At 61.5% G+C, this 57,671-nt stretch carries 39 protein-coding genes and 6 pseudogenes (1 of these 45 running past the window's edge); 15 read left to right on the forward strand and 30 right to left on the reverse strand.

Annotated elements, in window-relative coordinates; genetic code table 11:
• The 7 genes and pseudogenes from FVF58_RS43085 to FVF58_RS53605 form a co-directional block, all read left to right on the forward strand.
• Positions 1 to 1,528, forward strand: a 1,528-nt coding sequence (locus tag FVF58_RS43085; protein WP_149675719.1) for an alpha/beta fold hydrolase, incomplete at its 5' end; no start/stop codon positions are given.
• Between the two features lie 66 nt (positions 1,529 to 1,594).
• Positions 1,595 to 2,020, forward strand: a complete 426-nt coding sequence (locus tag FVF58_RS43090; RefSeq protein WP_149675720.1) for a phasin family protein — start codon at positions 1,595 to 1,597, stop codon at positions 2,018 to 2,020.
• A gap of 73 nt (positions 2,021 to 2,093) precedes the next feature.
• A complete protein-coding gene (gene phaZ, locus FVF58_RS43095) occupies positions 2,094 to 2,927 on the forward strand; it encodes a poly(3-hydroxyalkanoate) depolymerase (protein WP_149675721.1) in 834 nt (277 codons plus the stop codon).
• 119 nt (positions 2,928 to 3,046) lie between these two features.
• A complete protein-coding gene (locus FVF58_RS43100) occupies positions 3,047 to 4,213 on the forward strand; it encodes a DUF445 domain-containing protein (RefSeq protein WP_281291354.1) in 1,167 nt (388 codons plus the stop codon).
• A gap of 470 nt (positions 4,214 to 4,683) precedes the next feature.
• Positions 4,684 to 5,511, forward strand: a complete 828-nt coding sequence (locus FVF58_RS43105) for an SDR family oxidoreductase (protein WP_149675723.1) — start codon at positions 4,684 to 4,686, stop codon at positions 5,509 to 5,511.
• A gap of 313 nt (positions 5,512 to 5,824) precedes the next feature.
• Positions 5,825 to 5,962, forward strand: coding sequence for a hypothetical protein (locus FVF58_RS51970; RefSeq protein WP_188131126.1), 138 nt, complete (start codon positions 5,825 to 5,827; stop codon positions 5,960 to 5,962).
• A 47-nt stretch (positions 5,963 to 6,009) separates the two neighbouring features.
• Positions 6,010 to 6,382 (forward strand): annotated as a pseudogene (locus FVF58_RS53605) (DDE-type integrase/transposase/recombinase); the annotation flags it as partial.
• A gap of 558 nt (positions 6,383 to 6,940) precedes the next feature.
• Here FVF58_RS53605 and FVF58_RS43115 read toward each other — a convergent pair.
• The 18 genes and pseudogenes from FVF58_RS43115 to FVF58_RS43205 all read right to left on the reverse strand — a co-directional run bounded on the left by FVF58_RS43115 (position 6,941) and on the right by FVF58_RS43205 (position 32,892).
• On the reverse strand, positions 6,941 to 8,662 hold the full coding sequence (locus FVF58_RS43115) for a SulP family inorganic anion transporter (RefSeq protein WP_149675724.1): 1,722 nt from the start codon (positions 8,660 to 8,662) through the stop codon (positions 6,941 to 6,943).
• Between the two features lie 791 nt (positions 8,663 to 9,453).
• Positions 9,454 to 10,248 (reverse strand): potassium channel family protein, encoded by a 795-nt coding sequence (locus tag FVF58_RS43120; protein ID WP_149675725.1) that lies wholly within the window; start codon positions 10,246 to 10,248, stop codon positions 9,454 to 9,456.
• A gap of 351 nt (positions 10,249 to 10,599) precedes the next feature.
• Positions 10,600 to 11,481: a polyphosphate kinase 2 gene (gene ppk2, locus FVF58_RS43125; protein ID WP_149675726.1), complete on the reverse strand. Its 882-nt coding sequence runs from the start codon at positions 11,479 to 11,481 to the stop codon at positions 10,600 to 10,602.
• A gap of 932 nt (positions 11,482 to 12,413) precedes the next feature.
• Positions 12,414 to 12,918, reverse strand: a pseudogene (locus FVF58_RS55030) (transposase); the annotation flags it as partial.
• Between the two features lie 867 nt (positions 12,919 to 13,785).
• The gene (locus tag FVF58_RS43135) at positions 13,786 to 14,721 is read right to left on the reverse strand and encodes an enoyl-CoA hydratase-related protein (protein ID WP_149675728.1); all 936 of its coding nucleotides are present in this window, start codon (positions 14,719 to 14,721) and stop codon (positions 13,786 to 13,788) included.
• Between the two features lie 536 nt (positions 14,722 to 15,257).
• A complete protein-coding gene (locus tag FVF58_RS43140) occupies positions 15,258 to 16,286 on the reverse strand; it encodes a hypothetical protein (RefSeq protein WP_149675729.1) in 1,029 nt (342 codons plus the stop codon).
• An 18-nt stretch (positions 16,287 to 16,304) separates the two neighbouring features.
• Complete coding sequence (locus FVF58_RS43145) at positions 16,305 to 16,559, reverse strand: RNA-binding protein (RefSeq protein ID WP_149675730.1); 255 nt, start codon at positions 16,557 to 16,559, stop codon at positions 16,305 to 16,307.
• Between the two features lie 26 nt (positions 16,560 to 16,585).
• A pseudogene (gene fabI, locus FVF58_RS43150) lies at positions 16,586 to 17,376 on the reverse strand (enoyl-ACP reductase FabI).
• 12 nt (positions 17,377 to 17,388) lie between these two features.
• Positions 17,389 to 18,567 (reverse strand): acetate/propionate family kinase, encoded by a 1,179-nt coding sequence (locus FVF58_RS43155; protein WP_149675731.1) that lies wholly within the window; start codon positions 18,565 to 18,567, stop codon positions 17,389 to 17,391.
• A gap of 4 nt (positions 18,568 to 18,571) precedes the next feature.
• Positions 18,572 to 19,531 carry a phosphate acetyltransferase gene (locus FVF58_RS43160; protein ID WP_281291355.1) on the reverse strand — a complete coding sequence of 320 codons (960 nt, stop codon included), beginning with the start codon at positions 19,529 to 19,531 and terminating at the stop codon, positions 18,572 to 18,574.
• Positions 19,532 to 19,542: 11 nt separating this feature from the next.
• On the reverse strand, positions 19,543 to 21,876 hold the full coding sequence (locus FVF58_RS43165) for a DUF3141 domain-containing protein (protein WP_149675733.1): 2,334 nt from the start codon (positions 21,874 to 21,876) through the stop codon (positions 19,543 to 19,545).
• 556 nt (positions 21,877 to 22,432) lie between these two features.
• Positions 22,433 to 23,404, reverse strand: coding sequence for an alcohol dehydrogenase catalytic domain-containing protein (locus FVF58_RS43170; protein WP_188131127.1), 972 nt, complete (start codon positions 23,402 to 23,404; stop codon positions 22,433 to 22,435).
• A 68-nt stretch (positions 23,405 to 23,472) separates the two neighbouring features.
• Positions 23,473 to 24,342: a 4Fe-4S dicluster domain-containing protein gene (locus tag FVF58_RS43175; protein ID WP_149675735.1), complete on the reverse strand. Its 870-nt coding sequence runs from the start codon at positions 24,340 to 24,342 to the stop codon at positions 23,473 to 23,475.
• Between the two features lie 10 nt (positions 24,343 to 24,352).
• Positions 24,353 to 27,331, reverse strand: a complete 2,979-nt coding sequence (locus FVF58_RS43180; protein ID WP_149675736.1) for a molybdopterin-dependent oxidoreductase — start codon at positions 27,329 to 27,331, stop codon at positions 24,353 to 24,355.
• 234 nt (positions 27,332 to 27,565) lie between these two features.
• A complete protein-coding gene (locus tag FVF58_RS43185; RefSeq protein ID WP_149675737.1) occupies positions 27,566 to 28,306 on the reverse strand; it encodes an OmpW/AlkL family protein in 741 nt (246 codons plus the stop codon).
• 507 nt (positions 28,307 to 28,813) lie between these two features.
• A complete protein-coding gene (locus FVF58_RS43195; protein WP_149675739.1) occupies positions 28,814 to 30,835 on the reverse strand; it encodes an acyl-CoA synthetase in 2,022 nt (673 codons plus the stop codon).
• Positions 30,832 to 31,788 carry a fumarylacetoacetate hydrolase family protein gene (locus FVF58_RS43200; RefSeq protein WP_149675740.1) on the reverse strand — a complete coding sequence of 319 codons (957 nt, stop codon included), beginning with the start codon at positions 31,786 to 31,788 and terminating at the stop codon, positions 30,832 to 30,834. Before FVF58_RS43200 ends, FVF58_RS43195 begins: the two co-directional genes overlap by 4 nt.
• Before the next feature lie 33 nt (positions 31,789 to 31,821).
• Entirely contained in the window at positions 31,822 to 32,892 is a 1,071-nt protein-coding gene (locus FVF58_RS43205; protein ID WP_149675741.1) for a VOC family protein, read from the reverse strand.
• 608 nt (positions 32,893 to 33,500) lie between these two features.
• On the opposite strand from FVF58_RS43205, the gene FVF58_RS43215 reads away from it, so the two are divergent.
• Positions 33,501 to 34,256, forward strand: coding sequence for a TetR/AcrR family transcriptional regulator (locus FVF58_RS43215; RefSeq protein WP_149675742.1), 756 nt, complete (start codon positions 33,501 to 33,503; stop codon positions 34,254 to 34,256).
• A 339-nt stretch (positions 34,257 to 34,595) separates the two neighbouring features.
• Here the strand turns inward: FVF58_RS43215 and FVF58_RS43220 are convergent, their stop codons facing one another.
• The 6 genes from FVF58_RS43220 to FVF58_RS43245 all read right to left on the reverse strand — a co-directional run bounded on the left by FVF58_RS43220 (position 34,596) and on the right by FVF58_RS43245 (position 44,186).
• Positions 34,596 to 35,330: a PqiC family protein gene (locus tag FVF58_RS43220; RefSeq protein ID WP_149675743.1), complete on the reverse strand. Its 735-nt coding sequence runs from the start codon at positions 35,328 to 35,330 to the stop codon at positions 34,596 to 34,598.
• The gene (locus FVF58_RS43225; protein WP_149675744.1) at positions 35,327 to 36,922 is read right to left on the reverse strand and encodes a PqiB family protein; all 1,596 of its coding nucleotides are present in this window, start codon (positions 36,920 to 36,922) and stop codon (positions 35,327 to 35,329) included. Before FVF58_RS43225 ends, FVF58_RS43220 begins: the two co-directional genes overlap by 4 nt.
• An 88-nt stretch (positions 36,923 to 37,010) precedes the next feature.
• Positions 37,011 to 38,327 (reverse strand): paraquat-inducible protein A, encoded by a 1,317-nt coding sequence (locus tag FVF58_RS43230; RefSeq protein WP_149675745.1) that lies wholly within the window; start codon positions 38,325 to 38,327, stop codon positions 37,011 to 37,013.
• A 158-nt stretch (positions 38,328 to 38,485) separates the two neighbouring features.
• The gene (locus tag FVF58_RS43235) at positions 38,486 to 39,949 is read right to left on the reverse strand and encodes an efflux transporter outer membrane subunit (protein ID WP_149675746.1); all 1,464 of its coding nucleotides are present in this window, start codon (positions 39,947 to 39,949) and stop codon (positions 38,486 to 38,488) included.
• Between the two features lie 2 nt (positions 39,950 to 39,951).
• Positions 39,952 to 43,125, reverse strand: a complete 3,174-nt coding sequence (locus tag FVF58_RS43240; RefSeq protein WP_149675747.1) for an efflux RND transporter permease subunit — start codon at positions 43,123 to 43,125, stop codon at positions 39,952 to 39,954.
• Positions 43,122 to 44,186: an efflux RND transporter periplasmic adaptor subunit gene (locus FVF58_RS43245; protein ID WP_188131128.1), complete on the reverse strand. Its 1,065-nt coding sequence runs from the start codon at positions 44,184 to 44,186 to the stop codon at positions 43,122 to 43,124. The genes FVF58_RS43240 and FVF58_RS43245 overlap by 4 nt, the downstream gene beginning before the upstream one ends.
• 548 nt (positions 44,187 to 44,734) lie before the next feature.
• Between FVF58_RS43245 and FVF58_RS43250 the strand changes: the two genes are divergently transcribed.
• A complete protein-coding gene (locus tag FVF58_RS43250; protein ID WP_149675749.1) occupies positions 44,735 to 45,463 on the forward strand; it encodes a TetR/AcrR family transcriptional regulator in 729 nt (242 codons plus the stop codon).
• A gap of 276 nt (positions 45,464 to 45,739) precedes the next feature.
• On the opposite strand, the gene FVF58_RS43255 is transcribed toward FVF58_RS43250, so the two are convergent.
• Positions 45,740 to 46,795 carry an AI-2E family transporter gene (locus FVF58_RS43255; RefSeq protein WP_149675750.1) on the reverse strand — a complete coding sequence of 352 codons (1,056 nt, stop codon included), beginning with the start codon at positions 46,793 to 46,795 and terminating at the stop codon, positions 45,740 to 45,742.
• Positions 46,796 to 47,880: 1,085 nt separating this feature from the next.
• Here FVF58_RS43255 and FVF58_RS43260 point away from each other — a divergent pair.
• From FVF58_RS43260 to istB, 4 genes are all read left to right on the forward strand, one after another.
• Complete coding sequence (locus FVF58_RS43260) at positions 47,881 to 48,060, forward strand: hypothetical protein (protein WP_149675751.1); 180 nt, start codon at positions 47,881 to 47,883, stop codon at positions 48,058 to 48,060.
• Positions 48,061 to 48,359: 299 nt separating this feature from the next.
• Complete coding sequence (locus tag FVF58_RS43265; RefSeq protein ID WP_149675752.1) at positions 48,360 to 49,262, forward strand: LysR family transcriptional regulator; 903 nt, start codon at positions 48,360 to 48,362, stop codon at positions 49,260 to 49,262.
• 194 nt (positions 49,263 to 49,456) lie between these two features.
• Positions 49,457 to 51,004 carry an IS21 family transposase gene (gene istA, locus FVF58_RS43270; RefSeq protein ID WP_149675753.1) on the forward strand — a complete coding sequence of 516 codons (1,548 nt, stop codon included), beginning with the start codon at positions 49,457 to 49,459 and terminating at the stop codon, positions 51,002 to 51,004.
• Between the two features lie 12 nt (positions 51,005 to 51,016).
• Positions 51,017 to 51,775 carry an IS21-like element helper ATPase IstB gene (gene istB / locus FVF58_RS43275; RefSeq protein ID WP_149675754.1) on the forward strand — a complete coding sequence of 253 codons (759 nt, stop codon included), beginning with the start codon at positions 51,017 to 51,019 and terminating at the stop codon, positions 51,773 to 51,775.
• Between the two features lie 130 nt (positions 51,776 to 51,905).
• Here the strand turns inward: istB and FVF58_RS43280 are convergent.
• Both FVF58_RS43280 and FVF58_RS53620 read right to left on the reverse strand, forming a co-directional pair.
• Positions 51,906 to 52,433, reverse strand: a pseudogene (locus FVF58_RS43280) (LysR family transcriptional regulator); the annotation flags it as partial.
• Positions 52,394 to 52,681 (reverse strand): annotated as a pseudogene (locus FVF58_RS53620) (transposase domain-containing protein); the annotation flags it as partial. The pseudogenes FVF58_RS43280 and FVF58_RS53620, both read right to left, overlap by 40 nt.
• On the opposite strand from FVF58_RS53620, the pseudogene FVF58_RS43290 reads away from it, so the two are divergent.
• A pseudogene (locus tag FVF58_RS43290) lies at positions 52,668 to 52,847 on the forward strand (transposase domain-containing protein); the annotation flags it as partial. The pseudogenes FVF58_RS53620 and FVF58_RS43290 sit on opposite strands and share 14 nt — an antisense overlap.
• Positions 52,848 to 53,204: 357 nt before the next feature.
• On the opposite strand, the gene FVF58_RS43295 reads toward FVF58_RS43290, so the two are convergent.
• From FVF58_RS43295 to FVF58_RS43305, 3 genes are read right to left on the reverse strand one after another with little or no spacing between them, the layout of a single operon-like run.
• Positions 53,205 to 54,044, reverse strand: a complete 840-nt coding sequence (locus FVF58_RS43295; protein WP_149675755.1) for a VOC family protein — start codon at positions 54,042 to 54,044, stop codon at positions 53,205 to 53,207.
• 40 nt (positions 54,045 to 54,084) lie between these two features.
• Positions 54,085 to 55,803: a bifunctional 3-(3-hydroxy-phenyl)propionate/3-hydroxycinnamic acid hydroxylase gene (locus tag FVF58_RS43300; protein ID WP_149675756.1), complete on the reverse strand. Its 1,719-nt coding sequence runs from the start codon at positions 55,801 to 55,803 to the stop codon at positions 54,085 to 54,087.
• A gap of 58 nt (positions 55,804 to 55,861) precedes the next feature.
• Entirely contained in the window at positions 55,862 to 56,728 is an 867-nt protein-coding gene (locus FVF58_RS43305) for a fumarylacetoacetate hydrolase family protein (RefSeq protein ID WP_149675757.1), read from the reverse strand.
• Between the two features lie 211 nt (positions 56,729 to 56,939).
• Between FVF58_RS43305 and FVF58_RS43310 the strand changes: the two genes are divergently transcribed.
• Positions 56,940 to 57,671, forward strand: partial view of an MFS transporter gene (locus FVF58_RS43310; RefSeq protein ID WP_246217466.1) — the 5' portion only. 681 nt of this gene lie beyond the right edge of the window; the window shows 732 of its 1,413 coding nt (coding positions 1–732); its start codon is at positions 56,940 to 56,942; its stop codon lies off the right edge, out of view.

A 57,671-nucleotide genomic window follows, 5' to 3' on the forward strand; every position in this document is an offset into this window, starting at 1 on the left:
GGAAGCGGCATTGGCGCGCGAGCTGGTTTCTATATTCAGCGGCAACTCCGCATCCACCCAGCCACAGAGCGACAAACGCTTCGCTGACGCCGCCTGGCGCGACAATTCGCTGTACCGCAGCACACTGCAAGGCTACTTTGCAGTCCGTAACGCGCTGACGGGCTTTGTCGATTGTTCAGCGCTCGACGAAAAGAGCAAGGAGCGCGCGCAGTTCGTGCTATCGCTCGTCACGGACGCAATGGCGCCCACGAACACAGTGCTCGGCAATCCGGCTGCAATCAAGAAGGTTGTCGAGTCAGGAGGCGCAAGCCTCGTTGCGGGTCTGAAGAACCTCCTCACGGATACGCTGACCAACCAGGGCATGCCTGCTCAGGTCGACAAGGCCGCGTTTGAAGTCGGCAAGAACCTGGCCACCTCACCTGGCGCGGTGGTATTTCGCAACGAAGTGCTCGAACTCATTCAGTACGCACCGGCAACCCCGAACGTCTATACGCGTCCGCAGTTGATCGTGCCGCCCCAGATCAACAAGTTCTACATTTTCGATCTCTCCAAGGGCAAAAGCCTTGTCGACTACCTGGTGAAGCACGAGTTCCAGGTGTTCGTCGTGAGCTGGCGCAACCCGACTTTGGCGCAGCGTGACTGGGACATGGACACGTATGTCGCCGCGCTGCTTGAAGCTATCACAGCGGTGCGTGACATCACCGGCAGCGCGGACGTGAACCTGCATGGCGCCTGCTCGGGCGGAATGACGATTTCAGCGTTGCTCGGCCACCTCGAAAGCCGTGGCGAAAACGTGGTCAATGCCGCCACGCTGATGGTGGCCGTGCTCGATAGTGTCGCCGACTCGCAAATGGGTCTCTTTGTTACCCCTGAAGTTGTCGCGGCGGCGAAGCAGAGCAGCACGGCGAGAGGCGTGCTGGCAGGTGAGGAAATGGGGCGCGTGTTCGCATGGATGAGACCTAACGATCTGGTATGGAACTACTGGGTCAACAACTACCTGTTGGGGAATTCGCCGCCGGCCTTCGACATTCTTTACTGGAATAACGACGCCACTCGATTGCCTGCCCGGTTCCACGGCCAGTTGCTCGATATTTTCACGGAAAACCTGTTCAGCAAGCCTCGTGCGCTGACCGTCCAGGGTACGCCGATCGACCTCTCGGGTGTGAAGTGCGACATGTATGTCGTGGCTGGCGTCACCGATCACATCACGCCATGGAAGGGCGTGTACAACACGGCGCGCGCGTTCGGCGGCAAGACGCGCTTCGTGCTGAGTTCGAGTGGTCACATCCAGAGCCTGATCAATCCTCCGGGCAATCCGAAGGCGAAGTTCTTCCTCAATTCTGAATTACCGGCGAGTCCCGCCGAATGGCTCGCTACAGCCAAACCTGAAGCGGACTCATGGTGGAGCGACTGGCGACAGTGGCTCGCCGAGCGTTCCGGAGAACGCCGGCCTGCGCCAGATACGCCAGGCAACGAACGGCACCCGCCGATTGCCGATGCCCCCGGCACCTATGTCGTTGAAATGTAACGTCTGGTTTTACGTCGACTGGAACACGACGACTTTCATTCACACCAACCCTTCGGAGAATTTGACATGGAATCAGGCAACACCAAGAGCCTTTTTGCCGACTACACCCGACTCATCGGTCCCTTCAAGCTGCCCGGCTTCGACCTCGCCGCCATGCTGGAGCGGCGGCGCAAGGACGTCGAGGCGTTGGTTGCGATCAACGCGACTACGCTCGCGGGCATCCAGTCGCTCGGTCAAAAGCAGGCGGACATGCTGAGCACGACGATGACCGGCCTGCAATCGATGGTCACAACGCAACCTGACACTTCGGTACGCAAGCCTCTTGCAAACGCGGGTGAACTGGTTCAACAGGCGTTGCACAGGGTCTTGTCGAACGCGCAGGAAGTGACGAGTACGGTTTATACGACGCAGTCCGACAGCTATGCGATCGTCAGCAGGCGCGTCGCGGAGAACGTCGAAGATCTGAAGGCGCTTCTGCAACCGGGCAAGTAACGCGGCATCACAATACGAACAGGCGCCGATGCCCCGCGCGGCGCCTCGCATGACAGTCACCCGGATAAGAGAAATGCTCAATACCCCTGAGTCTGTCTGCAACCTGCACATCCAGACAGTCGATCTGGATGGTCAGACGCTGCGTGCCGGCATTCGGCGCGGCAGCGACGATTACCCGCCCTTGCTCATCTTCAACGGCGTCGGCGCGAATCTTGAACTGGTCGAGCCGTTTGTCTCTGCCCTGGAAAATGTGAGCGTCATCGTCTTCGACATCCCCGGCGTCGGCGGATCGCCGGTCCCGCGCGTGCCGTATCGCTTTTCGACGCTCGCGGTACTCACTGACAGGCTGTTGTCGAAGCTGGGCTATGAAGGGCCCGTCGATGTACTCGGCGTATCGTGGGGCGGCGCGCTCGCGCAGCAATTCGCGCATCTGTATCCCGTGCGTTGCCGCAGGCTGGTTCTCGCGGCGACCTCGCCAGGCGTCGTCATGGTGCCGGCCAAGGTATCGGTGCTCGCGAAGCTCGTTGGCCCGCGGCGCTACACGGACCCGGCATACCTCGAGGCGAACGGTGCCGAGATATACGGCGGAGCATACCGGCGCGACCCGGCGTTGCTGAAGGAGCACAGCCGTCATATCCGTGCGCCGCGGGGTCGCGGATACCTCTATCAACTGCTGGCGGCCTGGGGATGGAGCAGTTTGCCCTGGCTTGGCAGCCTGCGCCAGACGACGCTCGTCATGCACGGTAACGATGACCCGATCGTGCCCTTGGCGAATGCGAAAATTCTCGCGGCCCGCATCCGCGATGCGACGTTGTATGTCATTGACGACGGCCATCTGTTCCTCGTCGCGCGCGCAAAGGAAGTTGCTCCTGTGGTGCAAAAATTCCTCCGGCGGGAGACGAATTGAGTTGCCTCACTGACAATGACGAAAGCCAGCAAGCCGGAGCAGCCGATGAGCGGGGGATCCGAAAAGAGGCTCGTTTGAAACGCATGCGGCGAACAGCGACGTGCCTGCTGGGCGCCATGATGGCGCTGCTGCTTGTGTGTGTCGTTTTTCAGGCCGACTATCCGTGGCTGGCGTGGCTGCGGGCGTTTGCGGAGGCTGGCGCGATTGGCGCGATAGCGGACTGGTACGCGGTGGTTGCGTTGTTCCGGCATCCGCTTGGTCTGCCGATCCCGCACACAGCGATCATCGAGCAAAACCAGCAGCGGATTGCTGAGAGTCTGGGCAGCTTCGTCGAGGAGAATTTCCTGACACCGGAACTCGTCATCGACAGGTTGAGCGGCCACAACACAGCCAAAGCGCTGGCGGAGTGGCTTGTCAAGCCGGCAAACAGCCGGGCGATCGCAGACGTGGTTGCAGACTCGCTTCCTGGTTTGCTTGACGGGATCGACGACGCGGACTTCGCGCGATTTCTCGATCGCCTCATGGTCCCGCACCTGCGCACGCTCGATGTGTCTCGAGTCGCGGGCAATATCCTGAAGGTGGTGACCGACGGCAATCGTCATCAGCCCCTGCTGGATCATGGACTTGAGACGCTGGAGCTTTGGCTGACGAACAACGCCGGCATGCTCAAGGCGAAGTTCAGTGCGGTGTCGCGCTACACGCCTGCGCAGCTTGACGCCTACATCGTCAACAAATTCGTCGAAGGCGTCATTGCGCTACTTCATGAGGTCGTCGCGAATCAGGATCATGAGCTTCGTCGCCAGTTCGACGAGGCGATTCAGCATCTGATCATGCAACTTCAGACATCGAGTATCCATCGCCGCTTTGGCAAGACGTTGATGCGCGACTGTCTTCGGCATTTCAGGAATGGGCGTTATTCCCGTGTGCTGCTGAAGCACATCCGTACACGCGTGACAGCCGAGGTCTATCGCGAGTATTCAATGGTTCGAAGTGTGACAACCGGCGCGCTGGTTTCGTTCGGCGAGAGTATGAGGCGCTCGCCTGCGCTTCAGCAGAAGCTGAATGTGTGGTGGCTGAATCTCGCGCACACGCTCGTGGTGCGCTATCGGCACCAGATTTCGGTGCTCATCACCGGCGTCGTGAAAGGCTGGAATGCCAAGGAAGCCAGTCGGAAGATTGAAGCAGAGATTGGCCGCGACCTGCAGTACATCCGTATCAACGGGACATTCGTAGGGGGCATCGCCGGGGTTTTGCTCCATGCAGCCACGCTGCTTGTGAGCAGGTGAAGCGAGCGCATGGCGCAGTCGCTGCAACGGAAGACGCAATCGTTTTGTAACTTCGCGTCGTGTGAATGGAATGATGTCCATGTGTCGCCGTGACATGGGGTAACGGCGTCACGCAACAGTAGACAGGGATCGTCGACGCGTTACCGCTGACTGCACCAGGGAAGGTCCATCAACTCTCGCTGCGTGCCGACGCAACGGTCCGACTGCCTGGGATAACGTTGGCGGCACTCGCTCCCCGTTCTTCGTTCGAGACCGACGAGAGGGACGGCGGCGGCAAACACGGCCTCGAAGTTGTCGTCACAATGTCTGGTATGCGTCGTGGACACGCAGAAATGCCGAACTGAAGCCGTTCCTGTTTGAATGCGCAATCCGGCGGGTGGACGCCCGCGCACAAAGCGCTTCGTCACGGTGACAGCGATGTTTCCCGTATTGACGAAGCAAGATGAAATTCGAAACTTTTAGGAGACGTCGTGCTCGTTACCCAATATTTCTTGAAAGACCTTTTCAAAGGCAAAACCGTTTTTGTCACCGGTGGCGGCAGTGGAATCAACCTCGGTGTCGCAAAGAACTTCGCCGCACTCGGCGCCAACATCGCCATCTGTGGGCGCTCTCAGGAGAAGCTCAATGCGGCGGCTGCGGATTTGCGAGCGTTCGGCACCAAGGTCTGCGCGGTCAGCGCGGACGTACGTGACAGTGCCGCACTCGAAGCCGCGTTTGAACAGTCGAAAGCAGAGCTGGGCGCGATGGACGTACTGGTCTGTGGTGCCGCCGGCAACTTTCTCGCGCCTGCCGAAAAGCTCTCTGCCAACGGATTCAAGACAGTGATCGACATCGATCTGCTTGGATCCTTCAACGCCACTCACAAAGCTTTCGAGCAACTCAAGGAAACCAGAGGGACGATCCTGTATATATCGGCAGGCATGGCTTACATACCTCATGCTTTTCAGGTCCATGTCGGCGCTGCGAAGGCCGGCATCGACATGATGATGAAGAACATCGCTCTCGAATGGGGAAGATTCGGCATCCGTGCCAACAGCATCGTGCCCGGTTCCATTGAAGAGACGGAAGGGCTCAAGCGCCTCTCCGATCCCGCGGAAAAGGAAAAACTGGTTGCCGCCGTTCCGCTACTTCGGACGGGAACCGTAGACGATATTGGTCAGTTAGCGGCATTTCTTTCATCGCCGCTCGCCTCTTATATCACCGGTTGCGTGGTAGTTTGCGATGGCGGTCAGAATCTGCCGGGTTCTGCACTCTTCAACGCGACTGCAGAGCTCGTGCTGCGCGCGCAGCATGGATGAGCCGATTGTGTATTTTGAACGTAGCCGCACATGACGGGTGAAGCGTTCTTTGAAGTCGTTCTCGTGTGACGTCGTTCACCAGGGACAATGCACAGCGATTATCTCGAGGCGCTTGCGTTCATCAGTTGTAAATTGACATAGCGGGACGCATGCGCTGACGAATTTGTGCGGGGAGGCCACATGTCTACGAGGATGACGCGGTTCAACGAGGCGCGGGCCCTGGAGCGGGTCGCGGGATGCCGCTCATGAGGTGCAAGCGGCGTCCGCCGCTCTCCAGGAACATTTCTCACCGGACGGCGATGCGCAGCCACCAATGCTGAAGCTGGTCAGGTTTGAAGCCGCGATGCTGGAACTCAAGACAGCCCGCGCGGACTTCGACGCCGTGTTTTCCTTTGGGCGGAACCTGCCGTGCGGTCGCAGCGAAGTCGGCTCACTTGAGGGCAACGACTGAACAAAGCACCGGATGGTTGTTAGGCTTGTCGAAGCCGCCTGTAGTCGATATGGCCAGTCAAAGCAGCGGTGATCCACTGCGCGGTACGTTGGTCCTACCGCTTCAATCTGAGCCTGCGGGACATCAAGGAGTTGTTGCTCGAGCGCGGCGTGAGCGTCAGCTACGAGTCGGTGCGCAACTAGCGCGACCGGCTCGGCGCGCAGTTGGCGCGTCGCACGAAGGCCGCGCGCGGCAGGGCGGGTTCGACCCGACACCTGGATGAAATGTTCTTGAACCTGCGTGACGGACCGTACGTCTTGTGGCGCGCAATGACGAACACGGTACTGAACTGAACATGCTGCTGCAAAAGCGTCGCGACAAGGCCGCCAGTCGCTTCTTTTGCCGGGTGCTGCGCTCACACCGGCACCCAGGAAGACCGTCCGCGCAATGGCTATTTCACCAAAGCTGAGAAGGCTGAAATCCATACTATTGGGCTCTGTCGAAGAGCCGTCGTTCGGTTCAAATGTAGACAGCAGCACTTGACTCGACAGACAGTGTCTGTTCATTTCGTCACTCCCGACTTGATAGCTGTCGTTCCGGGGCGAGGAAAAGGTCAAGCCCGAAGCCGGGAAGCGGTGCGCCAAAGGCGCAGGCTTGAGGTTCGACTCGTTCCGGAGAATCATCCCCTCAGTCGGGAGTGGAAGACATCTCTGCTGACATTGTCTGACCGGTCGAGTACCGGCTAGTACAGTTCAAAGGAGCCAGACAGCGACAGTTATTGGCGGCGTTCGGCCCCTTCGACCCGCTCCAATGTCATGGAGACGCCATCAAGCACCTTGCCGCCGCCATGTCCGCACTCGATGCCGGACACCTGGAGCAAGCCTTACCCGATCAAGGGCGCGCAACTGCGACAGGTCGGTTTTTGCATAAGTCGGCAGTCGTCGCTGACGCGTCACCGAGCAGCGCCTGCGCGGCAGGGAGCGGCACCAGATGGCGAACTCAGGGCGTCGATCCCCGCCTGCCCCCCGGTGGTCGCTGCGCCTGCCATGCCGCGATCGCCCGTTCCAGATTGAAGAACATCCGGTCGCGACCGAGCGTCTCGCCGAGCGGTGAATGCTGCACCATCGCGAGTACGCCCGGGTTCAGACCCACGAGCCAGAGCCTTATGCCCTTGTTGCGTAGCTCCTTTTCCGCTTCCGTCAGCATCTTGAGCGCCGTGTACTCGAGATCAAAGACGGCGCGCAGATGGAGCACGACGATCTGGGGATGAGTCTGCTCGATCAGCACGCGGATCTTCTCCCCGACGTGCTCGGCGTTGGCAAAGAAAACGCGCCCTTCGGGCCTCAACAACAGGAGGTCCGGAAAAGCCTCGTCGTCGGGGTGTTCCGCGGACACAGGGCGGAACACGTTCGTGCCAGGCTTGCGGCCCAGCACATATACGGGTGGATCGGATGTCTGGTGAGCAAGCGCCAGGAGCGACACGACAATGGCGACGAGGATGCCCAGCAGGGTGCCGAAGAGCACAACGCCGCAGACCGCAACCAGCGCCCACACGAATTCAGTGCGCCGCACAGCGGCAATCGCGCGAAATTCCGAGGGCTTGATCAGGCCGATCGAATAGACGATGACAACCGCTGCCAGCGTGGCCTGCGGCATCAGTCCGATGAAGGGCGCAAGCAGCAGCATCGTGCCCAGCGTGACGGCAGCCGTGACCAGTTCGGCAAGCTGGCTGCGGGCGCCCACAAGACGGTTCACGGCCGTCTGGGTCGTTCCTCCGCCCGCCGGCATGGAGCCGAGCAGCGCGCCTCCCACGTTGGCAAGACCGATCGCCAGCAACTCCCGATTCGCCTGTGGCGCGGGTTCTCCTCTCTCAACGAACGCTCGCCCGGACGCGATCGTTTCGGTAAAGCTCATCAGCGCAATGCCCGCGGCGGCTGGCCAAAGCGACGCGACAAGCGAAAGGTCCGGCATGGTGACGGAAGGGAAGCCCGTCGGCACATGGCCGACAATGTCGACGCCGTGAAACTGCAGGCCGAGCAGGCTCACGCCGCCGATACCGCACGCCACCGCGATTAATGGCGCGGGTGCCCGTGGAAAGAAATGCTCGATTGCCACCAGAATGCCCACCGTAGTCGCCGCCACAGCAACGGTCGCCGCTGACGCGTGTGGAATACCCGTGACGGTGGCCAGCACGTTGTGGAAAAACGACCCCTTGGGAAAGTGAATGCCGAGCAGCTTCGGCAACTGATCCAGCACGATGACGACCGCGACACCGGCCTTGAATCCGGTCAGCACAGGATCGGAAATGAAGTTGGCAACGAATCCGAACCGCAGGAGCGCGGCTAGCGTGAGGATGGCCCCGACCAGTAACGTGAGCGTTGCAGAGGCTCTCAGCAGGTCTGCCGTCCCTCCATCCGGGACCACCCGGGCGAGGGCCGCGGCGGCGAGGATGGCGATCGTTGCGCTGGTGCTCACGCTGAGCGGCCGCGACGATCCCAGGAACGCGTAGATCACCATCGGAAGGAAGGCCGTATACAGCCCTACCTGCACCGGCAGCCCCGCGACGGTCGCGTATGCCAGGGCCTTCGGAAGAACGACAGCCGAAGCGGTCACCCCGGCAATGATATCCGGCTTGATCCACTCCTTCTGATAGTCGCGGACCCACTCCAGCACCGGGATGCGAAAGCCGCCAATTGAATGTGTTGATGAATCGTGTCCCATAGTCACGCGGACTCCCTATTGTCATCAAATTCCCACATCGCGCGCAGGTCGCCCCATTGATACCCGATGCACTGCGAATCTGGCGCCGGAGGAGACCATGCCATCGTCGCTAGAGCGTTGCCTGTTCAAACGGGCATGTAGCCGGTGCGGCCTCCTACACTATGATTCATCCCGACTCGCCGAGAACGGCCTCTCACTCTGCGTTGGGGACCCGCGCTTGCGCGCGGCATGCTCCGCTTCGATCTGGTCGGGGCATGCGAACGTAAAGGTAGCGATTGCTTCGTCGAAGACGTCGCTCTTGCCGATATCCGCTGATCCCGGAGGGATACCCGGAGCGTGTGAGGGAAGACTGGACCATGTGCCTTTGACGCAACGGAATCAGCTTAGCCAGCCGCCACTCGTCGACTCCCAGCATCAGATGGACCGGGTCCAGACGGTTGCCTGGTGGCTGACAGCTACCGCGCAGGTTGCGCGGACACTTCTTACCCGGATTCTTGCAAGACTTGCGGGGCTCCGCTCCCGAAAGATGGTCTGTGAATGCCGGAAGGAGTACAAATCCGGCCTGCTCGCCGCCGCCAACCGGCTGCACCGTGTTCGCTCGCATGGTCGACTCCTGTGTGAAACTTCCTTCCTGACGGACAGCGAGCAAGTCCAAACATCACGGCGAACAGTCGGGCACCCGCATTGCTGTACGTTACCCTGAAACCAGGAGGCCAGCCGGTGGAGCAGATGCGTAACCGCGCGGGGACAGCGGCGGACCACCAGCAGATCCCGCTCATCGAGCACCGGCTTCATGTCCGTTGCGCCCGCCGTTCATTAATCTGCCCGACCATGGCGTGCGCAACGATGTCGTTCTGGTCGATGACGGTCGACGCGCCAGCCCTCTGGAGCAACATCCGGCGCAGATCATTGTCACCGGACACCACGATCTGGAGCCCCGAGTTGAGCGTGTGCGCCACCAGCGTGATCTCCAGATTGCTGTTCGGATCGGTGCCGGTCACGAACAGCGCACTGGCGGTATCCAGCCTGGCACGCTCGAGTACGTCGTCGAACGAATTCTGATCGCCCAGGATGACCATGTATCCCAGTCCGGATGCTTTTTCGGCCCGCTTTACATCGGTTTCCAGCACGAGCACGGTCGCTCCCGCCTCTCGCAGACGGGCGGCGACCAGCTGGCCGACCGAACCAAACGGGCAGACCGTGACATGATTGCTCAGCGTTTCCAGCTTGTGCTCCATTGCCCTGTTCTCCCAGAAGACCATCACGTCGTCGCCAGACAGCATCCCCGTCAACTGACGCAACGCATACCCGGCAACCACCACGGTCGCAAGTATGGCGACCAGCATGAATATCTTCTGGTCCGGATTGAAGTCCGAGAAATCGCCAAGCGTCGTGACAAGGTTGACCGCATCCCAGAAGGCCGTGAACATCTTCGTGCTCAACGGCGCATCCGAGTGGTCGAGCAACCCAATCCCCAGCGTCGATCCCAGCAGCACCAGAATCAACAGGCCAACCGCCAGATGCACGCGGCGTCGCCATTCCCTGATACGCAGCCCGCCAAGCCGCGGTTCCTCGATCCGATACATCCCGATCGTTCCTCAAATCCGTTCTTCGAATCGCAGTTCGAATTATTCGAGCACGCTCGCACGACATGCTCTCCATCCGTTCAACGTTCCCGATTACATCATGTCGCTCCCGCACGCCAGCGATTGGACTTTGGTCCTGCGCGTCGACGCGTCATAGGGCGCATCCGAGCGCGCTTCATCGGCATTTTCAGCCGGTGTTTGGCAATCCCGGTTCCCCGCCGGCTGCAATGCGGCACTGCTCAGAATTTCTCAGGCAAGCCGGACTGCAACGCCGCGGCCCGCGCATCCCCCCTGCTAGGCCTATGGGTCCCCCTGTGAACCCACAGGCCTAGCCGACCGGTCACGAGGGTTCTAACGAGCCGATCTGGCCTTTGTCTTCGCACGCGATTTTCGGGCGTGTTCCTCGGTGCCCTGCGCGTCGACGGGCACGAACCGGTACGGATAGTCGGGTTCGCGGTAGTCTCCCGCCTTCTGCCGCCGCGGCAATTTCACCTGTTCCCGCGGCACGCTCTCGTAAGGCACCTTGCTAAGCAGGTGTCTGATGATGTTCAGACGGGCACGCTTCTTGTCGTCGGAGCGCGCGATATACCATGGCGAAAATTCGGTGTCAGTCTTCGCGAACATTTCGTCGCGCGCCTTGGAATAGTCGTACCAGCGCCGATACGATTCGAGGTCCATCGGCGAGAGCTTCCAGACCTTGCGCTCATCGTAAATGCGAGCTTCGAGGCGTCGGGTCTGCTCCTCGGGGCTCACCTCCAACCAGTACTTGACCAGGATAACCCCCGAATCAATGATGGCCCGCTCGACGAGCGGCGTCGCAAACAGGAACTCCTGCACTTCGCGCTCCGTGCAGAACCCCATCACGCGCTCAACGCCCGCGCGGTTGTACCAGCTGCGGTCGAAAATCACGACCTCGCCGGCCGCTGGCAGGTGCGGAACATAGCGTTGCATGTACATCTGGCTCTTTTCGCGGGCGGTGGGCGCGGGCAGCGCGATGACCCGGAAAATGCGCGGGCTAACGCGCTCGGTGATCGCTTTGATTGTTCCGCCCTTGCCCGCGCCGTCGCGTCCCTCGAACACGACGCAGATCTTCGCGCCGGTATGCACGACCCATTCCTGCATCTTGATCAACTCGCCGTGGAGCCGGCGCAGCTCCTTCAAATACACGTTGTTGCTGAGCTCGCTCCCGGGCTTCGAATCGCTGCTCTTCGCTTCTTTCGAAGTGTCGTACATTGCTTCTCTCCCTGAAAAATGCGCCTATCCCGCACATCTGCACACCCTTTAGCAATCTCGTCGTCCCCGAGCGTCCGCACTATGCGACCGGTGACCGCGACGTCGTCGCCGGGGTATTCAGCGCAGGGAGCAGACCGCACCAGGACGGCCGCGACGCCGGCTTCTGATGTCACTCGCCGAGTCACTTCACCGCCCCCGACAGTGATGGACAGCACGCTCGATCTCGTAGCTGCTAACGACACGCGGCAGATCGACCAGGCGGCACCAAGTCCGCTACGCCCACCGGCCTATCTCGCGCTTCTCCTTCTAGCCATAATCTTCACGCGTCGATCACGAATAGTCGAGCGATCCTGTAGAACCAGACCAACCCGACTACATCGTATGAAATGGGCGCCACGAGTTTGCCAAACACCCGCATGCACGCGGTGAGCGCTTGCTTGCTCTCTAATGTTCCGCTGGTTCGATTTGCAGGTTGTCACATGACCCAATTGAATTGATTGATATAAATCAAACGCTTCACGATACCTAGACGGCGGGGTCGCCTGCTAAGACCAGACGCAGGCTGGCCCGCAGACTACCCGTAAGGCCCACGGCGATGCCCGATTGCATACGCCTTTTTGCAGCCTGGCATGTCAGTGTCATTCAGGTCAGGGTGTCTGATGGGACCGGCCAGTAGTAGTGCCGGGTCGACCTTCTATCCGTGCCGGCCTGGCAGGCCGGTCACCTCATGCCGCATGCGCGAACCGCTGGGACCACCCTGTTACCGACGCGCCCCATCTCCTGGAAACGGCTACTTGCATGGGTAGCCCGGGTTTTTTCCGGGCGCGTTGACCTTTACATGCCGTCGTGCTCCAGTTGTAGTCAGCTGCTCGCCATGTTGATCTCTCGTGATTTGGGTATCGCACCAGCAGGAATCTCGCCGTGTTCGAGCTCAGCCAGCTCCAGGCGAGCTCCGCCATCAGCCACCGGCATCGCCGGTTCCCCGCCTTGCTGATCCCCAGTTCAACCTCGCTGGTGCCGCTGGCGTACGGCGTGGGCGTCAGCCCCAAGCAGCCGGCCAGTTCCCGGCGGTTGCGAAACTGGCGCCACCCGAACCGCTCCCTGACCAGCGTCCATGCGCTGCCCGCTCCGATAGCTCCTGTTGTACTTCGAGCAGGCGGATCTGCTGGCGCACCAGCGGGAGCCGCTCGCATTCGCAGTCAATCTCGGCGCGCAGGCCGGGTGCCAGCAGCTCGCGCTGCCGGGCCCACCAGTGCGTCCAGATGCGGCCGCCGACATACCTGACGCGCAGGTTGTGGAGCACGAGCAGGGAGCGGATGCGGTGGGTGTGCGCGCTACGCTCCTGCCGCACGCGTTCGAGTTCTCGAACTGCAGGAGCCGGTCGTCTTCCTGCTCTCGCGCCGGGATGCGCGCGACCGCCCACACCGCCGCTCGCCCGTACCTATTGTGTATAACACGCGTCCACTAATATATTTTTTATTTTCGGGGCGGAAAGCGGTCTGCTTGGCGCTGCGACTCTAATCTCCTGATTTTTCCACTCATCACCTGCGTCTACCACTGTCGAATTACTTGAGTTAAGTGAAGCCCTTACTTTGAGAGAAGGAAGCCCTAATCCCCCTGGAATCTCCGTATCATACTCACCAGATATAGTGTAATGTACGGTTCGGGATGTCATTTTTTTATCAGCGAATACGCGAACTTTTAGTGTCAGGTTTTGCTCTTCGAAATCAGACGATACGAATTTAACGTGCCCCGCGCAATTCTCCGCCACCGACAGGTTCGCATAACCGAGCGCACATATTATAAAAATCGCCTGCATTGAATGTTTCATATTCATACCTCAAATAATTAGCGACTCAATTCGTCTGAATGAAAATGGTCGTTCATTCCGTAAATAAGTGGGTTCTTGTTATCGGTCCATCATGAAGGCGAATTAAATGGTTGACGGCTGATGCCATATTAGCTGCTGAGTCCAGGTCTGCAAAAAACCAAGGTTAGATTTGAACTTATTCGTTCGCTCTTCATACAACGTCTTCCAGCCATTCGGAGTGTTTTTTTCAAGATTGCTGGAGAGACAGGCCCGGTCTGCAGGGCACTTCACAAACACAGAATATCCCGACTTCTCGATTGAATAGTTTGCACATAAGCACCTGCGGCATCTTGGGGGAAATTGTCGTAGTTGCTCGAGAGTCATCTCCCAAATAGGAACATGATGTCCTCACGGAACGCCAGGCACTGACCTCCGCTTCCCTCCCACTACCACGCCAGCGGTTTAGTACAGCAGCGTTAATACGCTGCGGAGGATTAACGTGCACCTTGTTCATCCCCCTGATCCTCGGAGCGGGACGGCTGCGCATCAGCGGACGCGCGACTGGCCTGCAGTGGTTCCCGGTCATGCGGATTCGCCGTCGGGCGGGTTGTCAGCGGCGATAGCGCGTCGAAGCGTCCCTGTCGTTTTCCATGCCAGGCCGAAATTGCCTCGGCAATATCCTGGGTGTCGAAGACGGCGCTCTGCAACAAGGCCATATGGCGCAGAGATTCGGACGTACTATGATCGCGCGCGAAGTTGATCGCAGCCTTGCACCCGGCAACGGCCAGCGGGGACTTTGACGCGATGGTTCGGGCCAGCTCCATCGCGTGTCGGAGCAGTGCCTCGGCATCGGGCAACAGGGCATTCACCAGGCCGACCGCCAATGCACGCTCGGCGCTCAACCGCTCACTGGTGTAGGCCATCTGGCGAGCCACGCCGGCGGGAATGATCTTCGGCAGGCGCTGGAGCACACCGAGGTCAGCCGTCATGCCGATCTGGGTTTCCTGTAGTGCGAAGAATGCATCGGTCGTGCAAGTGCGAATGTCGCAGGCGACCGCGAGATCGAGGCCTCCGCCCATGCAGCCGCCCTGAATTGCGCAGATGACGGGAAACCGGACCTGATCGAGCGTATCAAAGCAATTCATCAGATTTCTCAACGCGTGCTGGAAGCTTAGCCGGGCCCGTGGACTGCTGTTGTCAAACCCATCCGTCGTGCCGGTGAACACGTCTAGCGCCATGCCGGCCGAAAAGTGCTTTCCGGTGGAACTGATAACGAGGGCACGGGTGTCGCCCGCGTCATCCAGCGCCAGCACGGCGTCGCGCAACCCGGTGAAGAAGGCCAGGCCCATCGTATTGAGCCGGTCGGGACGGCTCAGCTGGAGATGTGCAATGCCAGATTCGTTGCTGATGTGAAAGTATTCGTTATGCATGGATAGCCTCCAGAAGTTTGTCGTGAGTCTGCGGCGATTTTTCATTCAGTAGCTAATGGACAGCTGATGCGATTCGAGTTCCCTGATCCGCCCGGCCATTTGTGTTGCCCAATGCTGGTACGCCAACCAGTTGGGCTGGACCATCGGACGCCAAAGCATCCGGATGCACAAGGAACGCCCCCGACAGCAGTTCACAATTCCGCCATTGGCCCACTGCGGCAGCCAACTCCGGGTTAAAACGCCGGGCGCGCAACCGCGCAGCCAGGACAATCGCTGCGGACGCGCTGGCATCTCGTGCATCAGGGCCGGCTCGAGCGTAATACGGGCTTCACGCGGTACCTTTGCACGAGCAGCGCCGCAAGCTGCCTCTGGCGGGCACGCCGGGTTGCGGTGCGCACGGCGCCGGTCACATCGTTGACTCCAATCAGCAGGACCGCTAACTGCTAACAGCGTCGCGCGATGCATCCAGGCATTCATGATGACTCGGCCATAGCTTTCGATGCCGAACGTGTGCGCCGCGAGAGTTCGTGGCATCGTCAGATCAAGCACTTTCGCTCCTCATCGACCATGCCCGGCGCCGGCAGTAGATCGGAACGGGTAAATTTCACCAGCGCAAACGCCCGCATGGCACCCGCTGTTTCTGGCACGCTCGCGAGCCTCAATTCGATCGTTGTGCCCTCGTGTGCGTACCCGTTTTCCACGATCACGTTCATGCGATCGAGCCGCAGTTCCCTCTTGAGTACATGCAGGTGTTCCGCGGGCGAATTGAGCACATCAGCAATGATCTTCAGCCGGCAGTCGATCGCCTCGGTCGCGAGTCCCAGACGCGCCATCTCCGCGTCGTTTTTTTCCATCTGCGCCTGCAGGCGCGCCACCTCCACGAGACTGGACAATGGCTCCGCACCCAATACGGCGCTCATCCCGCTACCCTGCCGCTGCAGCAGTGCGAGGCGCGTCTTGAGCAGCGCGCGCTCCTGCTCGAGCTCGCCGCGGCGCGACACGTCCGCGCCTATTCGTTCGAGGGCCACGAGCACGAGCTGATCCACCACACGGCGCACGATCTCCTCTCGAAGCGTCTGCTCCGTGCTGGCGCACACGCGTGCCCGGTGATCGCTGAAGCTCACGGTGGTTCGCTGTACGTCGGCGCACGCCGTCGATCCATGTTGCGCGACGCCGAATGTCCGCCGTTCGGTCATCGCCATACCGAGCACGGCGAAGGCCTCGGTTGCCAAGGGATTGGCATCGAAATGAGTACGCAGTTCAGTCGAATGACTCAAGACACGAGGCACGTCTTCCGGCGTTGCGAAAAAGGCCTGAATATACGGGTTCGTCGTCCAGGCGGATGCGCTCGCCTCGCGTGCCGGCGGCATGTCGTCCACCAATGCCCTGACATAGTCGAGCGAAGTGCTGACCGCCGCCGCGAGGCGCTCCTGATAACGCTCGGCGAGCCGTAACTGCGGAGTCAGTTTTGCAATGCGCTCGATGGCCTCACTCACCTGTGCGGAATCCTGGGCGCGCTTCTCCGATGTGCCCTCGCGATGAAACAGCCTGGCCAGAATGCCCATGGGCGCCTCTTTTGCGGCTCAATCTTCCCGTTCCGGCAGGATCTGCGCACTGATCGTGTGGTCCTTCCAGAACATGTTATGAATCCTCGACTGGAGCAGGTTTAGTGCCTCTGACGAGAGATTGTTGAACCTGAGCAGCGCGATGGGTCGTCCGATTCCTGCGGGCACGCGCTCGATCGAATCGAACGGCGGGAATCCGTATCTCTGCAGGAACTCACTGATTTCCTCGTCAGCGACGCTTTCTTCGACATTACCCAGTAAAAGCTCAGTCATGGTGTTTCCTCTCCGAAGCCAAATAATCAGGCCATGATGTTGACGCCGCCGTCGACATACAGCGTTTCGCCCGAAACCCGCCGCGCGTAGGGCGTGGCGAGAAACGCGCAGGTGTAGCCGACGTCCATGATGTCGACCAGCCCGCCGATCGGCGCGCGCGTGGCCGCCTCGTTGAGGAGCAGGTCGAAGTCCTTGAGGCCGGAAGCCGCCCGCGTCTTGAGCGGACCCGGCGAAACCGCATTACGCGAATGCCCTTCGGTCCGAACTCATAGGCGAGGTAGCGCGCGCAGGCTTCGAGCGCGGCCTTCACTGGCCCCATCACGCTATAGTTCGGCACGACCTTGTTGGCACCGTAATAGCTCATGGTGAGCAGCGTGCCGCCCTGGTCCATGAGCGGCGCCGCAAGCGCCGCCATGCGCACGAACGAATGACACGAAATGTCCATCGCGCGCGCAAAGCCTTCGCTGGAGCAGTGCAGCAGCCCGCCTTGCAGGTCGTCTTTGGGCGCCCACGCGATGGAGTGCAGCAGGATGTCGAGCCGTCCCCAGCGCTGCCGGATCTCCTCGAATACTGCCTCAAGCTGCGTAGCGTTGCCGACGTCGAGCGGCAAAAACAGCTGTGCTTCCAGCTCGCTCGCCAACGGCTCGACATGTGGCTTCGACTTTCCCGTGGCGTAGGTGATGGCCAGATCCGCGCCGAGCTCCCGAAACGCCTTGGCGCAACCATATGCAATCGAGTGTTCGTTGGCGATGCCGGTGACCAGCGCTTTCATGCCCGCAAGTACAGGACGTAATCGCTCGGTGGGTTCAGGCGACATAATGTTCCTCCTTCATTTGAGGAGCGCGCGCGTATGGCGCGCGATCATCAGCTCTTCGTTGGTCGGGATGACCCACGCCGATATCCGGCTCGAGTCTGTGGTGATGAGGGGTCCCCCCTTGCCGTTCGCTTCGGCGTCGAGCTCTGCGCCGAGCCAGGCCGCGTGCCGCGCCACGCCCTCGCGAATCGCCGCCGCATGCTCGCCGATTCCCGCGGTGAAAACCAGGGCGTCGATCCCGTCCATGGCTGCGGCGAGGGCGCCAAGCTCGCGCGATATGCGGTACACGTAGAGATCGATTGCGAAACGGGCGCGCGGATCATCGCTTGCGAGCAGCGCCCTCATGTCGCTCGATACGCCGGATACGCCAAGCAGCCCCGACTGGCGATAGAGCAGATCCTCAACCGCACGCGCGTCCATCCCGAGCTCTTCCATCAGGTAGAGCACCACGCCCGGGTCCAGGCTGCCGCAACGCGTGCCCATCGGCAATCCGTCCACGGCCGTGAAGCCCATCGTGCTCGCTACGCTCTTGCCCGCGAGGAGCGCACACATGCTCGCGCCATTGCCGAGGTGCGCGACCACGGTGCGTCCGCTTGCCGCCCTCGGCGCAACGTCGGGCAGGACACTCGCGATGTACTCGTAGGACAGCCCATGAAAGCCGTAGCGGCGCACGCCCCGGCCGGTGATCGACGCGGGGAGCGCGAACGCCTGGGCCACCTCGGGTTGCGTGCGATGGAAAGCCGTGTCGAAGCACGCCACCTGGGGCACGTCCGGCTGCAGTTCGTCGAGGATGCGTATGGGCGTCAGGTTGTGCGGCTGGTGTAGCGGTGCGAGGGGCGTAAGCTTCTCCAGTTCGTCCACTACCGCGGACGTAACTCGCACCGGACCGCTGAAGCTCTGAGCGCCGTGTACGACGCGATGACCGACCGCGACAAGCTTATGCCCTTCGCGGTGCTCGCTCAGGAACGCGCCAATTTGCTCAAGTCCTTCGCGATGATCCAGCTCGTCGCCGTCGCTCAGTTCTCTCGCATGGTGCTCGCCGTGACGGTCGACGGCATCGAACTGCGCGGTGGCCGTGTAAAGGCCGTCGACCTGGCCATGCACGACGAGCTCGAGCGCGTCGCCCTGCTCTTCGAATGCGGAGAACTTGATGCTCGACGAGCCTGCATTCAGAACCAGAATCACATCTGCCATGGCGTCACCCGACGATCTTTGCGGATTCGCGCCGCGCGGTGGCGACTAGCGCCGCCACCGCGCACGACGCGAGCCGCGTAATGAGCGAATCCGCGCGGCTCGTCAGGATAATCGGCACGCGCGCGCCAAGCACGATGCCTGCCGCGTCGGCGCCCGCGAGAAACGACAGGCTCTTGGCGAGCATGTTGCCCGCTTCGAGGTCCGGCACCATGAGAACATTGGCCCGCCCGGCCACAGGCGAATTGATCTGCTTGATGCGCGCGGCATCGGGGTCGATGGCGTTATCGAGCGCGAGCGGGCCATCGACGAGTGCACCCGTGATCTGGCGCCGGTCCACCATCTTGCACAGCGCGGCGGCTTCGATGGTCGAAGGCACTTTCGGGTTAACCGTCTCCATTGCCGAAAGGATCGCCACGCGTACCTCCGGAAACTGGAGCGCGTGCGCCAGGTCGATCGCGTTCTGCAGGATGTCTGCCTTTTCCTCCAGCGTCGGTGCGATGTTCACGGCGGCGTCGGTTACGATCAGCGGGTCCGCGTGTGCGGGCACGTCCATGACGAAGCAGTGGCTGACGCGCCGGCCAGTGCGCAACCCCGCATCGCGCCGGACTACCGCGGCCATCAGCTCGTCGGTGTGAAGGCTGCCTTTCATCAGCGCTTCGGCCTTGCCCTCGCGCACCAGTTGCGCGGCCGCGGCTGCCGAAGCCTCACTGAACGGCGCGTCGACGATCTGATAATCGCTGATCGAAAGCTCACACTCCGCGGCAACCGATTCGATGCGCGCGCGCGGCCCGACGAGGATCGGCACGATCAGGCCTTTCCGCGCCGCTTCCACTGCGCCTTCCAGCGAGCTCCTGTCGCATGGATGGGCGACGGCCGTGGGCATCGGCGCCAGCGTCTGGCAATGGGCAATGAGCCGGTGATACTTCGCGTGTTTGGGTTCCATGGATGGTTCCTTTACGGAAATGACGGGCGCGCTCACGACGGCGTATGCTCAAGCACCGCAACAGGCCGCGCTGCGGGTGGCGCGCCGAGCACCGCGCGAACGCGTTGCAACGCCTCCCATTGCTGTGCGGTCGGCGTCACGCTTTGCACGCGCTCGTCGGCCAGCAGTCTGTCCAGCAAGGTCAACAGCCGCTCGCGGTCTGCCGGTTTGGCAAGCAACGCCGGAAGCGTCGCGATCGCCTGCTGCGGCTCGTAAGTCGCGATGAGCTCCTGTTCACCGCGTATGCGCCGCCACTGATCGGGTGGCATGCTGGGCAGATACTCGGCGTAGGCTTCAACCAGTTCATGCTGAGTCGCAAGCCGCGCAAGCGGCAATGGCTCCCCGCTGCGCCCAAGCAGGAACGCCGCGCGCGCGACCGCTTCGTCGTAGCCGCCCTGCCCGATCGACGCCAGTGCCTCCTTCACGAAAGGCAGTTCGCGCGGGTTAGAAGCCGTGGACGCGGCGACCTCGCGATTGCGGTACCGGTCCGCGAAACGGAGCAGGAAGGGGGTGGTGTAGAGGCTGAAGAACAGCGACTCGGCGCTGGCATCGCGCATCGCCCTGAAGTGGTCGAGCGAGGCGCTGATGATCCCCGAGCCGCGATGTTCGAGCTTGCGCCACGGCTCGATATCGTCGGCATGCTGCCGGTTGGCTTTGACCGCGTTGGCCGCCGGGCGCAGCCAGGCAAGCCAAGGATTCAGGTCCGAAAAGGCCCAGCGCTGGAAGCGTAGCGGATGAAATTCGCGCAAGCATCGCGCAGTGGTCTCGTTTGACATCCACTGAACGTAGGGCTGCACGAACAGTTCATAGGCGCGTTGATTGAATTCGGAAAGCTCGGCTACGGCCTCGAAGGGCTTTTCGTCCTCACGCTTGAACCGGTTGAAACGCTGCGCGATCTCTTCGAGACGATGTTCAACGAATGTCACCTCGTATGCGACCTTCCCGTCGGCGCCGTTCACCTCGTCGATCAACATCGCGTAGAGGCCCGGCGCGAGCGTCTCGATTGCCTCGAGCACGTTGACGATCTGCGCATGCTGCTTCTTCGCCACCTTGCCCGACACGAAAACGCCAAGATGTCCGGCATCCTCGTCCATCAGTCCGATGATGACCTGGCCGCGCGCCTTGATTTCCTCGGTGCTGCCATAGAGGTCGGCCACCCAGTTAAACGCCTGCTGCGGCGGCGTGATATTGTCGCCCATCGAGGCGAACAGGATGATCGGCGAGCGGATATCCCGCAAATCGAGCGCCTTACCCGACACGCCGCGCACTTCGCCCGACCAGAGCCTGTTACCGATGAACAGATTGCGCGTGATCCATTCGATCTCTTCGCGGTTCATCAGGTAGTAGCCGCCCCACCAGCGCTCGAACTCGAGGAAGCGCGGCGGCTCCGTATCGATGTTGTCGTACACGTGATAGTACTTGTCCCACAACGTGTTGGCCGGGTTCAGGTACTCAAAGTTCTGCACGAGATACGCGCCGTCGAACTTGCCGTTGCCGAGATCGGACGAAAACGACGCGAGCCACGTGCCGCCCAGTATCCCGCCCGCATAGCGCATCGGATTGTCGCCTGCGCCTTCGCTCCACGCGCCGCTCCAGTACGACATCGGCGCGCCGTTGATGACGATGGGGCCAGTGTCTTCCGCCGACGAACTCGCCAGCATCATCGCGGCCCAGCCGCCCTGGCAGTTGCCGATGATCGCCGGCTTCGGGCTGTCGGAATGCAGCGAGCGCACTTTCCTGACGAACTCCTGTTCGGCGGAGCAAACGTCGAGCAGTGTCTGACCGGGTTCGGGGTTCTGGAAGAACACGACAAAGTACACGGGATGGCCCGCGCGTAGCGCGACGCCGACCTGCGAATCGTCCCTGAAGCCGCCAATGCCCGGACCATGGCCCGCGCGCGGATCAATGATCAGATAAGGCCGTTTTTTCGCATCGACGATCACACCTTCCGGCGGCTTGATGTATAGCAGCGCGTAATTAACGGGGCGCGCGAAATGCCTGCCGTCGAGCACAACGTCATAGTCGAAATGGAGCGCGGGCTTGAGTTCCTGCGCAGTGCGTTCGACGTATTGCGTGCCGCGCTCGCGCACCGTGTCCCAGAACAGGAGCGAGCGCTGTGCGACGTCGACGGCGTAATGCCATGCGCTCAACGGGTTGAGTTGCGCCGCGAATGGGGTGACGCTCCCGTCGCTGCTGGCGTCACCATCGACGGCTGCGCGTAACCGTTTCCCGTATTGCTCCAATGCGTTTTGCGTGCGCTTTTCAAATACATGCGCGATATTCCCGGCAATTTCCTGACTGCGCGCCAATTGCGTGGCTGCATCCATGACACCATCCTCCGTTGCAACATTCATTGAGGCCGCGCCAGCGGCCGCCCCGCAGGCTGCTCGCGGGCTCGATCGTGCATGCGCGCACCTATACGCATGCAACTCATGCAGCGTACTCGTACGGCATGGGCCTGGCGTGACATAGATCAAGCATGGCCGTGACCATATTTCGGCCCATCGCCCCCAATGTCTGCCGGTTGCATCGGGCGAGTCCGCGCAGTTGGATGACCTGTGATCTCTGTACAAGTGAGATGGAGCATTTCCACTTTGTCTCGCTCACGGCAATGCACCGCTTACGTCGCCAGTCAACGGGGCGCGACATAATCGGAGAAGTCTTCCCCGTGACAGAGCGCGTCTGCCGATAGATGAAGTCAGGATTCCGCACCAATGCAGGGCAATCCAACAAGATGCGGCCACAGCCCGCCCGGTCCCAGCCAAAAACTGTTCGACTTTCCGGGGTCAATTCACTCAAGGTGGTCGGACTGTCTGTCCCGCGGTCGAGAAAATTATCTGTTAAGGATTACTACGCGTGAGCTGCAGAGGTAGTCTGCGTTTGTCAACTGGAAAGTGCCCCCATAGGAAGCAGGATCGCGCGCCCTTGCTTGTGATTGGCGACGTGCTCGAACGCCAGGTCTGCATTGTCAATAGACACCGAGACGCCCACGGACAGCGTCAGCGCGCCCCTCGCGAGGAAGTGGTGCAGCATGTCGAGAGCGCCTTCGTCCGGCTGGAAGATGATCCACCGGTAGCGTGCGCCCTTTGCGTTGGCCAACGATTGCATGCGCCGCCAGTCCAGGCGTGAACGCCACGCTCCCGCCAGAAGACCGCCGCGGTCGATGTTGCCCAGGAGAGGATGAACGGCCGTGACGTATCCCAGGGCCCCGTGCCGGAGGCGGCCGATAAGGGTTGCCTCATCCTCCCAGGCGCCGAAATTCAAGCCGGCGTCGAAATGCTCGGGCAGTTCCTGCAGGCGGCAGCGGGTTCTGTCCCATACTGCTGTCGCGCCGAGATTCCGGCAGAGTTCGATATTTGCCGTGCTGCAGATGGCGGTGACTGAAGCCCCCCAGGCCGCAAGGATCTGAAGCGCCAATTGGCCGAGGCCCCCTGATGCACCGTGTACCAGCACCTTCTGGGCTTTTGCATTGCCTTCATTGATGCCAGCGCCGCGTAGCGCCAGCCAGAGCGTGGTAAAAGTATAGGGAAAAGCCGCCAGTGCAGCGGAGGCAACACCATCGACCGCCGTCCGCACCAGGCGGGCGTCCACCGTCAGGTGCGTGGCATGCGCACCGCCTTTCCTGCCGGTAGGCACCAGCCCCATGACCCTGTCACCAGGTCGCCACGGACTGACACCGGCGCCCACGGAAACGATCTCCCCGGCAAAATCGTTGCCGAGGACCAGAGGAAACTTTCCGGCCCCCTTGTGGCTCAGCAGACGCTGGCCGTACCCCCTGGCGCGCTTGACGTCGATGGGATTGACTGAAGTTGCCTCGACCCGGACCAGAACCTCGCCTTTTCCGGGTCGTGGCATCGCGGTCCTTCGGGTCTCCAGTCGGATGGGGTCCGCTGGTCTCAGGCAAAGCAGCTTCGTTGCAGTGCTCATGATGGCGCGACCTCGACGCCGTTCGTCGACTGGACAAGCCTGACTTCGCCCAGATAAACGCTTTCGCCCAGTTCGCATTTGCGCCAGGCGGTGCCGTGGGCATGACGGATTTCGACCCGGTACAGGCCGCTTCCCTTCGCGAGACCGTCGAACCGGAAATCGCCGAAGCCGTCTGAAACGGTTTCGGCCATCTTCTGATTGCCGACGTACAGCGCGACGACCGCATCGGTGACGCACTCGACCACGTCTCCCATCCGGGAGCTGACGCTTCCACCAATGAAGCAGGTTTCCCAGCGCTCAAGGCCGCTGTACCATACGCGCGGCTTCGTACCCAGGTTGGGCCTCAACACCTCGAGTCCCTCGCGCCGGGCCTTCTCGGCCATCGCTGCGTCATCGAGCTTGACCGTCTCGAAGACGTCAGTGGGGCATGACTGCTGACAACGAGGCTGCGGCCAACCCTGGTCGAGCAGATGGGCATCGAAGATCCAGGTCTGTGGCAGCTGCAGTTCGTCGTTCCAGACGATCGCCTTGTACGGGCAGGACTTCACGATATCCTTCCGGCCCCGCGCCTTGTCCGGATCGATGATGACGATGCCGTCGGCGCGCTTGCGAATGGCGTCACCGCCCACCCGCATGCACGGCGCTTCATCGCAATGGTTGCACATCACCGGCAGATAGGTGGTCTCGACCATATGCGCGTCGCCCTGAACACGGCGCAGGATGCGCACGGGACTGTCGGCGTTGGCCGCGGCGGGCGCGGCATAACCGGGGAAGTCGTTGCCGACGTGCTCGTCCCGCGCGGCAATGACGCAGTTCTGACAGTTCTCGCAACGCCCGACCTTGATAACCAGATTCCACTTGCTCATTCCATGTTCCTCACGCTGCGCGGCCGAGCATGAACGCCTCGGCACTGCGCCACTTTTCGACCTGCACCAGGCAGGAGTTGGGGCTCATGCTGCTCGTACCGGCGGTCTGAGGCCGGTCGGGGGTCAGCATATTCATGCAGCCGCCGATTTCGACGCGCTCGCCATCGATTTCGATCAGTTTGAATTCGGCGCTCGCCTCGTACGACTTGACCACTCCCGCGTTGACCAGCGGCGAGACGTCGGCCGCGCAGATCACCGCACCCCGGTCGTTGTAAACCTTGACGAGGTCGCGATGGGCAATGCCTCGAATGGCCGCATCTGCCCGACTAAGCCTCAGCAGCCAGAAGCGGTGCCCGCCGATCAGCGCGCGATGGTCCTCGATGCTGTTAACCGCGGAATTCTTGCCGTCGCAATGGGTATGGAAGCTGTAACGACTGTGAGTGGCGATCAACTGCAGCGGATAGCGCTGAGCCAGGTCCGAGCGCAGCCCCTCCCAGGAGGGGATATACCGGTTGAGCGCCGGGCGCTCGGGATTGTCCGCGGTATGCCGCTTCAGCAACTCCGGCACGAACTCCAGCTTGCCGCTCGGCGTCTGCAGTCCTGTTCCAAATTTTTCGGCGAACTGGGACGGCAGCGGATGTGGTTCCTGAAGGTCTTTCCGCCGGCCCTCCGCAAACCAGCGCATGTCCACCGGATGGCGCAACTCGGGCTTTTCGGGTGGCACGACAAAATAGCCCTTGCGGCAGAACTCGCGCCACGAAATGTGATCGGGCAGATCCGACGAGTCGAAGACCCGCTTGACCCAGTCGAGCTCGCTGCATCCCTCGGTGAACACCCCGCCCAGGCCCAGCCGGGTCAGGATGGCGGTGAAGATGTCGTAGTCGGAGCGGGACTCGCCCATAGGCTCGATGCACTTGTGCTGCAGCGTCATCACGCGATGATTGACCGTGCCAAACCCATGGTGGGCGTAGCCGCCGGAATTCGACCATTCGCCAATGTCCCAGCGCTCCAGCGAAGTGCACGCAGGCAGGATGATGTCTGCGAACTGGGCCTCGCCCTCCATCCAGATCGACTGGTTGACCACGAACTCGATGCTGGGGTGCCGGTAGGCCTCGGCCCAGCGTCCGGAATTCGTCACCGTGCTGAAGGCGGACCCGCCGTAACGATAGATCATGTGGATCGGCGAATACCCGGGCATGGGGTAGCTGAACGGCGCGAACTGGGCTTCCTGCGAGATGCCGTCCCAGAGGTAGCCCGTTGCATGCCCATTGATGATGGCGTCGGGCAGTTGCTGTCGCGGGACCATCTGCTTGACGGGATTCATGGTCAGGATGTGCGGCATGCGCTGGTAGTTGTTGACCGCATTTGCGGTCCACGCCAGGTCGCCGGAAATGCCGCCGTCAGCGTAGCCGGGGAAATAGAAATGCAGGTCATGGGGAACACCGACTTCCAGGCAGCCGAAATTGACCCCCGGCTTACCCCAGCCCTGCATCGCCATCATCATGATCATGCAGCGCGCCCATTGCGCTCCCGTCGCGCCTCGACCCGCACCACCGAATCCCGCGCCAGTCATCCCGACGGCCAGATGGACCTTCCTGTTCCCCCATAGGCGTGCAAGCGCCCGGGCGTCCTTGGCGGGCACGCCGGTCTCGCTCTCCTGCCACTCAGGAGTCTTCGGAACACCGTCGGTTTCACCGAGAAGATAGGCCCTCCACTCGTCGAACCCGGTCGTGCGGGTGGCGACGTAATCCTCGTCGTACAAGCCTTCCACGGCCCACACATACATGATCGCGGTGGCGAGCGCAGCGTCGGTTTGCGGTCGGACCGGGATCCAGCGCCCGCCCAGCAACTGGGCGGTGGGGTTGCAGTGCGGGTCGATATGAACGAACTCGATGCCGAGCTCCTTGGCCCACAAACGCCGCGGCGTCCCCTCGAATCCCGCATAGGCCCCGTTGGTGCTTTCGGGGTCGCAGGACCAGAAGACAATCATTTCCGATTCCTGGAGGCAATCCTCGACGCCGCCATAGCCGGATGGCACGCCGATGCGCATCGAGTTGCCGAAATGATGCATGGCGCCCCAGTACCAGCCTTCCCAGCTGTCCGGATTTGCGGCGACCCGGGTGAAGCCGATCAGGTTGGCAAAGCGCGTCAGCGCGCTGAGATAGTAGCCCACGTTGCCCCACTGGTGGTGGGACGACATGGGGAATGTAATGGAACCGGGACCGTGAACGCGCTTCTGCCGGTTGATCTCCTTGGCGACGATGTCCAGGGCCTCGTCCCAACTGATACGCACATAACCAGACTTGCCCCGGTTCTGGGGATTGCGTTCGCCGTCAGGGTCGAAATCGACCCGCTTCATGGGATGAAGGATGCGCTTGTCGGAGTAGACGATCGACTTGAGCGTCAAGGCGTGGGGCGCGACCAGTCCACGCCGTGGCGGGCTGAAGCGGCGTCCGCGCGCCTCAATCACATAACTTGGCGCATCCGTGCTGTCCAGATCGATGGGGGTTACCCGAACGACGCGGTCGTCCTTGACGTAGACGAACAGAGGTCCGCCATTGGTGCAGGTGGTGTAGCGGCGGGTGCCGTCGCGCATGGGCGTGCCCATCGGCAGGCCGACGGTCTGCATCATGCTCAGGGTTTGCAATAGCCAGACCAGCAGTTCGTCCTCGCCCTCGGTGACTACCTTGAAGTTCTTCGCGGCGTGGATGATTTCGCCCTGGTCCGGCTTGGGCGACAGGAACTTCAGGGCGGTGGCCACGTCCTTGAAGGCCATGCGCACGTCGGGCCGCCGATGCCTGCCGGCGCGCGACCGGACGCGCCCGTTCCTGAACGTGATGACGCGACCGATGCTTTCATCCATGAGTCCGATCCAGGCCACCAGGTCGCGCTCCTTCAGGCGATCACGATAGGCGGGAAAGCGGCGTGCCGTCAGGTCAAGGACCTTGGGCAAGGCAAAAAGAATAGTCTTGAGGACCTGTCGTTTCATTATCCGATCCAAAGAAAAACTGTGCTCCGCAAGCGGCGGCATGACGGCATGACTGACCACGCTGTGGGTCAGAGAACCGTCAACGCCAAGCTTTATTGCAGGCGCGTGTGTCGCCACATGTCGTACCCGACCGTGAAGTCGCGGATCGCAGCCAGGTCCGGGTGGCGAAAAATGACGTCCATGTCTTCAATGAGCGTTCAACTTCTCGATTGACGCATTGACGACCTGTGCGCGCTAGAACGTATAGGCGACGTTCAGGAAGACGTTAAGCGGATTGAGCCGGAGCGTCGATCTGGAAACGATCTGCGTTCCGGTTGCGGTCTGCCCGTATAACGTAAGGTGGGTCTTCACCGGAACGTAGCCGAGAGAGGCTCCGACCGACCAGTGTTTTGTAATCGCGTAATTTGCCCCGGCCTCGAATACTGGATTCCACGATGAACTGAGTGACGCGTGTGCCGAGCCGCCTGGACCAACGCTGTCAGTGACAAACTGGCTATTGGTCGTCCGAACCTGGGTGAACCACGTATAGTTCACGCCGATCCCGATGAACGGACGGAATTTCGATTCGGCTGAAAACAGGTGGTATCGAAGTTCGATGGCAGGCGGCATCGGCCTTGTCGTGCCGAGGTTGCCATACTTCTGTAGCGTCCCGTCGCCAACCAGATTCACCTTTATCGGTAGTCCAAAAAGCATGGCGACACCAATGTTGTCCGTGACGTAGTACTCGGTGGTAATTCCCACCGTATCCGTTGAGCTCGCATGCGCTCCGCTACCAGATAGCTGCTGATTCACTGCTACGCCGCCAATGCTTTCCACGGTTAGTGGTGTTGCGTCGCCCTGTGGCGCAACGTGAAGCCATCCTGTCGACAGCGTTATGCTTCCGGCAGACTGCGCCTGGGCATTGTCGATAAGCGCAGCCGGGCAGATGCAAGCCGCGATACTGACTGAGTTGATCACTCGTCTGTAATTTCTCATGTGTCTCTTCCGGTCTCTTGTTGGAAATTTTATGAATCAGTGGTATTGCGGTTAGATCTGCTCAATTGATTGTTTGTCTCCTTTCGCATGGCTACACATGCTGCATACTCCGAGCGCCCTGCCCCCTAGTAAGCGGGCATGGCCAGGCGTTCCGTCTCGGGTGGGAACACGCACCACGTACCGTCGCGGTGCCGGAAGAAAAAGAATCCAAACGGGCCCGTCGGTAGCAGCAGCTCGATATGCACGCAGCGTCTCTGGTTCGCGCGCGCGCGGCCGAATCGTGTAATCCGAACCGGCGTCGAAGAAATCGGCCCGAGCCATTTTTCAACCTGCGAACGCAAAGACCTTTTTGATGCCACGCCCATCCTCTTCTCCTTCCAGAACGATTAGGTGTTCTAAACCAGATACACCGACAAACATTTGAAACGCGGCATGCGCCGCATACGCATGGTTAGCCCTTAATCCAGGCGCATGACCGAAGACGTCCCTTTGATGACGTTGCTTGTGTCACGTAGGGCTGCCCTGCGCATCTGTCGCTGCCGGTTCCGTCCCCGGCGCCTGCTCCACCTTTGGCTGTCTCCCGGCGGCCGAGATCGAGAAGGCAAACGGAAAGCGTCCGAGCGCGGAAGTCGCCAGCGCTTCGAACGCGGGGTCGGCAAGTTCGACGTGGAGTGCAATTCCGCGCGAGGTGTCATCAACGAGGCTAACGCTTGCATCCTCGACGCCTGCCTCCACGAGTGCCGACCGTAGGGCATCTGCCGTTTCGCGCCGTTTCAGCGCCGGCTTGAAGATCTTGCCGACGCCGGTCAGCGGCATCGCATCCACGATCCGTATCCCCTTTGGCAACGCGGCGCGTTCGTTGATCTCGCGACGCAGAAATTCGGCCAGTTCCGCTTCGGTGGCGGTCGTGCCTGGCTTGAGCTGGACATAGGCAACCGGCAACTCGCCCGCATGCATATCGGGACGTCCGACGGCTGCGGCGATCTGGACTGCGGGATGGCGATGCAGCGGTTCTTCGATTGCCGCAGGATCGATGTTGTGTCCGCCCCGGATAATCAGCTCCTTCTTCCGGCCCGTGAGCCAGAAGTAACCGTCGGGGTCGCAGCGTCCAAGGTCGCCGGTATTGAGCCAGCGCGCGCCGTCACTACCTTCGATCCAGATGCCAATGTTCTGCTCCGGCCGGATATAGCCAACGAACACGTTTGGGCCGGAGATAACTAGCTGGCCGACCTCATCCGCAACGCAATCCCGTACATACCGGCCGTTTTCATCGACCACTACTGCTTTCATTTCCTGGCCCGGCAGACGAAGACCGATCGAACCGACCCGGCGCTCGCCAAGCGGCGGGTTGACGCTGCTCACGCAGGCCCCTTCCGTGAGACCGTAGCCCTCAAGAATTCTTATTCCAGTACGAGCCTGAAAAGTGCGAAGTAATTCCACCGGCATGGGGGCGGCGCCGCACAGGCCATACTCGAGCGAGCTGATATCGTGCTCGCGAACCGGAACGTCCAGCAGTGATCCGAAGAGTGTCGGGACACCACTGAAAAAGTTGATGCGGAAATGTTCGACAATTTCCCAGAAGCGCTTGACAACGCCTTCGCCCCGATAACCTTGCGGTGTGCCGAGCACGACGTGGGCACCACGCCAGAACGCCAGCAGACCTGTAACCATCACGGCGTTCACGTGGAAAAGCGGTAGTCCGCAAAAAATCGTTTTCCCCGGACCAATGCTTTCGCCAAAGAACTGACCCGCGTTCCGGGCATTGGCCACCTCGTTGCCGTGCCGCCGGATCGCAATCTTCGGCAGTCCGGTGGTGCCGCCCGTGCAGAAGAAGGACGATACATCATCGATCCTCATGCGACGCGTGCTGCTGAGCGCCTTTCCGGACTCTCCCGCGATGGCGGTGCTGAAATCGTGGATGCCGATATGCGCAGGAACGGCATCGTGAATGCCGCCAGGTTCATGCAGGTTTGAACGGTTGCCACGTTTGAACATCCGGCCCACGAATCCCTTCTCGCCCGGCATGCGGTCGGCCAGGTTCACGAGCACCAGATGCTGCAGGCAGGGGACCTTGTGCAGCACCGCTTGCACCTTCTGCCAAAGGTCGGTTCCCGGGAACGGCGCGAGGGTTACGAGCACGCTTGCACCTGAGGCGTTGAGCAGTTCGCCGATCGCTTCGCTCTCAAGGAGCGGATTGATCGCGCAGACAATCCCGGCGGCTTCGCCGCCCCAGATCACAAAGTGCGTTTCAGGGAGGTTGGGCAGAACATATGCGACAACCGAGTCGCGCTGTACTCCCAGGCGCGCAAACATGTTCGCGGTTCGGTTGACATCACGCACGAGTTCGCTATACGTCCAGCACTCGGCGTTCCGGTAGTCGTCGGCCGCTGCAAAGAACGAAAGTGCCGGTGCCGACGGATTGATGGCGGCGCCCCGACAGATCATCTCGTAGGTGCTCGACGGGAGATCCGCCAGCTGCCCCTGCGTTTCAATGGCAAGGACATCGCGTACATTGGCAACGCCTTTCATGCCGCCTCTTCCACAACGACGTTCTGCTGTACGCCCAGATTGATCGAGCGGTCATAGCTGACGATATGCGCCTCCACGCGGTCACCCACGCGCAGGTACTGTGGCCTCGCCTCCTGCATCTTCAGGAAAAGCCCCCATTTTTCCGCGTCAGGCAGCTGCGCCGCGGCGCGCTGCTTCTCGGGTGACGGAATGCTCAGCGCACAACCGGAGGGTGTGCCGGTCGCGAGCAGGTCCCCGGCGCGCAGATCGTGTACGCCGGAAAGCTCCGTTAACGTTTCCGCCGGGCCGTAGACGAGGCCCGAGGTGGAGTCATTCTGGCGGACCGTTCCGTTTACCATCAGCGTCAGCACGAGCTCCTTCAGCTTTGGAATATCCTGTTTCTCCAGCAGGCAAAGGTAAGGGCCGACAGGGCCAAACGTGCGATAGCTCTTGCCCTTGTAGAACTGCATTTGCGGAATCTGGATATCGCGCGCGGAATAGTCGTTGACGATCACCGCGCCGGCGATGTAGTCATGCAGGTTCTGGTCGGTGACAGTGGCGCGGGACGTAATGTCGCGTTTGAGGACAAGACCGAGTTCGATCTCGTAGTCGAGGAACCGCACCTCGTCTGGCTTGACCACGGGCGAGTCGGCCGGAACGATGCAGCTCGTCGCCTTCGTGAAGATCATGTTGAATTTCTTCACGTCCGGATCCATGCCGGACTCGATCATATGCTGGCGATAATTCGCGCCCTGGCAGATGAACTGCTGATTGGCGGTGACGGGCGACAACCATTGCACTTCCGATTCGGGAATCGTCGGGCCGCTCAGCAGCAACAGCCGCTCGACCGGGTTAGCCTGGATAAACTCGGCAGTCGACTTGAACTCGCCTGGAATCGGCGTGATAGCGCCATTTGCGACCACGCCCCACTGGGCGCGGTCCTGATGCAAATAATGCAGAACGTGAAGTGCCATTTTTCGATCTCCGGATCCGATGGAAGGGTTGGTTCAGGCAAAAAGCTTTGCCAGCGAGCGTAGCTTGCTCAGCGTCAGGTCGGGGCTGCGACGCAGGTTCCTGATGAGCGCCACGATGCTCGCAGGCGTGAATTTCGGCTTCGTGAAGCTGCGCGGCATCGTCGGTCCCCATTGCGCCATCGCTTCGCGGCTCACTGCGTGCACACCCGCCGGCGCGTCGGCCGTAAAGAGATCGCCGTCGCAATAGTGTTCGTGCTTCTCGCCCCACGGGTCCTGCCAGTAGTCGAAGATCTGGCTGCCGAGGATATGACGGCCGATCCCCCAGGCGTGCGTCCAGCCCTTCTCGCGCAGGACGCGCTGACCCATGCCGACCGCGTCGGCATCGACAACTTCGTAGGCGCTATGGCTGTAGGTGGGCAGGAAGCCCTGTGCAAGCGCGAGGGTATGGTGATCGGCCGGCTTGTCACCAAGATCGAGCCGCATGAACGCGACGACAGGCGAGCCTTCGGGAAGCACCTGCACATCGCTCGGGATGAAGCCGAAATGCTGCGTATACCATGCGCAGGTCTGCTGATAGTCAGCGAGTTCGAGCACGACATGCCCGAGCCGGATCACTTCGGGCGCGCACTCAGGCGGTCGCTGCGTTCCGTTAATCCGGACGGCCGCATCCACGGAGTTGAACTCCAATGGCGGCCGGTGGGATAGCGTCGAAGCTGGCGCCTGGCCCCATATCGCATCGACGCGAAAGCCGGAAGGGTCGGTCAACCGTACGATATAGCCGCCGCCTGGCAAGGGCGACGGTTCGGCCTCGGAGGCGCCAGGCAGCCTGGCAAGTGCATCGAGGTCGGCCCTGTTATCGACCTGTAGCCCGAAACCAACGAACCGCGATTTGGGCGCCTTTCGGACGACATAGCAGAAATGCGAAGCACCGGTTCCCCGCAGCAGCAGGAGCGCTTCACCGCGCAATACAGTTCGCAGCCCGAAGTCATTGAGAAACTGCTCGGCTTTCTCGAGGTCTGGCCGATCCAATATCAAATAGGCCAATGCCGACGCTTTCGTCGTGGGACTGGGATGACGGGCCGGCTGTGCAGTGGTGAGTTTCATAACAGATAGGAAATCAGGCGGTTCGAATAGCGGTTTCGGCGTCCAGCGTTGGCGCGCTGACGGGATCACCCAGCAAGGCAAGCCTCTCGCGCACGAGATGGTTTGCATCCGTGGCCGGGCCGTCATGGACGATCGTCTTGTCGGGCCGGACTACGGCAGCCCACCCGAGGGGCACCAGCCCGGGAAGAAATACGCCTTCGAGGTCTTCCCAGCTGCCGCGCGAGGCAAGATGCAGCCGTTGCCCGCGAGGGGCTCGAGCACGCGACCACCGCAGCGTTTGCGCGGGCCGGAGAGAGGCTGCCCAAAACGCCCGGAGCTGGCGTACGTTCAGCCAGTCCCGTGCCAACAGATCGGCAATCGTGGCGCCCACCGGTCCGCAACCCACCCAAACATCCACCGCTGGCGGAAATGCTCCAATCGGCGCAAGACCCTCGCCATGCGGGCTGCACGGCGCGGCAACATTTTTTGCTGCTGTCTCCACAGTCACTCCCTCTGCTGTTTGTTAGGCCGGCGCCAGGCGCCGTTAATGACATTAAAGTCATAGATGAGTATTTTGTCAATACCGACATTTGAATCTATACTTGAGTATGACCAAAACTGGACCGATCATGCCGAACATGCCAAATCACCCGACAGCAAAGCGTCCTACCCGTACGGCGCCAGTCTCCCCGGTTGCCGTTCCCGAAGAACGCGAGCCGCGCGGTGCGCGCCGCAAGCGCGAGACGCGCTCTCGCCTGCTCGACGCTGCCCTCAGGCTGATGGCTGAAAAGGGCATGGAGGGTGTAGCGATCAATGAAATCACCGAAGCCGCCGATGTCGGCTTTGGCTCGTTCTACAACCACTTCGAGTCGAAGGAAGCCATCTACGCGACGCTTGTGGACAACGTGTTCGAGGAATTCGCCGACATGCTCGATCGCCTCGCGGGGGGCCTGTCCGACCCCGCAGAAGTGATCGCCGTCTCGGTGCGTCATACCCTGATGCGAGCGCGGCGCGATCCCGTGTGGGCACGCTTCCTGATACGCGAAGGGTTTTCGGCGGGCATGCTGAGCCGCGGGCTGGGTCAGCGGCTGCTGCGGGATATTGGCAATGGCATCGCCGCCAAGCGCTTTATGATTGCCGACCCCTTCATCGGCTTTCTTTCGGTGGGCGGCACCGTGCTCGCGGCCACCGCGGCCGAGCTGAATTTCGTCGCGCCGGATGCGCCGGCGGCGCAGTTGCTCGACGAACTTGGCTTCAGCGGAGAGCACTTCGCCGAGCGTACGGCAGCAACGCTTCTGCAAACACTCGGACTCAAGCGCGCCGAGGCGGAGAAGATTGCGGCACGTCCGCTGCCACTCGTCGAGGACACAATCGAAAGGGATTGAGATCAGACGACGGTGAAGGTCCCGCTTGGCTGTGCCGTTAACGGGGAGCGATGATGACTGATCATCCCGCTCCCTGGCTGCCCATCGGATGTATGCCTGTTCACCAATGACGCATTGCATTCGCCAGTGGGCCAGATAGCCGTGCTTACGCCACCAGCAGGTTGCCAGTCATTCCGTGAACCGGGGGAACTCGCCGCGCTGACGCCGCGGCGGCGCGCGCCCGACGGCGTTTGACTGCCACAGCGTTTTCGGTGTCGAACGCCGGCGATTCTTCTGAAGACTTTGCTTCACATCTCTAGTTTTGCTACGCTTCGCCCCGCATTCGACCGAAAGAATTGTTCAGCGTGCCGCGCCCGAAACTGGCGCACCGGTTCCGGCATCAGATCCACCCACCAGGGACGGGCACGACAACGGCGCCTTCCTCGTTGTGCCGGGAGTGGCAGCGATCCGAATCGGGTGCACTTTCGACGTCGTTGAAAATTCGCGGGCGCCCTCGGCAATCTGCGCAGCGATTCTTCCTATTGCGTGTCGATGGCCATCGACGATCGCATCGTAGCCCGCCGCCACGGGCTGACTGACTATACTGTGGCAAGTTAACGTTTCCTGACTATTTGACGGGCGTACAGTCCATATGACGTCAATCAGCACGTGTGACCCTGGCCACGCCTCGAAACGCTGCACATCGACAGAAACGTCGTAGACCGCCAAATTGTCCGCGCGTGCCATTCCGTGAACATCAACCGCGCCCGACTGTCGGCTCAGCGCCGTGAGCATTGCATTGCGGATTTCGTCCGCCAGGGGCGAAGCCCAGCGATCGTCCTCCAGCACATTCACCTGGGTCGCGTTCGCCTGTACGACGAGCTGACTCCTCGCCACCGCGGCAGGCACCTTGACGGGGCGCATGTCGATCAGAATGGCGGGTCCTAACGTGCTATCTGCCGGGGTCGAACCGCCATCCGAGCCAAGCGTATAGAACCGGCTTGGCGGGGAGGCGCACGCTGCCAGAACGGCAAGACTGATTCCCGCGGCCGCACGAACGAATGCGCGCACCGAATTAAAATGGAACAACGTCACGGCCGGTCTCCTTTCTTGCCGAACAGAAGCGCTTGGGGATGACGTTCCAGATAGTCCGCGAGCGCATTGAGGGATTGCAGCGTACGGGTCAGTTCCTGCATCGCGTCCTGAGCGTCCGACTGCAGCGGCGACACCTGGCGAAGTGTCGCTTCAGCGGTACCGAAGGTCCGTTGCGCCGCTGCCAGCGTGTCGCGAGCCTGCGGAACGACCTCGGTATCCAGGTGCCCGAACAGCCTGTTGGCGTTTTCCAGTGCGCCATTCAGGTTGGCTCCAATCCTGTCGAACGGCACCTGGTTCAGTTTCCTGGCAATGTCCGCAATCTGAACCTGCAGTTCATCGAGCGTGTTGGGCACGGTCGGCAGTTCGATCGGGTTCTGGTGGACATCGACGGTTGCTCGGGGCGCCTTCGGAAACATGTCAAGTGCTACATACAGCTGCCCGGTCAGCAGGTTTCCGGTGCGCAACTGGCCGCGCAGCCCTTCCATGACGAGGTGTTGCAGCAACTCGTGCCCACCCTGCGTGTCCGGAGCGGGTAGCGCCTCGCTGGAGCGCCGGCTGAGCCGGTCTGGATAAAGCGCCATGGATACCTTCATGCTGAAGCTCTTGCCCTTTTCGTTGTACTCGATGCCGATCTCCGTCACTTGCCCCAGCGCTATCCCGCGAAGGTCGACGGGCGCTCCGACAGACAGCCCGCGCAGCGACTGGTTGAATCTCATCACCACATTGAGCGGCAGGCCGTCGGGCTCGCGCATTGCGTCCGACTCGTCCGCTGCGAGCCGAAACACCGCCTTGTCAGCAGCCTGTTGTCCGGCTTCCTGGCCTGGCGGAGACTGAAACGCCAGACCTCCAACCACCACCGTCGCCAGCGATTGTGTATTGAGCTTCAGTCCATTCGAGTCGAGACGAAGGTCAACGCCGCTCGCATGCCACCACCGTGTATTCGTCCCGACGTACTGATCGAACGGGGCGTTGACGAAGACATTGATGACCACGCCCGAGCCGTGTGGATCGAGGGAAAAGCCCACTACCTGGCCCACCTGAACACGACGGTAAAAGACGGGAGCGCCGATATCGATCGAGCCTAGCGAGGCTCCTCTCAGCGAGTACTGATGCCCTGGCTGGCCGCTCGTGACGATCGGAGGATTATCGAGGCCGACAAATCCGGTCTGCCTCTCTGTCGATCGGCCAATGTCAACTCCGATGTATGCGCCAGAGAGCAACGTACCGAGCCCCGAGATGCCGTTAGCACCCACTCGCGGGCGAACGACCCAGAAGCGCGTGCCTCGGGTGGCGAATTTTTCGGCCTCCCTGGTGAGTTGCACATTGACGATGACATGACGGAGATCCTTTGACAGCGTGATCGTCTCTACCGAGCCGATTTCTACGTCCTTGTATTTGACCTTTGTTTTGCCCGCCTCCACTCCCTCTGCGTTCGTGAGCGTGACGGTGACCGTCGGTCCTTTTTCGCTAATGGATTTGACTACCAGTACGACGCCAATCAGCGCTGAGATCAGCGGCACTAGCCAGATCAGGGAAGGAAGCCAACGTTTTCGCGGCTTGAGTTCAGGATCGGGGGGATTAAGAAGATGCATCGCTCGGAGACTATTCCACAGGTTTCGGGTTATTGAAGGCCTTGACGGCGCAAAGTGCTTTCATTTGTCATCCTGAAGGACGCGCTGTTCAAAAGCGGACGTTGTCCCAGATCAGCCGCGGATCGAACTGATGCGACGCGAGCATGGTAAGGATCACGACCGCTCCGAACGCGAGCGCGCCCGGCCCCGCAGTGATGACGGCAAACGAGCCAAAGTGCACCAGCGTGACCGTCAGTGCTACAACGAAGACATCGAGCATGGACCAACGGCCAACGCGCTCGACGAGCCGGTGAAGCCTTGCGCGTTCGCGCGGCTGCCAGGCAGAACTTCGGCGAACAGCCGCTGTCTGCAGCGTGAGAGCGGCGAGTTTTAGCATCGGCACCACGACACTGGCTACGAAGACGACGACAGCTAACGGCCAGTCTCCAGACGTCCAGAAATACGCGACACCACCAAGGATGGTGTCGTCCTCTGAACGGCCAAGTGACGAGGCGTGCATGATTGGCAAGAGATTCGCTGGAACGTAGGCAAGCGCGGCAGCGAGAAGCAGACTGAAAGTGCGAGTCACGCTATCCGGATGGCGTTCGTGCAGCACGGATTCGCATCGTGGGCAGTGCTGATGTGGCTGATGCCTGATACGCTTCTGGACAAGGCCGCACGTATGACATGCGATAAGTCCGGCGCGTTGTGCCGTGGTATGAGCCGTTGACCTGCTTTTCCGGGCACCCGGCACCCGGCTCAACACAGCGCGCCTGTGACTGACTCTCGCCCAACGAACACCGCCCGCTCGACGAAGCTTCATTTCATCGCGAATTTCCCAGAGCCCGCTCGGGTCGAACGCGGCGAGGACGCCCAGCATCAAGGTCAAAGCACCAAATGCGAACAGCCCAGGACCAGGAACCACCTGGGCGATGCTCACCATTTTCACGATCGTAACGAGCACGCCCAGCATGAACACCTCGACCATGCCCCAGGGCCGAACGAGTTGCACGAGGCGGAGCATCCAGTTGAAGTGAGGCGGAAGCCTGCCTGTGCGAACCGCAACCAGCACATAGAGAAAGGCCAGGAGTTCAATCAGCGGGACCAGTATGGACGAGCAGAACACCATCATTGCGACGAGGCGCATGTCGCCTGTCCACAAGGATCGCACTGCGCCGAAGAGTGTGGCCTCGGACACCATTCCGTTAGCCTTGAGATCTATTACGGGGAAAGCCTGTGCGATAAAAAAGGTAATCAACGCCGCAACGTTCACCGCGCAAATCCAGTCGAGCGGCAGGCCGGCGTCGCGTTTTCCTTTCAGGCTCGCGCCACAGCGCGAACAACACGCAACCTGCCCTCTCACTCGCGAAGGCTTGCGAAACAGCAAATCGCATTCGCGGCAGGCAATCAGGTTCTGATATTCCATACTGGGAACCGCCAAAGGTGAAGTTCCGGTGCCATTGGCCGCAGGCGAAACGCCGGATCAATCCGGTATATCGTTGCTGTCCGGCTTTTCGAACAAACGATCAGAGAGAGAGCGTCCCGATTCGCCGGGTCGCTCAATCGGGACTCATCGACGCGCGATCATTCTCTTAACGTTGCTTGCGGCTGACCGGGCGGCAGTTCGCCCATCGACTGGAACAGTGCTGCGGTATCGCTCATGCGCTGGCTTCCGGCGCGGACGGCGCCAAGCTGTGCATTGAGAAACCGCTCCTCGCTCGCATGCTGGGCCGTTGAAGGCAGGGAACCCAGGCGGGCGCGCGACGCCGTTTCGTCGAATGCCGTACGAGCTGCCTGTGTCGCTCTTTCAGTAGATGCCAGTGTCTGTGCGTCGTTATCCAGTGCGGCCAGCGAATTGGCGACATCCTGGAATGCTGACAGAACCGCCGATTTATAGTGCAGAACCGCCGCATCGTAGGTATCGATCGAGGCTCTGCGTTGCGCGAACAACGCCCCGCCGTGGAAGAGCGGCTGGGACAGGCTCGCACCGATCGCCCAGAGGCCGCCCGCGCCTGAGAGCACCGCAGGCCAGCTAAAGCCGCCACGGCCCATCGAGCCCGTCAGTGACAGGCTCGGAAAGAGTTGCGCGGTTGCAGCCCCAACGTCGGCCGCGGCGGCCTTCACTGCGGCGTCGGCTGCCTGAATGTCGGGACGCGAACGCAGCAGATCCGACGGCACAACCACGGGCACATGCTCGGGCAACACCAGGCTGTCGAGGTCCGGAACGGTCGGTGCGTTATCGGGCGTCCGGCCCATCAGTACCGCCAGCGCGTGGACCGCTAACGCACGTTGCTGGCGCATGGCCGGAAGACTCGCCGCGATCGAATCTGCATCCTGCGTCGAGTTGAGCGCCTGCACATGCGAAATGGACCCGAGTGCGTATCGTTGCTGATCCTCGTTTGCAGTTTCGCTCGCCACTGCGACGAGCCGTTCGGTGAGCGCGATCTGGCGATCGAGCGCCGCCACACTGATCGCCGTGCCGACGATGTTTGCCGCGAGGGCGCGCCGGGCCGCTTCCAGTTCGTATGCCTGCACGTTTACGCGTGCGGCGCTCGCCGAGTTTGCGTAACGCGTCTGGCCGAAGAAGTCGAATGTATAGTGCGCCTGAATCTGCCCGGCGAAAAAGTTGTACTGCACCTCCTGAGGGCCGAGCCCCGGCACGACGGGTGAACGCGCGCGCTCGACCTGGGCGACACCGTCGACTGACGGCAGCGTGGATGAGCCGACCTGCGCGCGCAGTTCCTCTTGCGCGGCCGCCAGCGTTCGCTGCGCACCTGCCAGCGTCGGGCTGTTGCGCAGGCCTTCGTCGACGAGGGCATCGAGCGCGTCGGACCGGTAAAGCCGCCACCATTGCGGCACCGATGTGGCGCCGAGATCGAACTGCTGCGCAATACCGCCCGCGGCAACAGTCTTCGAGGGCTGCGCCTGCGCTCCGTAGTGCTCGGGCGAAGGCATCGCCGGCGGTTCGCCGCTGGGGCCGAAGGAGCAGGCCGCCAGCGCGAGCGCCGTAGCCACGGCGAGAACGGATGTCTTATAGGCAAGCTTCATGATCAGATCTCCGTATGCTCGACGACAACCGGTTGCATCCCGCGCTCATCGCGCCGGATCCTGAAGCACGTCGCATAGAGCGCCGGCAGGAAGAAAATGGTCAGTGCCGTGGCGATCGTGATACCACCCATCAGCGCGGTCGCCATGGGCCCGAAGAACGCTGAACGCAGGAGCGGAATCAAGGCGAGCACGGCGGCGGCGGCCGTCAGCATGATCGGCCTGAAGCGCCTTACGGTTGCGCCGATGATCGCCTCGAAGCGCGCGTGCCCCGCCGCGATGTCCTGGTCGATCTGGTCGACCAGAATCACGGAGTTGCGCATGATGATGCCGAACATGGCAATCACGCCGAGCAACGCGACGAAACCAAAGGGCTTGCCGAACAGCAGCAGCGCGGCCACGACGCCGATCAGCCCGAGCGGCGCTGTCAGCACGACGATAAACGTCCGCAGGAAGCTCTTCAGCTGGATCATGAGCAGCGTCAGCACGGCGATGATCATGAGCGGCATCTCGGCGTTGATCGAGGTCTGGCCTTTCGCGCTTTCTTCGACCGAGCCGCCCACCTCGATCCGATAGCCGACCGGCAGCGTGGCTTTTTGCTCCGCGAGCGCGTGCTCGATATCGCGGGTCACGTCGATGCCCTGCGCGTTGCCCCGAATGTCGGCCTGCACGGTGATCGTCGGCTGACGGTCGCGCTGCCAGATCACGCCGTACTCGAGCGTGTTCCGAACATGTCCGAGGGACCCGAGCGGAACCGGCCCGTTCGGTGTCGGAATCGCGAGGCTCGTGAGCTGGGCAGGATCGACGCGCTCGCTCTTGGGCGCACGCAGATCGACGTTGATCAGCCTGTCGCGCTCACGGAACTGCGTGACCGTGTAGCCAGAAAGGGTCATGGCCAGGAAGTTCGATACGTCCTCCGACGACACGCCGAGCTGGCGCGCCCTGTTCTGATCGATCTCGAACGAGATCGATCGTTCCGCCGGCTCGTCCCAGTCGAACTGGACATCGCGCGTGCGGGAATCGGCACGGACCGCCCCGGCGACCTTTTCTGCAATTGAGCGCACGGTCGCAATATCGCTGCCGCTCACCCGGAACTTGATCGGGAATCCCACGGGCGGCCCATTCTCGAGCCGCGCCACACGCGTGCGCACGCCGGAGAACTCTCTTCCGAGCTTGGCATCGAGCCAGTGCATCATCTCGTCGCGGTTTTCGACGCTTTTGGCTGTGATCACGAACTGTGCGAAGTTAGGCTGCTGAAGCTGCTGGTCGAGCGGCAGGTAAAAGCGCGGTGCGCCGGTGCCCACAAAGTCCACGAAGTGCTCGATCCCGGGCTGGCCGTCGAGCGCCTTTTCCAGGCGCTTCGCTTCACGCAGGGTCGCCTCGAACGAAGCGCCTTCTGGCAGCCGCAGGTCCACGAGCAGCTCTGGCCGTTCCGAGTTGGGGAAGAACTGTTGCGGCACGCGCGTGAAGGCCGCCATCGCGATGGCGAACAGCACGGCAGTGACGCCGAGCACGGCCCAGCGACGCTCGATACACCACGAGACCCAATCCGAAAGGCGCCGGTAGAAGCCGGTGTTGTAAACGTCGTGCTCGTGATGGTGCCCGCCACTCTCGTGACTCTTGCGCTCGGGCAGCATGTGATAGCCCAGCAACGGGACCAGCACGACGGCCGCGAACCACGAAACGATCAGCGCAATGGCCGATACTTCGAAGATCGAGCGCGTGTATTCGCCCGTGCTCGATTTCGCGAGCGCGATCGGCAGGAAACCCGATACCGTCACGAGCGTGCCCGTCAGCATCGGGAATGCCGTGCTCGAGTAAGCAAAGGCCGCCGCGCGCATGCGACTCCACCCCTGCTCGAGCTTCACGGCCATCGTTTCGACGGCGATGATCGCGTCGTCGACGAGCAGCCCCAGCGCGAGCACGAGCGTGCCAAGGGAGACCTGGTCCAGCCCGATATTGAACACATGCATGCACAGCGCTGTCACGGCGAGGACGATCGGAATCGAGATCACGACGACCATGCCGGTGCGCAGGCCGAGCGAAACGAGGCTCACGACCAGCACGATCGCGACCGCTTCGCCGACTGACCTGACGAACTCGTCCACGGAATGCTTGACCGCGTGAGGCATGCTCGAAACGGGAGCCAGCTTGAGTCCCGCCGGCAGGCTCGCCTGGAGTTCAGCGGTTTTCGCGTCGAGCGCCTTGCCCAGGCTGATCACGTCACCGCCCTTTTGCATCGTCAGGCCGATCCCGAGCACCGCCTGCCCCCCGACGCGCATCTGGGTGACGGGCGGATCGTCGTAGCCGCGCGTGATCTTCGCGATGTCACCGAGCCGGAACGTGCGTCTGTTTACGGTGATGAGCGTGTCGGCGAGCGCCTGCACGTCCTTGAACGCGCCGCTCGGTCGCACGAACACCCGGTCGTCCGCTGTCGTAATGGTGCCGACCGGCGCAACGGTATTTTGTGCGTCGATTGCCTGGGCGAGCTGCTGCGGTGTGATAGAGAGCCCCGTCAGCTCTGCATTCGATATCTCGACAAAGATGTGCTGATCCGGATCGCCCAGGTAGTCGACCTTGGCGACGCCGGGCACGCGCAGCAGGACCGTGCGCAACTGGTCCGCGTAGTCGTGCATTTGCGCCGGCGTAAAACCGTCGCCTTCGAGCGCATAGATGTTCGTGTAGACGTCACCGAACTCGTCGTTGAAAAACGGTCCGACCGTCCCCCTGGGCAGCGTCGCGGCGATGTCGCCCACTTTCTTGCGCACCTGGTACCAGGTCTCGGGGACCTCCTTGACCGGGGCCGAGTCCTTCATGGCGAAGAAGATCATCGACTCGCCGGGCCGCGAGTAACTCTTGATGTTGTCGACGTACGGCGCCGCCTGCAACTGACGGCCGATCCGGTCCGTGATCTGCTCCTGCACCTCGCGGGCGGTCGCGCCCGGCCAGTAAGTCTTGACCACCATGGTCCGGAACGTGAATGGCGGGTCCTCCGACTGCGCAAGCTGCGTATACCCGATCACGCCGAACAGGGTTGCAAGCCCGATCAGAAAGATCACGAGTTGCTGATGGCGCAACGCCCACGCGGAGAGATTGAAGCCGCCGTCGCCATGTGCCTCGGCGCCGGACGGGGTGACGGGCGCGCCGTCACGCGCGGTTTCACGATCGCGTGCGTTCATGACGACAAATCCTCCGGATGCAACGGCGCTACCACCTGCACGTGCTGGTCTGCGCTCACTGCGTGCACGCCCTGCATCACGACGCGGTCGCCGTCGTGCAGGCCGCCGGTGACGGAGACCGTGCGCTCGTTGTAGCGCGCGATACTGACAGGGCGCAGCTCAAGGGTGTCGCTGCCGGCGCGCACCACCCACACAGCGGGGTCCTCGCCTTTGTGAAAGAGCGCCGTCACAGGCAGCGCGAACGGACGCGCCGTTGGCGCGTCGCCGGCGGCATCGAACGTGACATTGGCCGTCATGCCGAGGCGAACTTCGGGGCTCGGCGCGGCCAGCGTGAGCTTCACGCGCCAGGTGCGGCTTTGCGGATCGGCGGCGGGCGACACCTCGCGCACGCGCGCTTCGAAGGTCCTGCCAGGCAGCGCGGAAAGGCTCACACGCGCCTTGCTGCCGACGGTCAATGCGCCAAGCGTCCGTTCGGGCGCGTCGCAGACAACATCCACGTCTCCCGTCCAGTCGAGGTGATACACGGCTTGATCTGCCTGAACGTTCTGGCCGGTGTCGGCGTCCTCCGACGTGACGACTCCGTCGTGGTCTGCCGAGAGCGTGGCGTAGCGCAGGTGATCCGTGGCGAGCGCCATCTGGGCGAGCGCCGAATCGCGTTGCGCGAGGGCGGAAGCGTAGGCGTCCTGGGTCTGCTCCATCTGCGCCGTTGCGATCAGGTTGGCCTGCGCCTGAGCGCGGTCGCGGTCGAGCTGCTGCCTGGCGTACACGAGGCGATGTTCAGCGGCGTCGAGCTGCGCTCGCGCGTTCACCAGGTTATTGCGCAGATCGGTAGGGTCGAGCAGCGCAACGGTCTGTCCCGCCCTGACGGTATCGCCGATGCGCACCCGCCGTTCGGTGACCTTGCCTCCAACCCTGAACGAAAGAGGCGTGGAATACCGCGCCTGTACCTGAGCCGGCAACGAGGCGCTCGCCGTGCGCCCGTCGGGATGAACCGTGACAGCGACGACGGGCCTGGGCTCGGGAGCGACGGTTTCGCGCTGGTGGCAGGCCGCTAGCAGCATCGCGCCGCAAGCCGCAATCAGAAGACGTCCCCGGAGGGATGGCCGGGCGACGGACGACAGGAAGGGGCGCGCAAGCGTCTGCGCGTTAAGACCGGAAAGTTTCACGATGTTCACAAGGCAGGTGATGGTCCAGCAATAAAAATGGGCGAGGCATCGGAAGATACGGTGTGTCTGGCAGCATGCCTGGCCAGGTGCGCTACCGCTCGATCCGGCATGCCTTTAACTTAGTATTCCTACTCGCTTCGTCTGATACAAACCGCTTGCAACGCTTCGTACTCCGTCATCGCAAGCGGCCACTCCCACGAAACAGCTGGAGAACGGGCGTAAAACAGTTCCTCGCCCCAGCCCGGCGCTGGTGGATCTGGACGGCAGGGGACGACTCATCTTCAGCGCTGCAACACCCGGTTCCTGGCACCGTCGCAACTCAATTCGTCTATCCATGCGGTCGCCGATCCGTTCGCGAAGGTGACATTACACCCAATATTGATTATATTGTCAACCATGACGTATAGATCCAAGATATGACAATACAGAAATCTGGAGCCGCGATGCCTGATACCCCGAACTCCCGTGCAACCCGGCAGCGCACGCAAAAGCTGCCAGCTCCGGCGCGGGCGACCGAAGAGCACCAGCCGCGCGGCGCCCGCCGCAAGCGGGAGACTCGTACCCGCCTGCTCGACGCCGCGTTCAGGCTGATGGCCGAAAAAGGGATGGGTTCAGTCGCGATCACCGACATTACCGAGGCCGCAGACGTCGGTTTCGGCTCCTTCTACAATCACTTCGAGTCGAAGGAAGCGATCTTCGCCGCGCTCGTCGAGTGGGTGTTCGAGGAGTTCGCTGATACGCTTGACCGCCTCGCCAGCGGACTGTCCGACCCGGCCGAAGTGGTCGCGGTTTGTGTGCGCCATACGCTGATGCGCGCCCGCCGCGAGCCGGTGTGGGGGCAGCTTCTGATCCGCGAGGGTTTTTCAGTGCACGCGCTGAACTGGGGTCTCGGTCAGCGACTGCTGCGCGACAGTCAAAGTGGCATTTCCGCGAAACGCTTTGTCGTCCCGGACCACTTCCTGTGTCTCATTTCCGTCACGGGCATCATCTTCGCGGCGATCGCCGCTGAGTTGCACTTTTCCGCCTCCGTCACACGAGGGGTCCAACGGCAGAAGGCATCCGGACTCGGAGAACAGAACTTTGCGGAGCGCGCTGCGGCGGTCGTGCTACAGGCACTGGGAGTCAAGCGCGCGGAGGCGGAGAGGATTGCGCAGCTGCCGTTACCGGGTTAGCCGGAAATCAAGGTCTGTGGAGCAAAACTGCGTTGTCAGCGCCGTTTTCCCTGATCCCAGCCGAACGAGTGTGAAGACTGCGGCTATACAATCCAATCGAATGCATTACATATCGCGCCAGGCACGCGAAGCACCCGCCCATCTGGTTCACTGAGTCGTGACTCCGCAGCCTGCGTGTTCGAGCATTGCATGCGCTCGAATAAGGCTTTTGTATGCGTTCTCCTAGCGCTGGTTCTGCCAGCGTTGGACCGGATCCTGTGTCGCGGCAAACATCAGTCAGCTTCCATAAAGCGCACTCGCGAGATAACGGCGACGCAGTTCGCGCAGACCCGCCGCCAGGATCGCGCTGGCCGGGAGCGCGAGTAGCACGCCAAAGAATCCGAAGAGCTGGCCGAACGCCAGCAAGGCGAAAATCACCGCGAGCGGATGCAGGCCGATGCGCTCGCCAACGAGGCGTGGCGTGAGAATGAAGCTTTCGAGAATCTGGCCGATGCTGTACACCACGACCACCGCGCCGACGCCATACCAGCTACCGAACTGCAGCAGAGCGGCTAGAAGCGCAAGCGTCAGCCCGGTCGCAAATCCGACGTAGGGAACGAACACCGCAAGCCCGGTAAAGAGACCGACGGGTAGCGCGATTTCGAAGCCCGCGATGGTCAGTGCTATCGGATAGAACGCGGCGAGCACTCCCATCACGAGTAGCTGGCCACGCAAGTATTGCGACAGCATCTGGTCTATCTCTGTCATGAACTCCCGCGTTTTGCCCAGCCAGCGTCGCGGGACAAAGCTTTCCAGGCGAGCGAACGCCTCGTGCCGGTCATAGAGCAGATAGAACAGCACGAGCGGCACCAGCACGACGTTGCCGACGACAGTGATCATCAGGTTGCCGCTCGCGCGCAGGGACTGCCACACAGCCAATGCGACTGTCTGTTCGCTCGCTTTGAGATTCACCGCCACCGTGTCGCGGACATTGCCCAGATCGAGCGAGTAGCTCAGGCCCAGGAAAGCCAGTTTGGGTTGCAACCACACGTTGAGCGTCGCTACCAGGGACGGAATCTGCCCGACGAGTTCAGGTCCCTCCTTCTGGACCACGGCAAACACGAGCAGAACGAGCAGCGCAGCCACCAATCCGAACAGCAACATCATCCCCAGCGCCGCGAGCCCGCGTGGCGTGCGATGACGAACCAGCCACTCCACCCCCGGCTGCAGAACATATGCGATCAGCCCACCAAGCAGGAATGGCGCGAGGACGGGGCGCAAGATCCATAGCAGGACGGCGACCGTCAGGAATACAGCGCCCCATGACAGGGCTTGTCGATTGTGCAAATTCATAAGCGCAAGGTGTGGTGAAAAATCGAGTGCTCTCGCACCGGGGTGTGGGAGATTCCGAACTATCCGGCGGAGATCGGTCCGGTTCGTTAGAGGGAACGCAAACCATCAAACGCCAAGCACCGCATCGCCGTCCCCGGCTCTCCCGCAGCGGATGTCGGAACCCATTTATCGACCAGCTTCGCGCTCCTTTGAGATCATCGTCACCCAACGACGCCTGTGCCCTCACGGGGTAGCGGTTCTCTTACCTCCTGGCTTGAGACAGACAGTCGTCCAGCTGCCAGGTGAGTTGACCGATAGGGTCGACGAACCGACTCGATGCTCGTGCATCAGATCGCGAAAGCGTTGCGGCATCGGGCAGCGCCCCATAAGCGTACGCGCAAGACAGCCCGGACGTGTGTTCGGAGCAATAAGCCCAAGGGGTGGCGCAGGCACCGCTACAACACTGGGCCCCTGATCAACGGTCGCACCGGCGAATACGGTGGACCGTGACGGATCCGTGCCATACTTGATACTATCATCATTTTAGCGAATATGGTCAATAATGATTTATGCACTGCATGATAGCCGACTGAAGGATTGCTCCGTCTGAAGCATATTCCGACGGTTCCACGCGCCAACGGGCGTGTGAGCAATCAGGAGGCCGCCGCGGCGCGGGCTCGCGTCAGGATGCCTATTCCCCGTTGCCAGATTACCTTTTCACAACCGCTGCAATGCGCGGATGTTCAGAAAAATGGCCACGCTTTCGGCTTCGCAGCTTCCGCAGCTGCTGTATGAAGCGTGCATGTTTACGGTCGGGACACCCCTCGTTTGACCGGATTTCACGCGCTTTTCGCGCGTTAGTTGACATTATCATCAGTTATGTGTTTAATGTCAGCGATGCCTGACACTTGAGCTCCGGCGGACAGAACACCGTTCGTAGCGGATTTTTTTCTGTTGCTCACGTTAGTGCCTCTTTCTGCGGGCGGTCCATGTGAGGAGCCTTCGCGCTCACCGGTGTCTGTGGGAGACGTCCGTCGATCGTATCGTGTTTTTGCTCACCCCTTTGACAAGTGGGACGCAGGTTAAAATTTTACGCAGGATTTCCTATGGCGCAGCAATCCAGACCCCAAGCCGGGCAACCGAAACCTCATGCCGTTCACGAAATCGTACAGCACGCATTGCGCAGTGCTGCGACAGCCTCGACAGCCAATGGCGCTATCGACGCACTCGGCGAGGCGCTGCTCGAGCTGGAGCGCCTGGTCGGAAGCAGCCAGCGGACGCACTGAGACATTACCCCTCTCGCAATGAATACACGTTCGCAAGGGGTATGGCCTCCAGCCTCGGCTGACAGCATGTGTGGGGTGTTTGCGTCTGCCCCCGGCGCGCGAGCCCCTTCTTTCGATGGGTCCGTCCGCACAGGCTACCCCCACGCAACTGGTCGGTCGCGGTAACCGCCAGTCAACCCGGACCAGGCTGCGGTGCTGCCTGCAGCGATGCACACCGCGGTCGCGCCGGGGCCGCCTATGGGACCAACGTTTTGTGACGTCTGGCGCCTGCGGTCATAACGTCGGATAGGACGTTCCAAATGGAATATATCGAAAGCTTGCGCCTTTTTCGCACTATCGTTGAAGTTAAAAACTTCAGGCGAGCCGGGGAGATTATGAGCCTATCGCCATCGGTCGTCTCCCGCGCGATAGCATCTTTGGAAGAGCGCCTTAGCTCCCGTCTTTTCCATCGCTCCACCCGTCAGTTTTCGCTGACTGAAGTTGCGGAGCGCTTTTACGACGGGTGCTGCCGCATCCTTGACGATCTCGACAATCTGGAAGCCGATGTGGCGAACCATGGGCGAGTGCCAGCCGGCGTACTTCGGCTGGTCGCGCACACGACTGCCACGCTGACATGGCTTGCACCACTGATTTCATCCTTCAAACGCGAGCATCCGAAGATCACGCTGGATGTCACGCTGACTGAGCGGCCAGTCGACCTGACGGCCGACGGTTACGATCTCGGTATCGTACTGCCTTTCATGCTCGCGACGGATCTGGCTGTGACCCGGCTTCTCCAACGCTTACCTTTGGTTATCGTCACAACGGAGACTTACCTGAGAACGCGATCTCGGCCCCGGCATCCACTTGACCTGGCGGACCATATGTTCGTCACTGTGCCTCCTTCAATGCACAAGCCATTTGTTACGTTTCGAATGGAGCAGGAGAATGTCGCCGTCCCGATCAACTACGAGATCACGTCAAACAACCCCGTTTTCAATCGTGACGTTTTACTCGAGGGATTAGGTATTGGCGTCCTGCCAGCAACCTTTGTTGAACAAGACATAAAGGCCGGAAGGCTTGTCCGCCTGCTGGAAGGGTTTGAAATCGCGGATACGGCGGCCGAGGTCCGCCTCGCATACAGCAGACGTGCCCTGCTACCCGCAAAAGTGAGGGCGTTTATCGACCACACTGCGGCCTTTCTTGAAGGCGGCGAAAAATAAAGTGAGCTAGTTGAATATTCCACGCCAAAGTGAACAGAGATTCCACGGCAAAAAGAACACGAATTCCACGGCAAAGTGAATGCCGATTCCACGGCAAAAAGAACAAGGTTTCCACGCCATCGCGAACAGGATTTCGAGGTGGCGGCGACGCGGGTCAACAGTGGCACGCTCGACAATTTTGTCGGGGGTGCCGAATGGCAAATGTCAGGTTGACCATGCGCAAAATCAGGGAAGTGCTGCGGCTACATTTCGAGTGCAACCGCAACCAGAGGGAGATCGCCGATGCGGTCGGCGCCTCGACAACGACGGTGTGGCATTACCTGCGCCGCACGCGGCTGGCGGGCCTGGGCTGGCCGCTGCCGCCGGAACTGCTGACGGATGACGCGGCGCTCGAGGCTAGGCTGTATCCGCCGCCGGCACGGCGCGAGCCAACCCGCGGCATGCCGGACTGGCCGACGGTGCATCGCGAGATCGGCAGGAAAGGCGTCACGCTCGATCTGCTGTGGCAGGAATATAAGGCGCAGCATCCGGACGGCTGCGGCTACAGCTGGTTCTGTAAGGCTTACCAGGAGTGGGCGCAGCGGCTTCCGGTCACGATGCGGCAAACGCATGTGCCGGGCCAGAAGCTGTTCGTCGACTACTCGGGCAAGAAGCTCGGCATCATCAATCCGGGCACCGGTGAAATCCGCGAGGCCGAGCTGTTCGTCGCCGCGCTCGGCGTGTCCGGCCTCACCTTCGCGGAACTCACGTGGACCCAGCAGTTGCCCGACTGGATCGGCTCGCACGTGCGCGCCTTCGCGTTCTATGATGGCCTGGTCGAGATCCTGGTGCCCGACAATTTGAAATCGGGTGTGCACAAGCCCGGATTCTACGACCCCGACATCAATCCGACCTATCAGGAGATGGCCTCGCATTACTCCGTGGCTGTGATCCCGGCTCGCAGTAAAAAACCGAGGGACAAGCCGAAAGCAGAGCTATCGGTCCTCCTGGTGCAGAGATGGGTTCTTGCCCGCCTGCGCAATCAGCGCTTCTTCAACCTGGACGAGGCCAACCGCGCCATCGCCGCATTGCTGACCGACCTGAACAACCGGCCCTTCAAAAAGTTGCCTGGCTGCCGCCGTAGCGTCTTCGACGAGATCGATCGCCCGGCACTCAGGCCATTGCCCGAGCGGCCGTATCAGTACGCGGAATGGAAGGTCGCACGCGTCGGCCCGGACTATCACGTTGAGCTCGATCAGCACTACTACTCGGTGCCGTACCGCTACGCACGCGAACAGGTCGACATGCGTCACACGGCCAACACCGTCGAAATCTTCCATCGTGGCCAACGCATTGCCGCCCACGGCAAAAGCGCTCGCCCTCGCTACCACACCACGATCGACGCGCACATGCCACCCGAGCATCTGGCTGTCGCGAAAGGCTGGGATCCGCAGCGGCTGCGCAACTGGGCCGCCGACATCGGTCCGCATACGGCGGCCGTCATCCAGCACCTGCTGGGTGCCCGCAAGCACCCGCAGCAATCCTATCGAACCTGCCTGGGCGTGCTGCGCATGGGCAAAGACTACGGGCGCGACCGGCTCGAAGCCGCCTGCCGCCGCGCCATCGATCTGAAAGCGCCGAACTACAAGTTCATTGCCTCGACGCTGAAGAACGGCCTGGACCGGGAGCCCGAAGCGGCTGCCGCCCAGGCTGACCTGCCACTCATGCACGCCAACGTGCGCGGGCCGTCTTACTACCATTGAAAGGGAGTCGTTATGCTGCAACATCCCACTGTCGACAAACTGCACGCGCTGCGCCTGCCTGGCATGGCCGCGGCGCTTGCCGAGCAACAGAGCCAGGACGGCATCGACCGGCTGGGCTTTGAAGAACGTCTGGGGCTGCTGGTCGAGCGCGAAGCCAGCGAGCGTGACTCGCGACAAACAACGGCCCGGCTGCGCCGGGCCAGACTGAAGATCCCCGACGCGTCGCCCGAGGACATCGACTATCGCACCGCCCGCGGGCTGGATCGGGCGCTCACCGCCCGTCTGCTGACCTGTGAGTGGATTCGGGAGCGGCAGAACCTGATCCTGGTCGCGCCAACCGGACTCGGCAAGAGTTGGCTGGGTTGTGCCTTCGCCATTCAGGCGTGCCGCCAGGGATTCTCCGCCTGCTATCTGCGCGTGCCGAAGCTCAACGAGGAACTGGCGATCGCGCACGGCAGCGGCCGCTACGCTCGGTGGCTTGCGCAACTGGCCAAGACGGATCTCGTCATTCTGGACGATCTGGCGATGGCGCCGCTGACGGATTCGGCGCGACGCGACCTACTGGAGGTTCTCGATGACCGGCACGGACACCGATCCACACTGGCGACCAGCCAGATTCCCGTGGACCACTGGCACGAGGCGATCGGCGAACCCACCGTCGCGGACGCAATCCTCGACCGGCTCGTACACAACGCTCATCGCATCACGCTCGCCGGCGAATCGCTGCGCAAGACGCGCAGTCGATTGACTGCGAAGCCGCAGTCCGAGTAAAAAGGCAAGGTCCCGCGTCGCTGCGCTCCGCTTGTTCGCGATGGCGTGGAATCCATGTTCGCTTTGTCGTGGAATCACGATTCACTTTGCCGTGGAATGGCTGTTCTCTTTGCGTGGAATACGCAAGCTAGTCGCGGCAGTCACGCGAATCGGCCGCTTCAAGTTTCGCGTACGGCGAATCGGCGGGTGCGGCGAAAAAGATGTCGTCTTCGAAAAGAGGCCGCGCCTCGACTTCGGGTTCGGTCTCCGGCACGGCCATCAGGGCCGCATCGACCGCGCCTTGCTTAAGCTTGTCGAGCGGCTCGGCATTCGAACCGCGCACGAGTTCGACCTGACGTGTCGGCCGGCGCACCTTGAGATCGATGACGATGCCGGGTACGGTCTTGATGATCAGCGAGTACAGCGAACCAACCTTCAGGCGGTCCGACGAGTAGCCTGCGGCCTTGCACGTGGCGCGAACGCCTTCGGACATCAGCGTGAGCACGTCCTGCGCGACATCAGCGAGCATTTGCGCCGCTTCCGTCGTCTTGAGGTTGCGGCCTTCGTGCCGCAATAGCGCACAGCGTCCCCCTTGTTCGAGCGAATGCAGCGCCCGGTGCACGCTGACCGTGCTCACCTTCAACGCCTCGGCCGCGTTCGACAGGTTTCCGGTCTCCATGAATGCGAGGAGAACCCTCGAAAGCGGATAGTCAAGCTCGTTGAAGAACCGGCCTTGCGTCGGCCCCGGTGAGTTGGCAATCGGGTAAGGACGTCTTTCAGATAGACGTACGAGTCGTGACCGTTGAGCTGCGCGATACGAATCAGGCTCATGACTGCGGCGGGACGTTGTCCCGCTCGCACTGAACCAGCGGACAGCCAGTTCGCTCTGTTATGGAAATGCTTCTCTAACGGCCGCAACTGGCTCTTCAGTGACACAGTCGCCAGTGCAAACGCCGCCGCCACCCTGTATTCGCTCGTGCAGACCTGCAAAGCGAACAACATCGCCCCGTACAAGTACCTCATCGCACTGTTCAAAGGTCTGCCGCATGCGCACACGGCCGACAACTACGAGGCTCTGCTGCCTGGCAATTGAATCCACACGCGGCCTGACGCATATCGCGTTTGGTCGCATACGGGACGTCGTCTAATGCGCGCTTGCGGTTTGAGGCGCAATACGAGCGGAAGACGGGGGTGCGTGAGTGTTCGCCGCAGGTGGGGGAATCTGCGTAGGGTCAGTCGCTTCCTGAGATGCGCGATGGAGCTCGGTTGTTGTGCACCGGGTCATTCCTCATCTCCGTCCCGTTGTGCGGGAAGCTGGCGATCCCGTCAGCGGCCGAAAAACCAGCGTACGCCTGACGCTTTCGCGACCGCGCCGATTTTTTGGCCGTCTTTCGATCGTCAGCCGGCCAGCAGCGCCGGTGACACTGCCGCCGGTCGCGAGCGGCCATGCTCAGGATCGAATCCAGGCACGCCCCCAGGAATTCAATGTGCGTTCGCTCTGCGGCCAGACGCCGGGAGGCTTGTCTGCCGGGACGCGCTCAAGCTCGGCAGAAAACTCCAGCCGGTTGCCGTCCGGGTCGGTCACCATGAAGAAGAGGTTATTGCCGGGACCGTGGCGGCCGGGTCCAAAAAATATCGGGACTTCGGCCGCCGCAAAGCGGTCGCCCCAGTCGCGGATGTCGTTCCATTCACTGGTTTCGTAGCAGTGATGGTCCCATTCGTTACTGCTGCCACGAAAGAACGCCAGCGTGTGGTGCTCACCGTCGGACCGCATGAATACGACCATGATGGTGCCGTCCGCGTCGATCACCTCGTCGGAGATCGTGAATCCCACTTTTTCGACGTAGAAGCGCACCACGTTATCCAGGTCGGTCGTCTGGAACACCGTGTGCTGCAGACGTGCCGGCGGGCCCGTGTAATCGTCGGACTGCACCGGCACGCCGAACGCGAGGCGCCGTCCTTGAGGATCGGTGATCACGATGGCGCCGGATGCGAACAGCGGATCGTTGATCATTTCATAGGACAGGTCGTGGCCGGACAGTTGCTGCTTCAATGCTTCAAGCGCGCTCGCATCTGTCATTGCGTACCCGTAGTGCGGCTCGCTGCCACCACCACTGCGTCTGATGATCATCGCACGGGCCGGGCCGGCGAGAACCGTGCTGTCGGCGCGCATTTCCACGATACGCAGGTCAAGCATGCGCTGATAGAATTCAACCATGGTCTCGGGCCTCTCGCTGACGATCTGCAGATGGTGAAGCCGCGCGGGGGTACATTGTTGCAGGGTATTCATGTTTAAAGGCTCCATGTCCTGAGGGCGCAGCGCGCGGGCGTTAGGCGCGAACGGCCGATGTGGCCGCAATCGCAGGTTTTGTTCGGACCGGTGCGGATACCTTTCCAGACCCGACGCCGAGCGTTGACGCGTAGGCATCGGCAAAAGTCTTTTCCGCACGTGGCGCGAACGTGCCGGCGACATACCGGTCGGGTCGCACCACGAGAACTTCCTTCGCGTGCCGTCCGAGCCAGGCCGGTAAAACGTCCGATGTGTCCACTACATAAACGACCTTCGGCGACGCGGTGCGTGCAGGAAGCGTTGAACCCGCCGGCAGTACGCGTACGCGCGCCACATCCAGTAGATCCCACAGCGGATGGTTGAGCGCCTCGAAGTCGCTGTCGGGCCCATTGCCATACTGAACCAGTGCAAAACGGTGACCGATTACGTCGTCCAGCTTCGATTCGACCACCTCGACGCCGGTTAAGGCAGTTGCACCCTCGACGCTGACTCGTGCCAGGACAGAAGGCTGCGGAAGCATCCGTCCACGTGGGCTGCCACGACCGCTACGTTCTCGAGGGCCAAGGAGGCCCGACTCGAAGCGCGGCTTCGGCTTGAACTTCATCTGCATGAAGAAGTCGCGCACCGGCGGGATGAATCGGGTCAAACGGAAAAACGACTGGAAGGCCGTCGCACTGAACTGCGATCCTGGTGCCATGACGATGCCCAGATTCAGCGCCAGCCGAATCAACGCCCAGGCATGCTTGCGCCGCTCTTCTTCGTACGACGAGAGGATCGTTGCCGGCAATCGGCCCTTCAGCACAGCAGTCAGTTTCCAGCCGAGGTTATGGGCATCTCTCACGCCGCTATTCATGCCCTGACCCGCGTACGGCGGCGTCAGATGCGCAGCGTCTCCGGCCAGGAATATCCGGCCGATCTGCCAGCGTTCGGCCACGCGGGCGTGGAAGGTGTAGACCGTTTTCCGGATCAGATCCATCGGCGCGTCGCCGCGCAGCGGGCGCAGCCATTGCGCAATGCGTTCTTCCTTCAGCGCATCTTCGGATGACTCTCCCGGGTGAATGAGAATCTCGTAGCGCCGGGTATTGTGAGGGCCCGGAACATCGACGATGGCTCGTTTGGGATCGCAATAGACGCGCATCTGCGAGAACGGATCGGTATCCTTCTCGGTGTCGATGACCAGCCACCGGGACTTGAAGGTCGAGCCGACGAGCTTGACGCCGAGCTTCTCGCGCACCGGGCTTCGACCGCCGTCGCAGGCCACCAGGAAGCTCGCTTTGACCGCGAACCGGGAACCGTCGGTACGTGACACTACTGCGATGACGCCTTCACCGTCCTGCTCGAACGATTCGAGCGTGTGCCCGAATAACGTGGCTCCGCAGGTGAACCGGTCGAGGCCGCGCCGGAGGGTGGCCTCAAACAGCGGCTGACGGAACGCGTTGCGACGCGGAAAGCCATATTCGCTGGCAGTCGGCTCAACCTTGCCAAAGCAGCTTCCCCCTGCGCGACTCAGGTAGTGAACGCCATACCCGGGCACGACATCCCGCATCACGGGGTCGGCCAGTCCGACCGCCTGCATGGTGCGCAACGATTCGTCGTCGATGGAGACAGCGCGGGGCTCGCCTATCGTCGATGGCTTCAGATCGATCAACATGAAGGGCACATCGCTGTGACCCAGGACGTTGGCGAGAGTCAGCCCGGTTGGGCCGCCGCCCACGATGAGGACACCGGTTTCGATGGTGTCGAGGTTATTCGCGCTCATTGCACTGTCTCCTGTCTGCTGACGCACTTTTGCCATTGCTACTCAACTGGCCGCCCGATCAATCGCGCGAGCCATGCGTTTCGTCGACCACGACGTTGCGCAGAATGCCGATCTTCGAGATCTCGACCTCAACCACATCACCCGCCTTCATCCAGAGTGGCGGCTGACGGAAGGCGCCGACGCCGCCGGTCGTACCCGTGATGATCACGTCGCCCGCATGCAGTTCGGTGAAGGTCGAGCAGTACTCGATCAGGGTCGGGATATCAAAAATCAGGTCGTCGGTGGTGGCCTGCTGGACGACCTCGCCGTTCAGACGGGTCGTCAGGGAAAGCTGCGACGGATCGCCCAGTTCGTCCGGTGTGACCAGCCAGGGGCCGAAGCCGCCAGTCGACGGGAAGTTTTTTCCCGGGATGAACTGGATCGTATGTTTCTGCCAGTCGCGCACGCTGCCGTCGTTGTAGCAGGAGTACCCGGCGACGTAGCCGAAGGCGTCAGCCGCCTTGACGTGCCGCGCCGTACGGCCGATGACGACTGCGAGTTCGCCTTCGAAGTCGAGTTTTTCCGACGCCAGAGGCCGCACGATCGGACCGTCATGGGCCGTCTGGGAGTCGGCAAAGCGTGTGAAGAACATCGGCTTCGTTGGAACCTCGCGGCCGGTTTCCTTCACGTGCGACAGATAGTTGATACCCACGCACAGGATCTTCTGCGGGTCCGGGATGACCGGCAACAGTTCGACTTCACTCCACTCAAGGCGGCCATCCGCGGCGCGAGCGATTGCACTGATGGCGCCCAGCGTGTTGCGAGCCAGCGCCTCCTTCAGCGTCGAGCCAACGTCGGACGAAAACGGGCCCAGATCGATGAGACCGTTGTCGGTCGCGACGCCAAATGAGTCCTGTTCCGCATGCCGAAAGCTCACGAGCTTCATGTCGTATCTCCTGAAAGTGGTGGGTGCCTCCATAGCATAGTCGATTTACAAATTTCGTCAAACGCAATTCTCATATTTCGATAATTAGGCGTTAACGATAGGTGCGTAAATGGCGTATTTGGATAAAAGTAAGTTACGTGACCGACGACGGAATTCAGTCCGGTAGCCGGCGCGCCTTCCAACATGCACCCAGACTGGATGGAGACACAAAGTGGCTAACGATTTTCTTTCACCGTCCGTTGCCCCCGGCGCCCCGTGGCCCGGTGGCCCCGCCCTGAACGGCACCCACGCTGACAACGGTTCTTCGGGGGTGCACGGGACAGCCGTGGCGGTTGGAGACGTCATCGACGCACGGCCGCTCAGTCGTCTTCAAGTGATGACCGTGGTCCTGTGCATATTTGTCGCGGTACTCGACGGTTTCGATACCCAGGCGATCGGCTTTCTGGCCCCTGCGATCGCCAGAAGCCTGGCGCTTCCCTTGCCAGGCTTCGGCTCCGTGTTCACGGCGGGCCTCGTCGGCCTCATGATCGGTGCGATCACCCTCGGCCCCCTCGCGGATCGCTTTGGCAGAAAAAAAATGCTGGTGCTCGCTACGCTCGCCTTCGGGGTGTTCGCTTTCGCTACCGCGTTCGCCCACACGCTGCCCCAACTGCTGGTCATGCGCTTTCTGACCGGGCTCGGCCTCGGTGGCGCGATGCCCAACGTGGTGGCGCTGGCCTCGGAATTCTCACCACGCCGGCTTTCCCGGGTTTGCGTGACGGTCCTGTTTAGCGGCATGCCGGCGGGCGCGGTGGTCGGCGGCCTGGTCAGTGCCGCACTGCTGCCGCGCTATGGATGGCACTCGGTCTTCTACGTTGGCGGTGCGTTGCCCGTTGCCGTCGCACTCGCGGTCGCCATCTGGATGCCCGAGTCTGTTCGCTACCTGACGACGCTTTCGAGCGGA

The sequence above is a fragment of the Paraburkholderia panacisoli genome (assembly GCF_008369935.1).
GTDB classification, from domain to species: domain Bacteria; phylum Pseudomonadota; class Gammaproteobacteria; order Burkholderiales; family Burkholderiaceae; genus Paraburkholderia; species Paraburkholderia panacisoli.

Coding starts and splice junctions, on each gene's coding strand:
- FVF58_RS43090 (WP_149675720.1), top strand. CDS start 1,595: ATGGAATCAGGCAACACCAAGAGCCTTTTTGCCGACTACACCCGACTC.
- phaZ (WP_149675721.1), top strand. CDS start 2,094: ATGCTCAATACCCCTGAGTCTGTCTGCAACCTGCACATCCAGACAGTC.
- FVF58_RS43100 (WP_281291354.1), top strand. CDS start 3,047: ATGGCGCTGCTGCTTGTGTGTGTCGTTTTTCAGGCCGACTATCCGTGG.
- FVF58_RS51970 (WP_188131126.1), top strand. CDS start 5,825: ATGCTGAAGCTGGTCAGGTTTGAAGCCGCGATGCTGGAACTCAAGACA.
- FVF58_RS43115 (WP_149675724.1), bottom strand. CDS start 8,662: ATGGGACACGATTCATCAACACATTCAATTGGCGGCTTTCGCATCCCG.
- FVF58_RS43120 (WP_149675725.1), bottom strand. CDS start 10,248: ATGTATCGGATCGAGGAACCGCGGCTTGGCGGGCTGCGTATCAGGGAA.
- ppk2 (WP_149675726.1), bottom strand. CDS start 11,481: ATGTACGACACTTCGAAAGAAGCGAAGAGCAGCGATTCGAAGCCCGGG.
- FVF58_RS43135 (WP_149675728.1), bottom strand. CDS start 14,721: ATGCATAACGAATACTTTCACATCAGCAACGAATCTGGCATTGCACAT.
- FVF58_RS43140 (WP_149675729.1), bottom strand. CDS start 16,286: ATGGGCATTCTGGCCAGGCTGTTTCATCGCGAGGGCACATCGGAGAAG.
- FVF58_RS43145 (WP_149675730.1), bottom strand. CDS start 16,559: ATGACTGAGCTTTTACTGGGTAATGTCGAAGAAAGCGTCGCTGACGAG.
- FVF58_RS43155 (WP_149675731.1), bottom strand. CDS start 18,567: ATGGCAGATGTGATTCTGGTTCTGAATGCAGGCTCGTCGAGCATCAAG.
- FVF58_RS43165 (WP_149675733.1), bottom strand. CDS start 21,876: ATGGATGCAGCCACGCAATTGGCGCGCAGTCAGGAAATTGCCGGGAAT.
- FVF58_RS43170 (WP_188131127.1), bottom strand. CDS start 23,404: ATGCCACGACCCGGAAAAGGCGAGGTTCTGGTCCGGGTCGAGGCAACT.
- FVF58_RS43175 (WP_149675735.1), bottom strand. CDS start 24,342: ATGAGCAAGTGGAATCTGGTTATCAAGGTCGGGCGTTGCGAGAACTGT.
- FVF58_RS43180 (WP_149675736.1), bottom strand. CDS start 27,331: ATGAAACGACAGGTCCTCAAGACTATTCTTTTTGCCTTGCCCAAGGTC.
- FVF58_RS43185 (WP_149675737.1), bottom strand. CDS start 28,306: ATGAGAAATTACAGACGAGTGATCAACTCAGTCAGTATCGCGGCTTGC.
- FVF58_RS43195 (WP_149675739.1), bottom strand. CDS start 30,835: ATGAAAGGCGTTGCCAATGTACGCGATGTCCTTGCCATTGAAACGCAG.
- FVF58_RS43200 (WP_149675740.1), bottom strand. CDS start 31,788: ATGGCACTTCACGTTCTGCATTATTTGCATCAGGACCGCGCCCAGTGG.
- FVF58_RS43205 (WP_149675741.1), bottom strand. CDS start 32,892: ATGAAACTCACCACTGCACAGCCGGCCCGTCATCCCAGTCCCACGACG.
- FVF58_RS43215 (WP_149675742.1), top strand. CDS start 33,501: ATGCCGAACATGCCAAATCACCCGACAGCAAAGCGTCCTACCCGTACG.
- FVF58_RS43225 (WP_149675744.1), bottom strand. CDS start 36,922: ATGCATCTTCTTAATCCCCCCGATCCTGAACTCAAGCCGCGAAAACGT.
- FVF58_RS43230 (WP_149675745.1), bottom strand. CDS start 38,327: ATGGAATATCAGAACCTGATTGCCTGCCGCGAATGCGATTTGCTGTTT.
- FVF58_RS43235 (WP_149675746.1), bottom strand. CDS start 39,949: ATGAAGCTTGCCTATAAGACATCCGTTCTCGCCGTGGCTACGGCGCTC.
- FVF58_RS43240 (WP_149675747.1), bottom strand. CDS start 43,125: ATGAACGCACGCGATCGTGAAACCGCGCGTGACGGCGCGCCCGTCACC.
- FVF58_RS43245 (WP_188131128.1), bottom strand. CDS start 44,186: ATGCTGCTAGCGGCCTGCCACCAGCGCGAAACCGTCGCTCCCGAGCCC.
- FVF58_RS43250 (WP_149675749.1), top strand. CDS start 44,735: ATGCCTGATACCCCGAACTCCCGTGCAACCCGGCAGCGCACGCAAAAG.
- FVF58_RS43255 (WP_149675750.1), bottom strand. CDS start 46,795: ATGAATTTGCACAATCGACAAGCCCTGTCATGGGGCGCTGTATTCCTG.
- FVF58_RS43260 (WP_149675751.1), top strand. CDS start 47,881: ATGGCGCAGCAATCCAGACCCCAAGCCGGGCAACCGAAACCTCATGCC.
- FVF58_RS43265 (WP_149675752.1), top strand. CDS start 48,360: ATGGAATATATCGAAAGCTTGCGCCTTTTTCGCACTATCGTTGAAGTT.
- istA (WP_149675753.1), top strand. CDS start 49,457: ATGGCAAATGTCAGGTTGACCATGCGCAAAATCAGGGAAGTGCTGCGG.
- istB (WP_149675754.1), top strand. CDS start 51,017: ATGCTGCAACATCCCACTGTCGACAAACTGCACGCGCTGCGCCTGCCT.
- FVF58_RS43295 (WP_149675755.1), bottom strand. CDS start 54,044: ATGAATACCCTGCAACAATGTACCCCCGCGCGGCTTCACCATCTGCAG.
- FVF58_RS43300 (WP_149675756.1), bottom strand. CDS start 55,803: ATGAGCGCGAATAACCTCGACACCATCGAAACCGGTGTCCTCATCGTG.
- FVF58_RS43305 (WP_149675757.1), bottom strand. CDS start 56,728: ATGAAGCTCGTGAGCTTTCGGCATGCGGAACAGGACTCATTTGGCGTC.